Origin of the sequence: Luteimonas terrae (assembly GCF_031457535.1) — a bacterium.
Classification (GTDB): domain Bacteria; phylum Pseudomonadota; class Gammaproteobacteria; order Xanthomonadales; family Xanthomonadaceae; genus Luteimonas; species Luteimonas terrae_A.
Genome location: NZ_JAVDWO010000016.1, coordinates 57,363 through 113,345, shown reverse-complemented (window position 1 = coordinate 113,345; position 55,983 = coordinate 57,363). Strand labels below are relative to the sequence as shown.

Here is a 55,983-nt window from a genome sequence, read left to right as displayed (position 1 = left end):
GGATCGTCTCTTGCCGGAGTGATCCCCTCCAGTCTGCCAGCTCACCTCTTTAGTTTCGGGCGGCGCGGGTGTTGCGCTTACTTTGTTAACCCGCGAGTTCTAACAATTCATTCAAGCCGACGCCGCTTCGCGGCGCGGCTTAATTCTGGCGTTAGGCCTCTTATGGCAAAGCTTCGCAACCAGCCACTTACAAGCACAGAGATCGCGCGCTACCTCAGCGCTCAAGACGATTTCGCCCTTGAGATGCAGGTGTACTCGCTTGCGCTATCTCATGGATACGAGGCAAGCCATGGCGGCACATACGAAGATCCTGTTACGAAAAAGCCTAGGCAGTACGACATTCGCGCGAACACGAGTCGAGAAGATCACCGCATCGACCTTGCTATCGAATGCAAAAGCCTTAAGAGTTCCTATCCAATAGTGGTTTCCCGCATTCCGAGAATGGCGTCCGAGGCTTATCACCAAGTCGTTTGTTCGCTAAAGAGAGAACGAGGACCTTTCTATACGCACGACCTGACGCCATCTGAAACCCTTAGGATCGAGAATCAAGCGGGCTCCCCGATGTACCCGGAGCAAGGGCTCGTGGGAAAGTCCACCGTGCAGATTGGAATTTCTGACAAAGGTGAGTTCGTTTCTGGCGATGCAGAGGTCTATGACAAATGGTCGCAAGCGCTTGCGTCCTTAGCCGAACTAGCTAGTGACGCTTGTTGGTACAGGGATACCTCTGAGTCCGGATTCCATCTAACCGCTCTCTTTCCCGTTCTCGTGGTGCCCGATGGAACTCTGTGGGTAGCCGACTACGACATCTCCGGGAAGCTTTTGGCGGAGCCTCATGTGGTGGAGGAGACAACGATATTTATGGGCAGGGAGTACTGGAGCGCCGGCTCCGGCTCGTACAATGTTTCACACCTGCATGTATGCACTCTTGCTGGCATCGATGGCTTCATGCACCTTTTTCGGTCCTCGGATAACGCGTGGGAACGCCTATTCCCCATGAAAGAAGTGTTAGAGCGTCTGACAGAGGCCTAACAATTCCGTAAGGAGCTTCCTGTCAACTCCGAGTGCATGAGCGCCGCGCCTGAGCGTTGAGGCATTTGCTGTTCTTCGGTTGTCGAGGATTGCAGTAACACTCGCCAGAGTGATCGTTGATCAAAGCGTTGCCAGACTGCATTTCCGTAATCGGTCTTGTTGGATCGGCGTTACTGATCCGGACCAGGGTAAAAAACCGACGTCCCCCCGCAATTGAGTAGCAGGCTGCTTTGGAGTCCAATCCCCAACGAGAAGGAGATTGGACTTGAAGAAGCGTTTCAGCGAAGAGCAGATCATCGGCTTTCTGCGTGAGGCCGAGGCCGGCCTGCCGGTCAAGGAGCTGTGCCGCCGGCATGGCTTCAGCGAGGCGTCGTACTACCTGTGGCGCAGCAAGTTCGGCGGGATGAATGTCTCCGAGGCCAAGCGGCTCAAGGAACTCGAGATCGAGAACGCGCGTCTGAAGAAGCTGCTGGCCGAGCAAGTCCTCGAGAACGAGGTGATCAAGCGGACAGAACAGGGGGCAGAGTGCTATTTATTCTATTTATTCGGTCTCGCGCGCGAAGTCCCGCGCCTCGCGGATTGATCCGCGACACCCACACACCGGCATCGCTGCAGGCTTCAAGCAACGGGTCCCTGTAGCCGCCCGTGGCTCGACCACGACACGTGCATCGCCGATGCCTTGCAATCGACGCACGAGCTTGCGGATACCGGCTGCGCTGTTGGCGAATCGCGTCACGCCGGATGCGCCGTCGATGACGACATCCAGTGCCGCCTTGCCCACATCGATTTCCACTGCCGTCATCGCAATCCTCCGATAGAGTTGACCTGTCGAGAGCATCGCGCCCGGGCCCACGCTTATCAGTTCGAGGGAAGCCTCGTGCAACTGTCCGGGCGCAGGGTGCGAGATCCGGCGTGTGGCCCCTGCTGAGTGACGGTGCTGCTACACCGAGGCGTTATCGGGCGCACACGCCGGGCTCTCGGCACCTACAGTAGGGAAACTGGAAGACATAAGGCGTTAGGCATTTATGACAGACCCCTTTATTGTTGCTCTTATAGCGGGACTATCAGCTGTATTAGGCGCTGGCGTGACCTCTTTTTTTTCCAATAGAAGTCAGAGCAAGACCAATCAAACGCTTTTGCTCATAGAGAAGTCCAAGCTGGAGAATACTAAAATCACTCGGGACGAAGAAGTAAAACGCGATGCTCTGAAAATTGTATTTATCGCAATAATTTCCGCGTCGAGAGAGTTCTCAACATCCAAGGCGGTTTCAATACTAGATGCAAAGATGGACTTGCTGAAATTCGACGAATGGTATTTCTCACAATCAAAAAGCATGGATGAAGCTCGATTCTTCGCTCATATCTATGCACAAGACATTCAAGGCGATCTTGAATCAATTAACTCAAAGATGAATATATATTGGGGTAATCTTCGAGGTGCACTTATCAACAAGAGCTGCGACCTGCCCCACTCTCAAAGTGAGGGCCTGATTGGGTCAGCAGTCTCCGCATCCATGGACATTGAAACCTTGGCGAGAGGCGCGAAGAACTTAATCGTGGAACATGCCTAATAATTCATTCAAGCCGATGCCGCTTCGCGGCACGGCTTAGTTCGGCGTAGGCTCACAGGGAGAGATTAGTCGTGACTCGCGTTTTCGGGATCATCGCGATTTTACTGGCTCTGATCTGGGGTAACGCACGAGCGTCTCATTCGATCTACTTCGGAGACGAAAACGGCTACTCCATCGATATCGGCATCGGGACATGTGAGCATCCACCTCCCCGGCAGCCTGAAACATGTGTGACGATAGTTCGCGCCCAAACGCCTGGCTCGAAGGGGTGGGTGCAAGTCAATGCCGGGTTGAGGGTAGAAGCTTTCAGGTTCCGAAAAAACATGGTCCTTCGATACGATGGCCGTGATCTGCGAGTGCCTGCGTTCTATCTGATCGTGCGCGGGCAACGAGCTTCGCTGCACATGGGTAGCTATGTGAGCCACACAGACTTTAGTTGGTTCATGTGAGCTTAGTCGTTGCTCGCAGGAGGACCAGCTGGTGCCCAACGAGTCGTTGCAGCCGACGTTGCATCGGCAGTGTCAGACCTCAGGTGCAACTATGCAGGCTACTTTAAACCGAGTGATCAGCGCAGGATTTGCTCTCGCGTTTCTTGTGGTTGGCAATGGTGCAGCGGCGCACGAAAGCTCAGTGCCGGGTCTCATTGTTGACATGCCTCATGGCGGCTGCCGCCTTGTCGTTCAGAAAGACGGGAATGCCTCGATTTCTTATGGCGCGATGCCAAAACTGATCCGCGTTACTCCGGGAACTTTCAACTTCAATCAGTTGGCCTTGTTGTTGCGCGCAAAGTCGTATCCGCAAAGCGACCGTTCTTTGCATGGTGAACCCGTTGGGACCCTCTTGTTGCCGGAAGAGCAAGACTTGCTCCTCATCAACGATGCTGCCTTAGTCAGGGCCCTATTGGAACGCGCATGGAAGGCCCGTGCGGCACCAAGGCGGCAGTTTGACGACGAAAGCTACCACTGGGTAGCCGAGGCGTGTGCCTTTTCAAATCAAGAGACGCAGGTGTTAGGACTGCGGCTTAACAGTTCATTCAAGCCGATGCCGCTTCGCGGCGCGGCTTAATTCAAGCGTTGGGCCTTACTCTGGAGACATAATGAAGCGTCTCGTCCTGGTTTCTTTGCTGCTCGCCTCCGCGATGGCGAGCGCGGTTGTTGTGCGGCACGACGTGTCCGACTCGGCATATCTGGTGGCCGAGACCGAGCTGCCCGCTCTCGTAGACCTTCCGCATGAGGGCCATGGGGTGCTGATTGCACCGCAATGGGTGCTGACCGCAGCCCATTCGACGCAATGGCATCCAATCACCGAGGTCATGCTCAACGGTAGCTGCCTCAAGGTTGAGCAGGTCTTCGTCCACCCGGGCTACAAGCAACTTCCAGAGGGCCTAGCCGAACGTGACCCCGAGGGCGCTATCGACTTTCTTGCGGGTCTGGATGACATCGCTCTCATCAAGTTGGCGGAGCCGGTCAGTGGCGTCAGCCCGGTGGATCTGTATGGGGAGCAGGCGGAAATCGGAACGACAGTTGTGCTGTTCGGTAAAGGCGCCACAGGCAACGGCAAATCTGGACAGATCGCGGGTTCCAACCGCACTCAGCTGCGCAGGGCGGAAAACGTCATATCTGCGGTCGAAGAGCGAGCGCTCATCTATACGTTCGACTCGGGCCCCGGCGCTCGCCCCCTTGAGGGCATGTTAGGAAACGGCGACAGCGGTGGCCCGGTGCTCTTGGATAACAGCGGGCGCTGGGAGCTGGTGGGGTTGGCACGGGGCAGACTCAGCACCTCGCCTCCGGGGTTCTACGGGCAGCAGAGCCATCAGGTCCGGGTGTCGTACTACCTACCTTGGATTAGAGCAACTATGGGCGGGACCGGGTCGTAATTCGTCCAAGCCGACGCCTTCGGCGCGGCTTAACTCAACGTCAGGCCGCGAGAGATCGATCAATGCCACTTGGGGATATTGCAGGCGAGGTTCTGGGAGGCCCGCTACGGGTCGTCGGGCGCATTCTGTTTGAGTTTTTTTTGAGTTGCTGATCAAAGGCGTCGGCTATGCACTCATCAAGCTGTTCCGCCCATAATCTGACCCGAGCGACACCTCGTGCGGCCTGGTCGGTTTAGTGTTCTGGGCAGTAGTCCTCGCACTGGGCATCGTTGTTTACCAGCATGGCATCGCGGCCTGAAAATTCATTCAAGCCGAAACCGATTCGCGGGCCAGCCTAGTTCAAGCGTTAAGCGGCGGGGGATATTTATCGGGAGAGTTGTTCAATGAAAAGCAAGCTTGGAAGTGTAGCCCTGGCAGTTTCAAGGTGCATATATGGACTCTTCTTCATCTTTGACGGGGCAGTTCGCGTCGTTGGCTCTATTCGAGGTAGCCCTAAGCCAGAATTTGCACAGCCAGCTGCACAAGCATTCAATGGTCCTCTGTTCGCCGCACCTTTTACAGATCCGTTGTTGGGCGCCTCATTCATCGTGGCGGGTCTCGCTTTGCTCTTTAACCGTACGGCTCCGCTAGGTGTCGCAATCCTGCTGCCGTCCATCATCGTCATTTTCATGTTTCATCTATTTCTAACCGGGCAGATCGTCTGGGGTGCCGGGCACTTGCTATTCGTGCTTTTCCTCCTCTGGGTCTATCGCCATGCATTCACTCCTCTCTGGAACCATGGCAAGCCCGCCCCCTAATGATTCATTCAAGCCGTCCCCGCTTCGCGGGCCTGCTTCGAGCGTTAGCCCGCCGATGCAAGAGATCGTGCTCGCCGAACTTCGCACCATAAGTCCGCTTGACGACCTTGAGGGCGAGCATCTTGCCGATGCAATCGCCTGGGTTGAGTCAGGGGTGGAATTCTGTCGGGTCGCCAAGCCGGCCACGCCACCGAAGCACCTGGTGTCGTACTTCGCAGTTGTCGATGAGGAGCATGTTCTGCTCGTGGATCATCGGAATGCCCGGCTATGGTTACCGACCGGGGGTCACGTGGAGCCCGGTGAGCATCCAAGAGAGACAGTACGCCGTGAGTTGAGGGAGGAGCTGGGGCTGGCTCCGACTCGTGCGCTCGCACCGCCGCTAATGGTCACTTGCACGCTTACTGTCGGGCTGGCCGCCGGCCACACCGATGTTTCGCTTTGGTACGTTGTTCAAGCTGATCGCACAGAGCCGCTTCGCTTCGATGAGCAAGAGTTTAGAGATGCCAGGTGGTTCCGGTTCGATGATGTTCCGTTCGAGAAGAGCGACCCGCATATGAGGCGCTTCATCGCAAAGCTGCGGGCTAACCAGAAGAAGACAGCAGAAGAAAACAGGGGCCGGAGTGCGATTTATTGAGTGCGATTTGCTGCCGAATTCCGGGATCACCTCGACTCTGGAAGGCGGCTGAGCAAGGTTCGTCAAGTGCGGCTGCTTCCTAATTTCCTACTCGCACCACGCTAGCTCTCTGACTTGACCCGGGAGGTGGAGCCGTAGCAGACTCGGCCGCAAGGAGCCTAGAAACTCCTCGTACAGCGGTACCCACCTCCGAAAAACCGGTGGGTTTTTTGTGCCCGTCTTTCTCGCGGGTGCAACCGACGCGATGCCTGCGTCGGGAGGGCGGCTAATACAACACCCTTCGGGGAAATACGCCCGCCGTCTGTACGCGGTTTCTAGCCTCCCGACTTCCCGTCCACCGTTCCGGTGGCCGGGCACTTCATGGAATGAGGAGAGGCGACGATGTCGAAGTTCGAGATGGATGACGAAGATACGGTGGGCTACTTCCTGCCCGAGGACAGCCAGTTCCGGCTGAAGAAGCTGCGCGAGCACATGGATTTCCTGTCGCGTGTGGCGCAGCCGCGTACGGCGAACGAGGACGACGAATACATCCCGGACATCCGGGCAGGCGAGGTGGCGGTCTGCCTGGAGTTGCTGGGCGAACAGGTGGAACTGGTTCTGGACGAGGTGACGTTCCCGGCGATGCGGAAGGCACGCAAGGCGCGATCCGCGGCCGAGGACACCGAAGGCGACGATGACGATGCGGAAGAAGACGGCACAGAGGCTGACGACGCTATCGGCGTGCACGCAGCCGACGCCGACGCCGACAGGCCGACACTGCGCTTCGGTGTGACGCTGGACCAGATCGATGCGCTCAACCGCCTGCTCGAGCTGATTTCAGCGCATGGTGATGTGGTGTCGGCCGGCGAGATGGCGGACTACGCGACGCAAACGATGCCGGTCGTGGGCCACGCGATCTTCGACCACGCGGCCGAGGTGCGGGAGATCCTTCTGAAAGTTGAAGATCAGACGCTTGATCAGAGCTCGGCTCGGAACCGCGTTCGCGAGGCGCCGGCTGTGTACGGCGTAGCGCCTGCGCGACTACACCTGCAGCGCGTCTGCGCCTCGAAGCACGCTCGATTCCACTAGATCACAGAAGGCGCAGTTCTAGACGTCGAAAGGCAGAAGCAGGTGTTCGCGCCTGCTTCTGCTGTTGTCGCACCGGAAGATACCGGTGCCCGATTCACTTCGTTGTGGTGGAAGCGTCGCGCAAGACATCGACTGCGACGGCGCTACGCATGTCCAGGGATCCCATGAAATCAAGTGCCGCATATCGATGTTTTTCAGTGTTGGCTGCATTGACAGCGGCAGGGGCCATTGCAGGTGTCATCCCTTATGTGGCGGGCGCATCGACCTTCGAGGGGAGCTCGGGGTACCTGTCGGCACTGCTCTTTCTGCCGGCGCTACTGTTGGTTGCGTTGGCGATGCGGGCGTGGGGTAAGCGACTTGTCCCGAACACGTCGACCTATCGTGCGACTTTGGTGGTCTATGGCTTACTGTCGATTCCCGCTGTCTTTGTCATAGGCACACTACTCGTCTGACGTGGGGCCTGAAGCAGGTGTACGAATGCTCGCGACCCGGGGAGATAACGGTGTCAGGCTCACGTCCCGCAGTTTCGCCGGTCTTCTGAAAGGTTGATCCTGATGGCCAAGTACCTGATCTCCTTCTCTGCCGCCGCGATGGTAGTGCCGACGTCGAACCGGCACTCGCCAGTCGCGATTCGCATGCCATCGATGCAAGCGTGCCGGTGGTACGCGTGTCGGCAAATGGCACCGTTGTTGGAAGTGGTTATCACACCGGGCCTGCACTTGATGATGGCTTCGCCGTGTTCGAGTTGCCGTCCTGCGACGCAACGGTCAACTGGGCCGCGTGGCTCGCAAGCGCCTGCTGCTGCGATCAGGAGCTGCGCGTGTTCCATATCGATCCGGCATCGTGATTCGCCGCGTCCACGCGCGTCGGTAGCGCGTGGTGTGATCGGCGCACGCAATGATTGGTGCGCGCGGCGCGGCGCCTTCGGGGAGGCGTCCTGTATGTGCGCGCGCAGACTAGCCGTTCTTGAACCCGGGTGAGAAGTCGTGTCGATGAAGATCCTGTATTCCGGAACCGATCCACTACTGCATACGAATCTCGTCGGGGTGTTGTTCGAGATGCACGTCCACCACGACGCATGCGGAACGCCATTCCAGGTGCGAGGCCAGGAAGTGATGCTCTATCAGGTGAGTGTCGAAGAGCACGACATGGCGCTGGCGATGGAACTTCTCGACGAGATCACGACGCACGTCAGACGAAGTGCTCGCCAGCCCGTGCGATGGCATCAGCGTGTGGGTAAAGATCTGCAAGCGACATGGAAGCGACTCGTCGGATCGCACCGCTGACGTGATCAACCGCACGTCGTCCTGGTGCGATGGGTCGCGCACGCCGTGCAGATGATGGCAACGACGAGCAACTGATGAAGACGATGAAAACGGTGCCAGTTCTATCTAATTAAGGAGAACTGAAGCAATGAATAAGCTAATCGCTGCAGTGGGCCTTGCTACGTCCTTGGCATCGTTCGGCGCTTTCGCGTCGAACGCTGTTTCAACAAGATGGACGCCGTTGGAAAATTCGATGGAAGCGCTGCTCAACGATGGTTGGCGCATTACCTCGAGCGCTATTGTGCGTGCCAACTACAATTCGGACAGCCGGAACAGATTCACATTCACGCTCGAAAAGTCCGCGAAGTTCGTGATCTGTATCGTGGACGACCCGGCTTTGAACGATGCCGTTTCGGCATGCAGGGCGCTCAACTGATTGCACATGTGGCTCCGCTATTCTCGTTGCCACCGTCGTGGGGTAAATGGTGCCAAGTTTCCCGAATTCTGGTGGAAGTGTCGCGGTTGAGGCAATAAAGGTACGGGTAATAGCGGTGCCAGGTTTACTTGTCGTCGACTGCGGGCGCGGATGCGGGCGGTTGCCAGTAGGCGCTGAAGCCTGGTTGCCGGTAGACCTTGGGGATGTGCACGCGCACCGGCGAGCGCAATGCTTCGCCCGGGGTGTCGGTCGCGAGGATCGCGGTCTGTGGCGGCAGCTCGAAGACGCACAGGCCGTCGAGTTCGGTGTCGAACTGGAACGGATGGCGCTCGCCACCGATCGTGGCCTGCGTGTCGTCCGCGTATTCGATGGGCTGGACGCGGCCGCGGCGCAGGCACTGCCCGCGATGGTCCATCCAGAACGCAGCATGGCGATCGGCATCGCGGGGGTCGATGACCGCGGTTTCGGTCAGCGGGAGATTGATGCGCATGTCGCGCGCGCCATCGGCTTCGGGTGTCCGCACAAAGACCAGCAGCGAGGTAGGGTGGTAACCGGCGATATGCGGGACGGGCAAACGCAGCACGCCGTCTGCATCCGGCGCCACACCGCGGACCCCGAGCTTGCGCCACCGGGTCCCCATGAGGCCGGCGGCGCGATTCTTGTCGTAGGACAGCGACACCGGAGGACCGCCATAACGCTGGGCGCCCATCGTCGCGCCCGGCGGCAGGGTCAGCACGATGTCGCCAAAGCGCGGCATTGCCCTGTAGGTGTCCGCGTCCACTGTGCGCGCCTGGTGATCGAGCTGCGGACTGCCGAAGCCGTCGTTGAGCCTGGGCACGTTCTGCGGAAATTCGAGAACGGAACTGCAGCCAGACAGCACCGCCAGTAGCATCCCCGAAGCGGGAAGACGCCACAGGCGGGGTTGGCACGGATGTGCCGCGACGGATCGCATTCCTGACATCTCAACTTCTTCCGGCACCGGTCGCACGGCACCGATGGCCGTACAGGGGCGCGCAGCGTACCTGAAGCCGAGACCGGTGGATTCGACTGCAGACACGCGCCGGTCGTAACCCTCGACCGCATCGCCTCCGTTGCGGTGACAGCAGAAACGCATCTGCGGCGCGGAAGCGACGGCACATTCCGGATGTCAGGGTCGGCATGGGGTCATTTGCCACTCTGGGTCGCTTACGATCCGTCGATCCGATCCACGACTGTTTCGCTCTTTGAGACCTCACGCATGCGCCGAACATGGTGGTTCACAGGCCTCCTCGCAGTGTCCTGCGTTGCAAGCGCTGTCGTCATCCGGCACGACGTGGAGGATGCGCGCTATCGGATTCCGGCCTCCGAGTTCCCTGCACTCGCGGATATGCCCGGTGAGGGACACGGTGTCCTGATTGCGCCGCAATGGGTGGTCACGGCTGCTCACACGCTTCCGATGCATTCGGAGCTCGAGCAGATCGTGATCAACGAACAATCCAGGCTGGTCGAGCGCGTCGTCACGCATCCGGGCTACAGGACGCTGCCGCAACCGCTGATCGATCAGGCGATGGCCAGCGGTGAGGCGATGCTGATCGTGGTGTTTCTGGCCGCGTCTGACGACATCGCACTGGTCAAGCTGGCTCAACCCGTCAGCGATGTCGTGCCAGTAGAGCGCTACGCCGGCAGCGACGAAGCGGGCAGGATGCTCAAGCTCATCGGAAAGGGCGCAACGGCCACAGGCGATACCGGGCATAACCCCCACGGCCCCAACCGCACCGAACTCCGGCGCGCGTTCAACACGGTCTCCAGCGCCTACGACCGCTGGTTCTGCTACGTGTTCGATGCGCCGCCCGAAGCACTCCCGCTCGAGGGCACACTCGGCAACGGGGACAGCGGCGGGCCGCTGCTCATCGAAGTCGATGGCCGGTGGGTGGTGGCCGGACTGGGCGCGTGGAAAATCGTGTCCGGGGATGTCCGGACAGCCCGACCGGGACGCTACGGGCAAACCGCGTGCAACGTGCGTTTGAGCCATTACGCCGACTGGATCGACAGCGTGATCGCAGAGCAGGCGCCGCAAGCGCCGCGTCCTTGAGAATCACGCCGAAACCGTCGCGCGGTTCTGTTCGCGCACTGCGGCCAGTCGGCTTATGACGCCGCGCGATGCGGCTCGCCTATGCGCCTTGGCAGTGGAAGCGTCATCTGATCCCCACCCACGTCATGCCGTCATCGGTGGCCGCCCGCCACCGATGATGCGCACGCGCTTGCAGGCGAGGCCGAGATCCAACGCCGTCAGCGGATCTCAAGCTCGGCGATGCGGCCATCGACCATCGCGAAGCGATACGCCAGCGTCACCGGGCTGCCCGGGAAGCTGCCGGTGAGATGCACCTGCACGACGGGATGTCCGGCATCGCCAGCGATCTCGAACGGTTCGGCCTGCCATGCGGACGCCGCGCGTGCGGCAGCGAGCCAGGCTTCGATGGCGGCGATGCCGGTATGGGTCTGGCGCTCGTCGTGCACGACGGCATCGGCGGTGAAGCAGTCGCGCAGGCCGGTGGGGTCGGCGCCGTTGCCGATGGCGAAGAAAGACGCGATGGTGTCGGGGAGTTGCATGGGTCTCTGCCTCGATGGAATGGAGATCTCCGGAATGTCGGTGCCGCGCCGCGCGCGCGCAAGAACGCACGCAAAAGGAAGTCACTTCCCCATGGGTAAGGCCTACACGCCCGCGACCGCGGCGGCCGATGTCGAAACGGTGTTCAAGCGCCTTGGCGGGCGCTGGAAGCTGCTGATCCTGTTTCACCTTTTCGGCGGCCAGGTGCAGCGCTACTCCGACCTCGAACGGCTGATGCCCGGCATCTCGCCCAAGATGCTGGCCCAGCAGCTGCGCCAGCTCGAACACGACGGCATCGTCGCGCGGCAGGTCTATCCGGAAGTGCCGCCGAAAGTGGAATACCGGCTCACCGACTGGGGCCAAGCGCTGTGCCCGGCGCTCGATGCCTTGTTGCGGTGGGATGCAGCGCGGGACGTGGATGCAGCGGTTGCGGATTGATGACACCTGGATTGCGCGTCTGTCTGCCGATGCGCATCGCTGCGACGACACTGCGATGCTGGATTCTAGGCGTCACGATGAGTGGGTTCCGTCCGAGATCCAATGACCTCGTCATATCAAGCGACGAATTCCGCGTACTGCAGCGCGCAGCGCGCGTTAAGGAAGGTCTGAATAACTGCCGTCATCCCCGCGAAAGCGGGGATCCAGTGACTTCAAGCCTTTGAAAACCAAAGACGCTGGATTCCCGCCTTCGCGGGAATGACGGCCAAAGCGGAATTGTTCAGACCTTCCTTAAAAGCCGGAACCTGCGGTTTAAACTGCGTACGAACGTGTTCGCGCGATTCTGCCTGGTACGAACGCGACGTGATCGGCCGTTGGCCACGTTCTTGAAGGAAGCCACACCCGCGTCGTGGGTCGGATTGATCCAGGTCATATGCCCGATGGAGGCTGCATGCAAAACCCGTTGAACCCTTTGGAAATCGCATTGGCTCGCGCAGCCGACGAGCCGGCTGAGCGGCCTGAGTTCTACAAGGCGTTATTGGAGTCCGATGTCTACGTGATTGGCCATACCGACACGCCCGGGGACGGGCTGGCGACGATTCCGGCCGGCGCTCAGGTATCCATCGTCAATCTGGAGAAGGAAGACGGCACCCCCTTCATTCCGTTCTTCTCCAGCCTCGATGCGTTGCAGCGCGTGTTGCAGGCGGAAACCCGCTTTGTCTCCATGTCGGCACGGAGCTTTCTTGACATCACGCGAGGCGCCACGGCGGCCTATCTCTGCGTGATGCATGAAACCGAGTCAGCGCAGGCGCCGACATGGATCGTTGGCCTTGAGGGTGACGGCGACATGGACGCCGTCATGCGCCAGGCGGGATCGGTTGCAGCCGATACCGCGCCGCGTGGAGAACCCGTTGATTTCGTCAGGGTCCAGCGTGGCGAGGGAGGACTCAGCGATCACTTCACAAGCCTGGTCAAGCCGTTCTACAAGCGCAGCTGGGGCGCGACGCTTCGCGCCATGCTGTCATCGGCCGGGGCATGACAGGCGGTTCACACGGATCGCAAGCTGTTGGCGCTGCGGCGCTCCCCGGCGTTTGGCGCGTCCTGTTCTCCAGAGCGCAGTTCATCACCCTGCCGCTTGCATGCATGTCGCAGGACATGCAGCAGTTCATCGCACAGCGCATCGAGACACGCGGTGGCAAGAATGTGTGCTGATGCGTACTCGAGCGACGTACCGAAGCGCGCGCGTTCTTCCGTGCAAGTGGCCGTGCCTGGCACGTCGCTTCATTCCGGCAGCCCGCAGCCCGCCACCAGCGCCCCGCAATGAACACCAGGATGGTCAAGGCCGCGGCCCTGTTCGGTGTACTCGGTCCAGTCATCGGGCTTCTGGCCATCACCTTGCCTGCGATGGCGCACGCGAACGCGTGGTCGCTCGTTGATCTGATGCAGTTGCTGCCAGCTGCCTATGTCATGGGAGCTGTGCCCGCGGCAGGTACCGGCGCCATTGTCGCGATGATGTGTCCGCGACCGCGTGGATCCCGGTCGTACCTGCTGGCGGGACTCGTCGGCGCGGCGTGTTCTGCCATCTACTATGTTGGCCTGACGGCCAGCGGTATCGCGAAGTTCGGCTGGATTGGCGTGCTGTTTCCTGTGGCCGGCTTTGCCGCGGGGCTGGTGTGCGGATTTCTCTTTCTCCGCAGAACGGCCAGCGCCGCCCGTTCCAGTCCCTGACCGCACGTGGATGCCGTCGACGCATCTGCCGGGCTTGGCAGCGGCGTGGTTGATGGCAACGCACCTGCGCTCTGCCAGCAGACATCCACGTTCTTGAGACAGCCCCCCTTCCATTGCGCATGTTTTGATCCAGGTACCCGATGACGCGCAAAGCAGACTCACGCCTAGGCTTGCTGAAGCCGACCCTCCTGTTCGTTCCCGTTGCGGCGCTCGCGACGTTCTTCTGGTGGGCCTACGAGGCGCGCTATCGCAGGTACGCGGACTGTCTCGATGCGCTGACCAACTCCAGCTGCATCACGCCGGACGGCACCAACGTCACATCAGGCGGGATCATCTGGGCATTCCTCGCACTTCCCTTCACTGTCGTGGCGGCGGTGTTGCTCTGTGTGATGGCGGTACGCCTGGTGCGCAGGCGATCGCGTGACGCGGCCTGATGCGGGCGTGGTGCGGGATCCGTGCGTCCACGGCGCACTCCGACCGCGCGCGATTTTGGAGACGCGTTGCTCGAAGGGTTTGTCGCTGTCTGGCGTCACAGGCCGCGGGCCGAGCCGGTCGCGCTGACGCCGTCGCTACTCCACTTCGAATGGAACCGGCACCAGTACCAGGCCGATGCCTGGCTCGCGCGGCGTGTCCATGCGTGTGTACGTCCAACGCTGGCTGGCCTCGAGGGCGGCCGTATCCAGGGCCGGATGGCCGCTGCTGCGGGAGATCAGGCTGACCACCGGGCTTTCATCCGGATCGACGAGCACGACGACCATCGCGACGCCGCTCTGTCCCGCCGTGCCCGGGTGGACCGCCGGGTGCTCATGGCGCGACATCATGTCGAGCCCTGTCTGCGGCGAGGGCGGTGTTGCGCCGGGCGATTGCAGGCACACGCCGCCACCGGGCGGCGCGGCGAGCGTCAACGTGAAGCCATGCCCGGCGTCTGCGCCGCTTCCGACAACGTCCACCTCGCCCGGCGTGGCGCGGGCTGCGCAGTTCGCCTCGGCTATCAAAGCCAGCGCGCGTTGTTGCAGAGCTGCGATGTCGGCGGTGGGCGCAACGCCTTCGATGCGGCAGCCAGTTTCAGTCTGCGATGCCTCGAGCATCTGCATGCGCGCGTCTTCGACGCGCCAGTCCACCAGTGCGCAGCCGCTGCGTGATTCGGCCTGGGCGCCGCCGCTGATGGCGAGCGCGAGTACGAGCCATGCACGAAAGCGATGGCGACGGGCGAGAAGACGAGAAACAAACATGCGGCAACGGTCACCGGTGTGGATGACGTTTCAGGATACGGGATGGCGCCCGCCACCCCGGATGCGCGCCGACGCGCGACGCGCCGATCCCTGCGCGCTCAGTCGTGACGCCAGACCCCGATCCAGCCGCGTCCACGCACCCGCCGACCGCCGCGCCGTTTTGCGAATGCCAGCGTCACGCCGATCGACAGCGCGATGATCACCAGCCGCAAACCGACCGCCCACAGCGGCCCGAGCGCGTTGTCGGCCACCGGGAACACCACCCACCACGCGTTGATCAGCACATGAAAGGCCACTGGCACCCACAGGTCGAAATCCCATTCGACATACAGCCATGCGAACCACACGGCCCCCAGCGCGGTGATGGCGAAGATGCCGGCCGCCTCGACCGCCTGACCGCCCTGCGTCAGGTGCGCGCCGCCGAACAGCAGTGCGGCCATCAGCGCTGCGGGCAGGAATCCCCAGCCCGCCAGTCGGAACAGCAGGCCGAACAGCAGGCCGCGATACAGCAGCTCCTCGCCGAAGCCGGGCAACAGCGCGTGGCGCGCGAGCGCATGCGGCGTGTCGGCCGTGAGCGTCAGCGGTGCCTTGAATGCGAGCACCGCCACCATCGGCGCAGTCAGTAGCAGGCCGAGCAGCAAGGCACGCATGGGGCGGCCGTCGAGGCCGAGCGCCGCGAGCGCGTCGCGCGGCCGCGTCAGCACCGCGGCCATGCCCAGTGCGACCAGCCAGTGCGGGAGATAGCCCAGCAGCGCCAACGCCCCTGTGCGCGCCGCGCCGGTCCAGTCGCCGGCTACGGCGCGGAACAGATCGAGATGGAAGTGATCCAGCCACAGGAAGACCGCGATGATCGGCAACGCGACCCAGCGGCTGCGGGGGGACGTGTGGGCAGACCTCACCGTCGGATCGGAACTGGAGGCCATGTGCGATGCGCTGCCGGTAGGGAACCGGCTCAGACCTTGCCCGCTCGCTGCAACCGGCACAAAGGCCGCAAGTCACGGACGCGGCCTCGCCGGGGTCTGTGGCGCGTGTACGCATGCGTGTGCCCGCAGCGCTGTGCGTGGGCATCGGCCTGCACGGCCTGGCGCACAATGCACACCTCGAAACCGATCCGGATGTGTCATGGAACTTGAAGCCCTTCTCATCGCGGCGCTGCGCGAAGCCGGCTACGGCCCCGATGCCATCGGTTCGGCCATGCCGCGGATCATCCGCATCATGCAGGCCGAAGACGTGCGTATCGAAATGGGCCGCAGCCTGTCGCGCAAGGAACGGGAGTACGTGCGCCTGCAGCTGGAGCTGGGCCTCAACGTATCGGAAGTCGTGGCGGGGCTGAAGAAGTGAGCGATCCCCGGAAAGACGACCGCCCCGCGACGCACACCGTCACCGGCACCTGCCACTGCAAGGCCGTCGAATTCGAAGTCGACTTGATCGACGGCTTCGAGAACATCCGCCGCTGCAACTGCTCGCTCTGCAGCCGCAAGGGCGCGGTGATGGCCGGGGTGACGCTCGAGCGTCTGCGTGTGACGCGCGGCGCGGACGTGCTGACGCTGTATCAATGGAACACGAAGATCGCCAAGCACTGGTTCTGCAGCGTCTGCGGCATCTATACCCACCACCAGCGCCGCAGCGCGCCGGACGAGTATGGATTCAACCTCGCGTGCATCGAGGGTGTCGACATCACCGCGATCGGTGAGATCGGCCGCAGCAACGGCGCTGCACAAAGCCTGGTGGAAGCGTGACGCGCGGGCACGCCTGCTAGCATTCCCGCGCCGTCGCCATTCCGGCGACGCAGCACGCAAGGGGATTGCAATGCGCAATTGGGGAATCGGCGCCGTGCTGGCGCTGGCCGTGGCGGCTTCGGGAGCGGTCGCCGCGAATGAAGGGCAGACGCGCGAGGTCCAGTCGAAGGACGGCACGTTCACTGGTGAGATCGTCGGCACACCGGACGAGGGCAGCAAGTTCGCGCAGCTCGAGATCGGCATGAGCATGCAGGACGTGCAGGAACTGCTGGACCGCGCGCCGGATCGCTTCCACACCTACGAGTCGGGCAAGCGCTGGATTCCGTTCTACTTCGGCAACGATGCGACGCGCCTGCAGGCGCTGTTCCGCGACGAAGGCTGTCTGATCTTCACCGGCGGCAACGTCTGGGGCGGCGGCGGCAGCGAACTGATCCAGATCGAAGTCGATCCGTCGGGCGCCTGTTACCAGCCTTGACCGCAGGGCGCGGATCGCAATGACATCGCGGCCTGCCTGACCGCACGGGCGGTGTGCTGCCCGTGCGGCGCTTTCGATTCGACAAGCAGGCTGTGCCTGTTCCCACCGGTTCTGCTGCAGCATTCGTCGCTGATGCGCCCACCCACCTCAAAACCACGATCGCCGACAGCGGTCGCAGAAGCTGTACGCGGATCACGACCGACGCCGCGCAGATCCACCTGAAATAGTCCACGGCCGCGGTGCGGCGCGCCGGTCTTCACCCACCGGTTGCGTATCGGGCGTACGCTCGCCGCGTTCCGCCACGAGCCGCGCCCATGTCGCAAGCACCCGCACCCCGCCGCCGCACCGGGGCCTATGTCGCGATCGCGGCGATCGTGGCCGCCGTGGGCGGCGCCTTCGCCTGGACCGCAGGCTGGCTCACGCCGGATCGACTCACGGCTGCGCGCATGACCGACGCCATCGAGGCGACGTCGACGACGCCGTATCCGGGGTTCCGCCGCGCGCACGCCAAGGGCATCTGCGTCGTCGGCCATTTCGACGGCACGCCGGAGGGAGCTGCCCTGAGCCGGGCCCGTGTGTTCGCCGACACCGGCACGCCGGTGCTCGGCCGGATGTCGATCGGCGGCGGCTCGCCCTACGGCCTCGACGCGCAGGCGCGCGTGCGCAGCATGGCGCTGGTGCTCAACGGCGCCGACGGCAGCGAATGGCGCATGGCGATGAACAGTTTTCCGTTCTTCGGTGCGGCGTCGATCGAGACCTTTTTCGAGCAGACGCGCGCGTCGGCGCCGGATCCGGCGACCGGCAAGCCCGATCCCGAGCGCATGGCCGCGTTCGCCGCGCAGCACCCCGAAGCGCAGCGATTTGCCGCATGGGCGAAGTCCGCGCCGTGGTCCGACAGCTTCGCCAATACGCAATACAACGGCATCCATGCCTACCGCTTCGCCGGTGATCGCGGCGAGCAGCTGGTGCGCTGGTCGATGCGTCCGCAGGCGCCGTTCGTCGAGATGACCGCCGCGCAGCGCGAGGCGGCGGAAGGCAATTATCTGCAGGACGAACTGCGCGCGCGGCTCGCGGCGGGGCCGCTGCGCTGGGACATGGTCGCGACGCTCGCAGGCCCGGGTGATGACGCCAGCGATCCGAGCACGCCGTGGCCCGAGGGCCGCGAGCAGGTGGTCGTCGGCACGGTGGTGCTGACGCAAGCGCAGGACCAGGCCAGCGGCCCGTGCCGCGATCTCAATTTCGATCCGACCATCGTGCCGGGCGGCGTCGCGCTGTCGGACGATCCGATTCTCGCCGCGCGCGCGGCGGTGTACGCGCAGTCCTTCGATCGCCGCGAACGCGAGGTCGCACGCGGCGCCGATGTCGATGGCACGCCGCCCGCGGAGGCCGCCCGATGAACACCCCGACCGACCGCCACGATGCATTCGCCCGCGTGCTGCACTGGAGCATGGCGGTGCTGATCCTGGCGATGCTGTTCGTGGGCGTGGCAATGGTGTCGTCGATGACGCTGCGCCCGTCGCTGTTGATGCTGCACCGGCCGATCGGCATCGCGCTGCTGGTGCTGGTGATCGTGCGGCTGATCCATCGGCTGCGGCGGCGCGTGCCGGACCTGCCGCGCGATCTGCCGGGCTGGCAACGCGTCGCCGCGCACGCGTCGCATATCGCGCTGTATGCGCTGATGTTCGCGATGCCGTTGATCGGCTGGGCGATGGTCTCGGCGGCGGGCAATCCGGTCGTGCTGTGGGGCGATGTGCACCTGCCGCCGATCGCGCCGCACGACCCCGTGTTCTACAGCCTGCTGCGCGCCGCGCACGCGTGGCTGGCGCGCGCGCTGCTGGCGGTGATCCTGCTGCATCTCGCCGCCGCGCTGTATCACGCCTGGGTCCGCCGCGACGGCGTGTATCGCACGATGGCGCCCGTGCCGCTGGGGCCGCGCCCGGATGAGGATCGCGCTGTCACGCCCGCGGAGGTCGACGCGCCTTGAGCATGGCCGCCTCTGGTCGCGCGCACCGCATCGATGCATGCGCGCGGCGCGTTGTGACGTGCCCGACACCGGCCGCGCTCTAGGCTGCGTCGTTTCGTCCAGAACTGCCCGATGCAGACCGACCAGATCCTGATCCTCGTCATCCTGGCCTGCACGGTCGGTCTGTTCCTGTGGGGCCGCTGGCGGCACGACCTGGTGGCCGGGGCCTCGTTGCTGGCCTGTGTGGCGGTGGGGCTGGTGGGCGCCGAGCAGGCGTTCGCCGGTTTCGGGCATCCCGCGGTGATCACGGTAGCCTGCGTGCTGGTACTCAGCCGGGGGCTGCAGACCTCGGGCGCGGTGGACGCGCTGACCCGCGTGGTACTGCCGTCCAAGGCCGGACCGATGCTGTCGATCGCCGCGCTGACCGCACTGGCGGCACTGCTTTCGGCCTTCATGAACAATGTCGGCGCGCTGGCACTGTTGATGCCGGTGGCGGTGCAGATTGCCCGCAAGCAGTCGCTCGCGCCGGGCCAGGTGCTGATGCCGCTGGCGTTCGGCTCGATCCTGGGCGGCATGACCACATTGATCGGCACGCCGCCCAATCTCATCGTGTCCGGCTTCCGGCAGGAACTGGGCGGCGCGCCGTTCTCGATGTTCGATTACACGCCGGTCGGCGCGGCGGTCGCAGTGGCAGGCGTGCTGCTGCTCGTGCTCGGTGGCTGGAAGCTGGTGCCGGTGCGGCGCGAGGCAGCGGTGGAGGGCTTCGATCCCGGCGCATATCTGACCGAGGTGCGCGTGCCCCAGGGCGCGCGGGCGGTGGGCAAGACCGTGCGCGAGATCGAGACGCTGCTCGACGAACACGATGCGCAGGTGGTCGGCATGGTCCAGGCGGAGTTGCGCGTGCATGCGCCCAATCCGTCGCGCGTGGTGCGCGCCGACGACATCCTGGTGATCGAGGCGGACGCCGACGTGCTCAGCGAAGTGCTCGCCCGGCTCGGGGCGAAGCTGGAGGAAGACGTGCCCTCGGAGCCGGAGCCGGACGACGCCGACGCGACCGATGCCGGCAGCAACGACAGCGACGCGCATGACACTGCGCCAACACCGATCGACGGCGCGGCGCCCGATGGAGACACGGCGCGGGACGAGCGCAGCGACGATGCGCGCACGCCGCATGCCGACATCGTGCTGCAGGAAATCGCGGTGCTGCCGGGCTCGGGCCTCGCCGGACGCTCGGCCTCGGAACTCGATCTGCGCACCCGCTACAGCATCAACGTGCTCGCGATTTCCCGCGCCGGCCACCGGTCGCGGAAGCGGCTGCGCTCGCAGCGCCTGCAGGACGGCGACCTGCTGCTGGTGCAGGGCACGCAGGCGGCGATCGCCGCGTTCGCTGCCGAGTTCGGCGGCGTGCCGCTGGCCGAACGGGCGCTGCGCATCCCCGACCGGCGCAAGGCGATCACCGCTGCATTGATCCTGCTCGGCGCCATCATCGCCACAGCGTCCGGGCTGGTGCCTGCAGCGGTGGCGTTCGCGGCCGGCGTGGTTGCCTCGATGGCGCTGCGCACGGTGCCGCCGCGCGAGGTCTATGGCGCAATCGACTGGCCGGTGGTGGTGCTGCTGGCGGCCCTGATCCCGGTGGCCGGCGCGATGGAATCCACCGGCACCGCCGATCTGATCGCCCGCGTGCTGTTCGAAAGCGTCGCCCAGGGCCATCCGGTGATCGGCCTGGTCCTGATCCTCGTGGTGACCATGACGCTGTCGGACCTGATGAACAACGCCGCCACTGCGGCGGTGATGTGCCCGATCGCGATCGGCGCAGCCGGCACGCTGGGCGTCAACGCAGACCCCTATCTGATGGCGGTCGCGGTGGGCGCGTCCTGCGCCTTCCTCACGCCCATCGGCCACCAGAACAACACGCTGATCCTCGGCCCCGGCGGTTTCCGCTTCAGTGACTACTGGCGTCTGGGCCTGCCGGTGCAGCTGCTGGTGCTGCTGGTGTCGATTCCGATGCTGCTGTGGATCTGGCCGCTGTAAATGCGACGACAGGCGCGGCACGGGGCGTCCGGCACACTGGGTCGCGTCCGTTCCAGGAGGTCGCCATGTCCGCGCGCCGCATCCCGCACAGCACCCCGGCCGATACATCCGTGGCCGTCGACGCCTTCATGGCGACGCTCGACCATCCGCATGCCGACGCCGTGCAACGGCTGCGCGCGCTGGTGCTCGGCGTCGATCCCACCGTCGCGGAGGGCGTGAAGTGGAATGCGCCCAGCTGGCGCACCGCCGAGTATTTCGCCACCACCCAGCTGCGCCTGAAAGCCGGCGTCGGTCTGGTGCTGCATCGGGGCGCCAAGGCACGCGCCCAGCCTGATGGCGGCCTCGCCATCGACGATCCACAGGGCCTGCTGCGCTGGCCCGCGCCGGACCGCGCGCTGCTGACGTTCGCGGACCGTGCCGCGATCGAGACCCAGGCCGTCGCGGTGCAGGCGCTGTTGCGGCAGTGGATCGCCCACGTCTGAGGACCTAGCCACGCGGCCGGCGTGATGTTCCCGCTGGACGATGCAGTCCCCATGGAGGGAGACCAGCCCCGCGCGCGGCAGCAGGCAAGACCCAGTTGTCCGCGGGGCAGCACGGCCCGGCGCAAGGCGTCGGACTGGCTGCGCCGGCCGGCGCTTGAAAGCCGGCCATCCACACCAATATCCCCGGCTCGCACCACAGCCACACGGACGCCGCACGCATGACCGCACCTGCCGAAACCCGCAAGTTCGAAGCCGAAGTCGCCCAGGTCCTGCACCTGGTCACGCACTCGCTGTACTCGCACAAGGAGATCTTCCTGCGCGAGCTGATCTCCAACGCCTCCGACGCCTGCGACAAGCTGCGCTTCGAGTCGATCGCCAATCCCGACCTGCTGGCCGGAACGAGCGAGTTGCACATCGACGTCAGCTGGGACAAGGCGGCGCGCACGGTGACGATCCGCGACACCGGCATCGGCATGAGCCGCGACGATGTGGTCGCCAACATCGGCACCATCGCCAGTTCCGGCACGCGCCGCTTCCTCGAAGCGATGAGCGGCGAGCAGAAGGCCGACGCGCGTCTGATCGGCCAGTTCGGCGTGGGCTTCTATTCGGCCTTCGTCGTCGCTGACCGCGTGACCGTGCTGACCCGCCACGCCGGCGCCGCGCCGCAGGATGGCGTGAAGTGGGAAAGCGATGGCCGCGGCGAGTATTCGCTGGAAGCGGTGACCCTGCCCGAGCGCGGCACCACCGTCGTGCTGCACCTCAAGGCCGACGAGGACGAATTCCTTGACGGCTGGAAGCTGCGTTCGCTGGTGCGCAAGTATTCCGACCACGTCGCCTTCCCGATCCGCATGCCCAAGGACGCGCCGATGCCGGCCGAGGGCGAAGACGAAGCCAAGTCCGACGCCGCGCCCGAATGGGAAACCGCGAATGATGCGTCGGCGCTGTGGACCAAGCCCAAGTCCGAGATCAGCGACGAGGATTACCAGGGCTTCTACAAGGCGCTCGGCCATGATTTCAACGACGCCGCCGCGTGGACCCACAACCGCGTCGAAGGCAGCCAGAGCTTCACCACGCTGCTGTATCTGCCGTCGCAGCCGCCGTTCGACCTGATGATGGGCGGGCGCGACGAGCGCAAGGGCCTGAAGCTCTATATCAAGCGCGTGTTCGTCATGGACGCGGCCGAAGAACTGCTGCCGAACTATCTGCGCTTCGTACGCGGCGTCGTCGATGCCGACGATCTGCCGCTCAATGTCAGCCGCGAACTGCTGCAGCACAACCGCCAGCTCGACCGCATCAAGGGCGCCTGCGTGAAGCGGGTGCTCGATCTGATCGAGAAGCTTGCGCGCGACGAGCCCGAGAAGTTCACCGCCTTCTACAAGGCCTTCGGCAATACGCTGAAAGAAGGCATCGTCGAAGACGCCAGCAACCGCGAGCGCATCGCCAAGATCCTGCGCTTCGCCTCGACCAAGGGTGACGGCGCGTCGCAGACCGTGTCGCTCGACGACTACGTCGGCCGCATGGCCGTCGGCCAGGACACCATCTGGTACATCACCGCCGACGGCTACAAGGCCGCTGCCGGCAGCCCGCAACTCGAAGCCTTCCGCGCCAAGGACATCGAAGTGCTGCTGATGTTCGACCGCATCGACGAATGGATGCTCGGCAGCCTGCACGAGTACGCGGGCAAGTCGATGAAGAACGTCGCCAAGGGCGAGCTGCCGCTCGACGAGGCGGACAAGGCCAAGCAGGAAGAAGCGGCCACCGCCGCTGCACCACTGATCGAGAAGATCAAGCGCCTGCTCGATGATCGCGTGGGCGACGTGCGCGTGTCCGCGCGCCTGACCGATTCGCCGTCGTGCCTGGCGCTGGCCGACTACGAAATGGCCCCACACCTCGCCCGCCTGCTACGCGAAGCCGGCCAGGACGTGCCGGACAGCAAGCCGACCCTCGAAGTCAATCCGCAGCACGCCCTGCTGCAGCGGATCGAAGGCGAAGCCGACGATGCGAAGGCGACCGATCTGGCGACGCTGCTGCTGGAGCAGGCCGAGATCGCCGCGGGTGCGCCACTGCCGGATCCGGCGGCGTTCGTGCAGCGGATGAACCGGGTGCTGCTGGGCGGTTGAGCCGGCCCCTGGAGCCGGAACAGTCATCCGCCTCGTCATGACCTCTCTAGCCCTCCCCCGTACGCGGGGGAGGGCTTCCCACTAAGGAAGGTCTGAGCAATTCGGCTTTTAGCCGTCATTCCCGCGAAGGCGGGAATCCAGCGTCTTTGGTTTTCAAAGGCTTGAAGTCACTGGATCCCCGCCTTCGCGGGGATGACGGCAGTTATTCAGACCCTCCCTACCGCATCCCCGCGGTCTCCCGCGCCGGCAAGCTCTGCGGCCAACCGCCGGCCAATGCGCGGTACAGCCCCACCGCATCGGTCGCAGTGCGTGTGCGACCGGCGGCGAAGGCGTCTTCGGCCTGCAGCTGGGTACGTTCGGCATCCAGGACTTCCAGCAGGCTGGTGCCGCCAGCATCGAAGCGCATGCGCGCAAGCTGGGCGGCGCGGGCGCTGTCGCGGGCGGCGCGTTCGAGTTCGACATCGGCGTCGTGGGCGCGGTCGAAGCGCACCAGGGCATTGCCGGTGTCTTCGAGTGCGCGCAGCACGGTCTGCTGGTAGCGCGCGAGTTCCATCGAGGCGTCTGCGTCCGCCGCGGCAATGCGTGCGCGCACGCGGCCGATGTCGAGGAAGGACCAGTCGATGCCCAGTGCGACGAGGCGCGTCTCGCTGTCACGGCCGAACAGCGCGTCGATGTCGCCGGCCTGGCTGCCGATCAGGCCGCCCAGCGTGAGTCGCGGGAACAGGTCGGCCGTAGCGACGCCCACACGCGCGGTCGCCGAGTGCAGGCGATGTTCGGCCGCGGAAACATCGGGGCGTAGACGCAGCACGTCGGCCGGCGTGCCGGGATCGATCGAACGCGGCACGGCCGGTAATGCACGCGCGACGCTCAGCTGCGCGCGCAATGCATCGGGCGTGCGTCCGGTGAGCACGGCGATGCGGCGGGTCGCGACGGCGATCTCGGCTTCCAGCCCTGGAATGCGAGACGCGGTCGATGCGGCCTGGGCCGAGGCGCGCGCGCTGTCGAAGTCACTGTCCTGTCCGGCATTGCGACGCGCCTCGACCAGCGCCAGCGTGTGCTGCTGGTTGCCGGCGTTCTCGGTCGCCACGCGCAGGCGCTCCTGCAGCCCGCGCAGGTCGAGATACGCCGTCGCCACTTCGCCGACGATCGCAACCTGCAACGCACGCAGATCATCTGCACTCGCGGCGACGTCGGCGCGTCCGGCCTCGACGCTGCGGCGGACGCGGCCGAACAGGTCGAGTTCCCAGCTCGCGCCGATGCCGATATCGAAGCTGTCGGTGGCGCGTGCATCGCGGGGTACGCCGGGCGCCTGGTCGGCACTCGCGCGATTGCTCGCGGCCGTGCCGCTGGCGTCGATCGTCGGAAACTGATCGAAGCGTGTGCCACGCAGCAAGGCGTTCGCGCGGTCATAGCGGGCGAGCGCGATGCGCAGGTCGTGGTTTGCCGCCAGCGTATCGTCGACCAGCGCATTCAATTGCGGGTCGCCGAACGCCTGCCAGAACGCGGTATCGGTCACGGCGGGCGCGGCTGTGCTTGTTGCGGCGGTCGCATCTGGCGCGATCACGCCTTCGAACGTCTCCGGCACGGCCATCGACGGCCGCACGTGCTCGGGGCCGACGGCACAGGCGGCGAGCAAGGCGGTCGCCAGCACCGTGATCAGCGGACGCATCACCACGGCAGCACCTCGTCGAGATAGAAGTAACCGCCGGTCGGGCCGGCATCGTCGATCAGTGCCAGACGCACGCTGGTGCGCGCGCCATCGGCGACCTCGAGTTCACCGTTCTGTTCGTCGCCGGCCTTGTTCATGTCGGTGCGCACGTAGCCCGGATGGATCGTATTGACCTTGATGCCCGCGTCCTTGAGCACATGCGCCAGATGCACGGTCCACGCGTTCACCGCGCTCTTGGACACGTTGTAGGCCGGGATGCCCTTGAAGTCGTAGATGGAGGAGTCCGGGTTCTGGTGCTCGCTGATCGAGCCGAGCAGGCTGGACACGTTGACGATGCGACCGGCCTTGGATGTGTGCAGCAACGGCAGCAGCGCCTGGGTGGTGGCGATCAGGCCGAACACGTTGGTCTCGAACGTCGTGCGCCAGGTCTCGATCGACTGGCCGGGGGCGCCGAGCTGCGCATCGTCCGCGAGGATGCCGGCGTTGTTGACCAGGATGTCGAGCCGGCCGTGGCGGTCTTCGATGGCCTTCGCCGCCGCGGCGATGCTCGCGGCGTCGGTGACATCGAGCGCGATGGCCTCGACCGGCAGGCCGTCGGCCTGCAGCTTCAAGGCGGCTTCGACGGCCCTGTCGCGATTGCGGCCGGCCAGCAGCGTGTGCACGCCGGCTTCGGCGAGCTGGCGCACGGTTTCCAGACCGATGCCGCGGGTGGCGCCGGTGACGAGGGCGATGCGGGACGAGGTGTTCATGCGTGACTCCTGGAATGGGGATGCGGGATGAGGCCGCGCGCGTCGGCGCGGCCGGGTTCGAAGCGGCGAACGTGTGCGAGACGCACTGCAACGGCGGCGGTCATGCGTGCAGACCTTTGTCTGCAACGTCGTGCGCGGGCGGCACCGGCTTGTGCGAGACCAGCGGCGTGTTCGCGAGCTTGCGCAGTGCGACGTAGAACACCGGGGTCAGGAACAGGCCGAACAGGGTCACGCCCAGCATGCCGGCGAATACGGTGACGCCGGTGATCGAGCGGACTTCCGCACCCGCACCCGTCGACAGCACCAGCGGCACGGTGCCGGCAATGAAGGCGACCGAGGTCATGACGATCGGACGCAGACGCAGACGGCTGGCTTCCAGCGCCGATTCGACGATGCCCTTGCCCTGCAGTTCCAGTTCGCGGGCGAACTCGACGATCAGGATCGCGTTCTTGCACGCCAGCCCCATCAGCACGACCAGGCCCACCTGCACGAACACGTTGTTGTCGCCGCCCGCCAGCCACACGCCGAACAGGGCGGACAGCAGCGTCATCGGCACGATCAGGATCACCGCCAGCGGCAGCGACCAGCTCTCGTACAACGCCGCGAGCACGAGGAACGCCAGCAGCACCGCGAGCGGGAACACCACCATGGCCGCGCCGCTCTGGTTCGACTGCTGGTAGCTCAGGTCGCTCCAGCCGATGCCCATGCCGGCCGGCAGCACCTGCCCGGCGAGCTCGGTGACCTTGGCCATGGCTTCACCCGACGACAGCACGCGCGGGTCGGCATCGCCCAGCAGATCGGCGGCGGGATAGCCGTTGAAGCGGATCACCGGGTCCGGCCCATAGGTCTGGCGCACGTTCACCATCGAACCCACCGGCACCATCTCGCCCGCCGCATTGCGCGTGCGCAGGTTGGCGATGTCGCCCACCTCGTCGCGGAACTGGCCGTCGGCCTGGGCGATGACCTGCCAGGTGCGGCCGAACATGTTGAAGTCGTTGACGTAGGCCGAACCCAGATACGTCTGCAGCGTGTCGAACAGTTCGGTCAGCGGCACGCCCTGCGCCTTCGCCTTCTCGCGATCGACGTCGGCATCGAGCTGCGGCACGTTGGCCTGGTAGCTGCTGATCGGATAGCCGAGGCCCGGCGTCTGCATCGCCGCGCCCTGGAACGCCTGCACCGCGGCCTGCAGCTCGCCGTAGCCCAGACGCGTGCGGTCCTCGACGAACAGCGACCAGCCCGACCCGTTGCCGAGGCCCTGGATCGGCGGCGGCATGAAGGCGAAGGTGAAGCCTTCCTGGATCGTCGAGAACTTCTGGTTGAGCTCGGCGGTGATCTCCTCGGCGCTGCGCGCGCGCTCGCTGAAGGGATCGAGGGTGAAGAAGATCACACCGTTGTTGGGCGTATTGGTGAACTGCAGCGGGTTGAGGCCGGGGAACGCGATCTCGCTGGCGACGCCGTCCACTTCACTGGCGAGTGCCGCCATTTTCTTCAGCACCGCGTCGGTGCGCTCGATCGATGCGCCCTCCGGCATCTTCACACCGGCAATCACGTACAGCTTGTCCTGCACCGGAATGAAGCCGGCCGGCACCACCTTGAACATCAGGCCGGCGCCGACCAGCAGCACCGCATAGACCAGGAACACCGCGCCGCGACGGCCGAGCACGCGCGACACCGCGCCTTCGTAGCGCTCCGAGCTGCGGTTGAAGAAGCGGTTGAACGGCCGGAACGCCCAGCCGAACGCCCGGTCGATCAGGCGCGAGGCGCGGTCCTTGGGCGCGTCGTGCGAGCGCAGCAGGATCGCCGCGAGCGCCGGCGACAGGGTCAGCGAGTTCAGGCCGGAGATGGCCGTGGCGATCGCGATGGTGACCGCGAACTGCTTGTAGAACTGTCCGGTGACGCCGGTCAGGAATGCCATCGGCACGAACACCGCGCACAGCACCAGGGTGATCGCGATGATCGGCCCCGACACCTCGCGCATGGCCCGGTGCGCGGCCTCGAGCGGCGCCGCGCCGAGTTCGATGTGGCGCTCGACGTTCTCGACCACGACGATCGCGTCGTCGACCACGATGCCGATCGCCAGAACAAGACCGAACAGGGTCAGCGTGTTGATCGAGTAGCCCAGCAGGTACAGCACCGCGAACGTGCCGACGATGGACACCGGGACAGCAATCAACGGGATGATCGACGCGCGCCAGGTCTGCAGGAACAGGATCACCACCAGCACCACCAGCAGCGTCGCTTCGAGCAGGGTGACGACGACCGACTTGATCGAATCGCGGACGAAGATCGTGGTGTCGTAGATCGACTGGATCTGCACGCCGGGCGGCAGCTGCGGGCGCAGCTCGTCCATCTTCGCGACGACACCGTCGCGAATGTCGAGTGCGTTCGCACCCGGCGCCTGGAAGATGCCGATCGCCGCGGCGTTCTTGCCGTCGAGGCGCGCACGCAGCGTGTAGTCGCCGGCAGCGAGTTCGATGCGGGCGACATCGGCCAGGCGCACGAGTTCACCGTCGGCGCCGGACTTCAGCACGATGGCGCCGAACTCCTCGACGGTCTCGAGCCTGCCCTTGGCGTTGATCGGCAACAGGAAATCGCTGCCGTTGGGCATCGGCTCGGCGCCGAGCTGGCCAGCGGAGACCTGCACGTTCTGTTCGCGAACCGCGCGCACCACGTCGCTCGCGGTCATGCCGCGTGCGGCGATCTTGTCGGGGTCCAGCCACAGACGCATCGCGTAATCGCCGCCACCGAACAGCTGCGCATCGCCGACGCCGGTGATCTTGGCCATCTCGTCCTTGACGTGCAGGCGCATGTAATTGCGCAGATACAGCGAGTCGTAGCGGCCGTCCTCCGAGGTCAGATGCACGACCATCAGGAACACCGGCGACTGCTTCTGCGTGGTCACGCCCTGCCGTCGGACGTCCTCGGGCAATCGCGCCTGCGCCTGCGCCACGCGGTTCTGCACGCGCACCGCGGCCTCGTCGGCATCGGTGCCGGGCTTGAAGGTCACGGTGAGCTGCAGCACGCCGTCGGAGCCGGCGACGGACTTGATGTACATCATGTCCTCGACGCCGTTGATGGCTTCCTCGAGCGGCGTCGCCACGGTTTCGGCGATCACCTTCGGGTTGGCACCGGGATACACGGTGCGCACGACCACCGAGGGCGGCACGACCTCCGGGTACTCGCCGATCGGCAGCAGCGGGATGGCGATCAGGCCACCGGCGAAGATCAGGATCGACAGCACCGCGGCGAAGATCGGCCGGTCGATGAAGAAGCGGGAGAAGTCCACGGGGAAATCCTTGTGGGCGGCGCGGAGGCCGCAGAGAAAGCGGGAAAAACGATCCCGTCATCCCCGCGCAGGCGGGAATTGCTCTTCAACAGCCGAATGGCTGGTCATCCATGGACGTAGGACTCGAAAGCAAAGTCCCTGGATGAACAGCGGAAAACGCTGTTGAAAAGCGCCTCCCGCCTACGCGGGAATGACGGTCTGACTGTTCTGCGAGCTGGGCGCGCGTCAGCGCTTCGCGACCGCCTCGATCGGGGCACCACCACGCATCGCGACCGCCTTCGGCGCGACCGGCATGCCCGGCATGAAGACCTTCTGCACGCCGTTGACGATCACGCGATCACCTGCGGCCAGGCCCGACTCGACGACACGCAGGCCTTCGACGATGCGACCCGGCACGATGTCGCGGCGCTGCGCGGTGTTGTCCTCGCCGACGACGTAGACGAACTTGCGGTCCTGGTCGGTGATCACGGCCTTGTCGTCGATCAGGATCGCCGGCCGCGCGGCCGCGCCTTCCAGCTGCACACGGGCGAACATGCCGGGGGTGAAACGACGGTCGGGATTCGGCAGCACGGCGCGGGCGCGCACGGTGCCGGTGGCCGGATCGATCTGGTTGTCGAGGAAGTCGACGGTGCCGGCATGCGGATAGCCGGTCTCGTCGGCCAGACCCACGCGCACCGCGTTGTCGACGTTGGTGCGTGTCCCTTCGCGCGACATCGCCTGGTGCCGCAGATAGGTGCGCTCGTCGGTTTCGAAGTAGACGTGCACCGGATCCTGCGAGACCAGGGTGGTCAGCATCGACGCATCGGCCTGGGCGAGGTTGCCAGTGGTCAGCATCGCGCGGCCGGCGCGGCCTGCGACCGGCGCACGCACTTCAGTGAACGCCAGATCCAGGCGCGCGGTTTCGACCGCGGCCTGGGCGCCGCGGACCGCGGCTTCGGCTTCGGCGCGACCGGCGCTGCGGGCTTCGAAATCATCGCGCGAGATCGCGCTGGCATCGATCAGCTGCTGTGCGCGTGCGTGACGCGTGGTCGCCAGCTGGGCATCAGCGCGGGCGCGGGCCAGTTCGGCTTCCGCACGCTGCAGCGCGGCGCGGTACGGCCGCGGATCGATGACGAACAGCAGATCGCCCTGCTTCACCTCATCACCTTCGGCATAGGCCACGCGCTGCACGTAACCGCTGACCCGCGGGCGCAACTCGACGCTTTCGACCGCGGCGATGCGGCCGGTGGCGTCGTTCCAGTCCTGCACCTGTTCCGACAGCACGGCGGCGACGCCGACATCCGGCGGTGGCGGCTGGTTCTGGTCCTGGGCCTGGGTGTCGCAACCGGCGACGACGAGCGCTACGGCAACGGCCAGGCCGGTCGCGGCGAGGGCGCGCCACGCGCGCGGTGTGAGGTGGGTGCGGATCATGAGCGGGATTCCTGGGGGGAGGCGGCAGTGGCGAGGCGACGCAGCAGCGCGCTGGCGTCGGTCTGGTGTTGCGTGGGGGGCGCGCAGGGACCGACGTCGAGGTCGTCAGACAGGCCGGGCGGGCGCACGGCGGCGCCGATCGGAAAGCGCACCAGGGCGACGTCGGCGTTCGCGGCGCCATCGACCAGGCGCAGCGCGTGGTCGGCGATCGCGTCGACATCCGGCCACTGCGCGCGCGCAGTCGCCGCGTTGGCATCGCAGCGCACCGGCGAATCGACGGCGAGCATCTGCACGCGCACCGGGAGGGTGCGGGCTTCTTCGTGCAGCACCCGCGCGAGCATCCGCAGCGCGGACGCACCGATCGAGTGATGGCCGTAACCGGACCACGGATGGTCCGCGCCCGGGCCGCCGATCAGCACGTACCCGGCGCGCGGTTGCGTGGCGAGCATGGGCAGCAGATGGCGCGCGATCGACAGATGCGGCAGCAGGTCTTCGTCCAGGCGACGACGCAGGAAGTCGGCAGGCGCATCGAGCACCCGCTGGCTGCCGGCGGCGCCGCGGATCGCCGCGATCACCGCGCCCGGTGCCGGGCCAGGCAATGCACGCAGGCGCGCGGCGAGATCGGCGGCGTCACCGTCACTGCGGATATCGGCGAACAGTGTGGTCAGCGCGGCGCCGTACCGGGCCTGCAGACGATCGAGCGCATCGGCGTCATTGGCGATCGCGATCGTGCGGCGTCCGGCAGCCAGGGCCTGCGCAACCAGGCGCGTTCCGACCATCCCGGTGGCGCCCACAATCACCAAAGGCGCCTTCATTGTCCCTTTCATGGGATTTTGTCTCCCGAAAACCGCGCTTCGATCGACGCCGGGGCACTGCGGAGACGGGTGTTGCCAGGCAGCCACGACCACAGCCAGCCCCAGCCCGCGTGCCCGGCCTGCAGCCGCTTCGGGGTCGCGATCCGTGCGCTAGACGATTGATTCGGCGGGATTTCCATATGCGGTCCGCGGCGACGCGCGGGGGCGGTCGCAGGACGTTTCGCAGGGGGCGCGGCGGGACGTGGGACGGACATGGGCGGCGTCGACTCGGGGGATGCCGCAGATCATCCGCCTCGAAAGGGGACTTGATTAGTCCCTATTCGAGGGAATAATTATCCCCGTCACGGTCCAATCTTCCGCGCACCGTGCGCGCGCCCGCTCCAGGAGTTCCACATGGCACACGATCTCAACGAGACCCTGATCTTCGTCAAGGTGGTCGAGCAGGGCAGCTTCATCGCGGCCGCCAACGCGCTGGGGCTGCCCAAGACCACCGTCAGCCGCAAGGTCCAGGAACTCGAACAGCGACTCGGCGCGCGCCTGCTCAACCGCACCACGCGCCGGCTCGGCCTGACCGAGGCCGGCAGCGTCTATCACGAGCACTGCCAGCGCATCGCGCGCGGACTCGAAGACGCCGAGAGCGCCGTCGCGCAGCTGCAGTCCGGCCCACGCGGCTGGCTGCGTTTCACCGTGCCGTACTCGATCGGCATCACCTGGATCGCGCCGCTGCTCGGCGACTTCCAGGCGCAGTACCCCGAGATCCAGCTCGACATGCACATGGGCAACGAGAAGCTCGACCTGATTGCAGGCGAAGCCGATCTCGCCCTGCGCATCGGCACCCTGCCCGATTCCAACCTCGTCGCCCGCAAGCTCGGCAGCCTGCGCACGCAGGTGTTCGCCAGCCAGTCCTATATCGAGCAGCACGGCGAACCGCTGCACCCCGACGACCTGCAGCACCACCGTACGCTGGTGATGCGCAAGAGCCACAACGCGAACAACCGCTTCGTCTGGTCCTTGACCGACGGTCGCGCGCTGCGCGATTTCCCGGTCAACCCGCAGCTCGTCGCCAACGATCCCGCCGCGCTCAACTGGGCCCTGATCAAGGGCGAAGGCCTGATGCTGACCGGCGACGTGATGGCCAAGGCCTTCGTCGAAGCCGGCATGGTGCAGCGTGTGCTCGCCGGGTGGACCGGTCCGGAAGTCGACTTCAATGCGGTCTTTCCCGGCGGCCGTCTGGTCTCGCCGAAGGTCCGCGCGTTCGTGGATTTCCTGATCGACCGCCTGAACTTCGACGCCGACCACATGCAGACGCTGTGCAAGGTGCAGCAGCAGGCGATGGAGGCCAAGGCCGCGGGCAAGGTCGCGCTCGCGCAGCTGGAGAAGGCGACGCGACGGGCGGTGGCGCCGGCGGTGGATGTCGAGGAAGAAGTTGTGCCGGTCGGCAGGTAATGGTGTCGGCACGCGCCAAAGGCCGCCTGCCTACTCTGCTTCGCTCTGAGATTTTGATCCTCTTAACGGATCGCACCCGATTCAAACCCGGAGGGCGCCGCCCATGGATGGGCGGTGTTTTCCGACCGAGGCAGGATGCCGAGTCGGAAAATCCCTGTGCACAACAAGTCGCGGGCTTCGGACGTTTCGGGGAGACGTTTTTCTTTGGTTCCGTTTCTTTTGGCGTCCACCAAAAGAAATGAACTCGGCCGCGTCAGCGGACGAAAGCGTGTGATCTTGTTCTGCTAGCGGTGGGATGCTTCGGAAGCAGAAGCAAACATCAATATCAAACGCTTCCACTCCCCTGCGGCGAGCGGGTTCATTTCTTTTGCTGCCCACGCACGCAGTGCGCACGGCGAAGCCGGCCCCGAAGGGGCGAGCATCGAAGATGCGAGTCAAAGAAACGGAACCAAAGAAAAGGGCCAGCCCCGACGGAGCTCACCCGGCGTGTCACTTGTTCCGGGATTTTCCGACTCGCCATGCCGGCTCAGTCGAAAGACACCGCACATCCATGTGCGGCGCCCTACAGGTCTGCGCACATGGGCGACGGCGTTTCGAAGATCGAAAGCGGAAAGCAGAGGCGAAAAGCGCGCAGCGCAAACAATTAACCGCCCAGCTTCACCAGCAACTTCCCGAAATTCTTCCCCGCCAACATCCCGATGAACGCCTCCGGCGCGTTCTCCAGACCCTGCACGACGTCCTCCCGATACCGCACGCGTCCATCGCGCAACCACTGCGCCATCTCGCGCACGAACTCGGGATAGAGCGCGATGAAATCGCGCTGGATGAAGCCGCGCACCGTCAGGTGCCGGCTCAGGATCAGGCCCATCAGTTGCGGCACGCGATCAGGACCGGCCGGTGGCGCGGTGTCGTTGTAGTGGGCAACGAGGCCACACACGGGAACGCGGGCGAAATCATTGAGCAGGGGCAGCACGGCGTCGAACACCTTGCCGCCGACGTTCTCGAAGTAGACGTCGATGCCGCCCGGACACGCGGCCTCGAGCTGCTGGGCGAAGTCGTCGGCGCGGTGGTCGAGGGCGACGTCGAAGCCGAGCTCGTCGCGCACGTGCGCGACCTTGTCCGGTCCACCCGCGATACCGACAGCGCGCGCGCCGTGGAGTTTGGCGATCTGGCCGACGGTCGCCCCCACCGGTCCGCTGGCCGCGGCGACGACCACGGTTTCGCCGTGCTGCGGCTTGCCGATCTCGTGGAGGCCGGCGTAGGCGGTGAAGCCGGGCATGCCGTGCACGCCGAGTGCGGTCTGCACCGGCAGGCCGGCGGGGTCGAGCTTGCGGCGCAGGCTTTCGCCATCGACGATGGCGTGCGTCTGCCAGCCAGCATGGGCAAGCACGAGATCGCCGGGCGACCAGGCGGGATGCAGCGATTCCACGACCTCCGAAATCGTGCCGCCATCCATGACCTCGCCGATCTCGACCGGCGCTGCGTAGGAGCGACCAGCGTTCATGCGGCCGCGCATGTAGGGGTCGAGCGACAGCCAGCGATTGCGCAACAGCACCTGGCCGTTGCGCGGCGTGGGTAGCTGGAAGGTCTCGACCCGGAAGTCGTCGGTGGTGGGCGCGCCTTCGGGTCGCGAGGCGAGGACGATGCGGGTGGCGGTGGAGTCGCTCATCGGGTCGGCCTGTTCGATTGGAGACCCTTCATAGCGCATGCATGCGTGCAGCACCGTCAAACACCGCTGCGCGCCGAGGTGTCGCTCATCCTGCGCTGGCGGAGTCGAGCGCGGCGATGTCAGCCTTCGACAGCAGCAGCGTGCGGGCCGCAGCCAGTTCCCGCAGCTGGGCGATGCTGGTCGCGCTGACGATCGGCGCGGTTACGCCGGGTCGTGCGATCAGCCACGCCAAGGCGACCTGGGCCACGGTCGCCGCGTGTCGGCACGCGGCATCGTCGAGTGCGGCGAGCACGCGCTTGCCGCGTGCATTGAGGTACTGCTTCACCACCTGCGCGCCGCGCGCGCTGCTCTTCGCGGCATCGGCGTCGGTGCGGTATTTGCCGCTGAGAAAGCCGCTCGCGAGCGAGTAATAGCCGATCACACCCAACCCGTGCTCGCGCACCAGCGGTTCCAGCGCGGCTTCATAGCCGGCACGGTCGACGAGGTTGTACTCGGGCTGCAGGGTCTCGTAGCGCGGCAGGTTGTGGCGCCTGGCCACGTCCAGCGCTTCGGCCAGGCGCGGCGCGGTGTAGTTCGACGCGCCGATCGCGCGCACCTTGCCCTGCTCGATCAGTCGCGAGAACGCGCCGAGCGTGTCTGCCAGCGGCACCGTGGGGTCGTCCTCGTGCGCCTGGTAGAGATCGATGACATCGGTCTGCAGGCGTCGCAGCGAGTCCTCGCACGCGGCCTGGATGTTGGCCGGCGACAGTCCCTTGCGCTGGGTCCACTTGGCGACCTTGGTGGCGATCACCACGCGCTCGCGTTGGCCGCTCTTCTGCAGCCACTGGCCGATCAGCGTTTCCGATTCGCCGCCCTGGTTACCGTCGACCCAGGCCGAGTAGGCATCCGCGGTGTCGACGAGATTGAGCCCCAGCGCGACGCATTCGTCGAGCAGCGCATGCGTCGTCGCCGCGTCGGCGCTCCAGCCGAAGACGTTGCCTCCGAACGCCAGTGGCGAGACCTTGAGTCCCGAGCGTCCGAGTTCGCGTTCCGACATGTGCCGCTCCGTACATTAAAGAATGGCCCCAGCATAGGCAGGCGTTCCGCGCGCACGACACCACCGAGCGCGCAAAGCTGTGTTCCGGCGTCCCCGCCTCGCGCACAGCGCGACGGACGGCAACGTTCGCCACGCGGCTTGTGGCACCCTTGCGCCACGTCCGCGTCCGGAGTTCCGCCCATGCAACGCAGCTTGTCGTTCTGCGCCATCGCCCTGATCGCCCTCGCCGGCTGCGCCAGTGCGCCGCAGGTGCCTGCCGATTCGGCCGCCGACCTCGATTCCAACAATGTCGCCCGCCTCGATACGGCGCTCGCCGGCGACTGGCGCAGCGCCGAGAACCGCGCGCGTGATCAGTACCGCCATCCACGCGAGACGCTGGCGTTCTTCGGCGTGCGTCCGGAACAGACGGTCATCGAAGTCACACCTGGCAGCGGCGCCTGGTACGCCGAAGTGCTGGCGCCGTATCTGCGCGACAACGGCCGTTACATCGCCGCGATGGTCGATCCGGCGAGCGTCGCCGAAGGCCGTGGCCGCGATTACCAGACGAGCCAGCGCGAAGGCTTGCAGGCCCGCTTCGACGCCGCACCGCTGCAGTTCGATCGCGCGCGCATGGTGGAGTTCGATCCCACCGCGCCGCGTTTCGGACCGTCGAACTCGGCCGATGTCGTGCTGACGTTCCGCAATGTGCACAACTGGCGCATGTCTGGCCAGGCCGAGGCGATGTTCAAGGGTTTCTACGACGTGCTGCGGCCGGGTGGCGTGCTGGGCGTGGTCGAGCATCGCGCGAAGGCGGACGTCCCGTCCGACGACCGCAGCGGTTACGTCGGCACGTCGCAGGTCATCGCGCTGGCGCAGGCCGCGGGTTTCCGCGTCGACGGCAGCAGCGAGGTCAACGCGAATCCGAAGGACACCCGCGACCATCCCAACGGCGTGTGGATGCTGCCGCCGTCGAACCGACACGATGCCGCGGACGCGGCGAAGTACACCCAGATCGGCGAGAGCGACCGGATGACGCTGCGGTTTGTGAAGCCGTGATGGGCCGGGATTGGGGATGACCGGACATTCGTCCGTTGAAAGCGGGGAGTAGGGATTCGTAAGGGCGGCGGGCCCGTACATATGCGCAGCCTCCGCCGGCTCTTCTTCAGAGCGCAAGGGCATCTGAAGATTGCGCGCGTTCCGGCTTTTACGAATACCCAATCCCGAATTCCCAATCCCATGCTCATCGCCTTCAACAAACCCTACGGCGTGCTCTGCCAGTTCACCGACCGCAGCACGCCGCCGCGTCCCACGCTGGCCAGTTTCGGCCTGCCGGCCGATGTGTATGCCGCCGGCCGTCTCGATCACGACAGTGAAGGTCTGCTGCTGCTGACCGACGACGGCACGCTGGCGCACCGGATCACCGATCCGCGCCACAAGCTGCCCAAGACCTACCGGGTGCAGGTGGAAGGCGCGCCGTCGCCGGACCAGCTGCAGGCGCTGCGCGATGGTGTGACGCTCAACGATGGACCCACGCGCCCGGCGCAGGTGGCGCTGCTCGCGTCGCCGCCGGCACTGTGGCCGCGCGATCCGCCGGTACGCTTCCGCAAGACCGTGCCCGACGCTTGGCTGGAACTCACCATCCACGAAGGCCGCAATCGCCAGGTCCGTCGCATGACCGCGGCGGTCGGCCTGCCGACGCTGCGGCTGGTGCGGGTGGCGATCGGCGGCTGGGCGCTGGGTGATCTGGCGCCCGGTGCATGGCAGGCGCTCGACCCCACCACCGGCCCCGCCCGCATCCGCGACTGACCGGTTTCTGGTAACGTGCCGGGCGGACAGCGCGCGGCTGACGCGTGTCACCCTTCCCCGTTCGGGGCCACCCCGGAGCCCCATGCCGAACTCTGCAAACGCCAGCGGTCGCATCCTCGTCGTCGATGACCAGCCTGCGAACCTGCGTGTCGTCAGTTCGCTGCTGAGCCGTCACGGCTACGAAGTGCAAACGGCGCCCGACGGCGCCGAAGCGTTGGCGATGCTCGAAGCGCGCCAGCCCGACCTGCTGCTGCTCGACATGCTGATGCCGAACATGGACGGCTTCGCGCTACTGGCCGAGATCAAGCAGAACCCCGACCTGTTGCGCCTGCCGGTCGTGTTTCTCACCGTGGCCCAGGATCGCGAGCTGTTGCTGCGCGCGTTCGACGCCGGTGCGGTCGATTACGTCACCAAGCCCTTCATGCCCGAAGAGCTGCTCGCGCGCGTCAACGCGCACGTCGGTCTCAAGCAGACCCGCGACCGCCTCGAGCGCATCGCGCGCGAGCGCCAGGAGCTGGTGAACCTGGTCGCCCATGACCTGAAAAATCCGCTGTCGAGCATCTGGTTCGCCAGCGACATGCTGGTCAAGAACGAGACCAAGACCGAGCGCATTCCGCGCTACCACAAGATGATCCACGAGAGCGCCGAAGACGCGCTGGGCTACATCCGCCGCTACCTGGAAACCCAGGACACCTCGCGCAAGGCCGCCGAGGCCACGCAGGCCACCGGCCTGCGTGACGTGCTGGCGTGGATCATCGCGCGCTACGGGATGCAGTTCGAGGACCGGGGCGTGCAGTTGCATGTGCGTGCGCCCGATGCGGCGCCGATGGTCGCGATCGACGGCCTGGTGCTGCGTCAGGTCGCCGAGAACCTGATCACCAACGCGATCAAGTACGCACCCGACAGCGACGTCGACATCTCGCTGCGTGGTGGTGGCGCGGGCTTCTGGCAGCTGCTGGTGGAAGACCGCGGCCCGGGCATCGCCCGCGACCAGCAGCACGCGCTGTTCCGGCCGTTCCAGCGGCTGGCGCACGCCGGCACCGAAGACGGACGTTCCAGCGGTCTGGGCCTGTCGCTGGCCAAGCAGATCATCGTCGACCTGGGTGGCCAGCTCTGGTACGAGGACCGCGAAGGCGGCGGCGCCCGGTTCGTGATCGAGTTGCCGGAAATGCCGTCCGACGCGTAAGCGTTCGACAGCGCGGCGCCCGGGGCCAGACGGCCCGCATCGCGAGCCGGTTGGCGTGCAGATGGACTGCCGGCGACTCGGATCACGAGGACTTCGAACCGACGGTTCGGCGCGGATATGCCTGCCGCACCTGTCGCTTCAACACCTCAGCACGCAGCGGGTTCGGGCGCCTCGGAGCGCCGCGTCACGCCGACGGCAGCTCCGTTTTTTTTGCGTTCGCCCATAAAAAACGCGGGCCTGAGGCCCGCGTCCGGTCGACCTGCGCCTGGCCGCATGGCCAGCGCACGGGTGATCCTGTCGAACTCAGTCGTTGCTGTTCGAGGCGGCAGCGCCGCGACGCGTGGTGCGCTTGCGCGCAGGTGCCCGGGTGGGCTCGATGCGGCGCGAGCTGCCTTCCACCGCCCCGCCTTCCTTGCGCTTCTTGTACTGGCGGGCCGCGACCCAGACCAGACCGGCGCCGATCACCGACGCGGCGAGGATGGCCGGGTTGCGACGCAGGAAGCCGCCGGCGAGTTTGGTGCCGGTGCGCGCAGCGCCGAGCGCAACGCCCGTCTGCAGCCACTTCTCGGCGGAGTCGGGAATCGCATGACGCAGACTGTCGCCTGCCTGGCCGACCAGCGACAGTGCCTTGTCGGACAACGCTTCGAACTTGCTCATGGAATGACCTCGGATGTCCGATGTGGGAGCATGAGTCTTCGTTACCGGCTGTCGAACTGGCGTGAGCACTGTGCGGGCCAGTGCCGCCTGTTGTGCTGACGTTCGGCCAACCAGGCCGCGGCAATGCCGCTGTGGCGGCCACTGCGTGTCGACTGATGCGGAGTGGCGCGGTGTTGCCTGATGCGGCGCAGGGCACCCGGGCGTCCTCCGTCCGCGCCCCCGCCGCGGCCATGCGTCACCGTCGCCACGCGTCCTGATCGGACCCGCCTCAGGTACCGCGCGGTTTCGCACGATGCGTTGCGGGTGCGTTCCAAGGGTCTTCGGGCCAGGGATGCTTCGGATACCGCCCCTTCATTTCCTTGCGCACCTCCGGATACGTGCGTTCCCAAAAACCGGCGAGGTCCTGCGTGACCTGCAACGGGCGGCCGGCCGGCGACAGCAGATGGATCGTCAGCGGCACGCGGCCATCAGCGACGGTCGGCGTCTTCGCCAGGCCGAACAGTTCCTGCAGCTTGACCGCGAGCACCGGCGGCGCGGGCGTGCCGTCGGCCTCGATCGCGTAGTCAATCGCGCGCGCCATGCCCGACGGCACGGTGATGCGCACCGGCGCCAGACGGTCGAGCTGCTGGCGTAGCGACCAGTCCAGCTGGTTCTGCAGGGCATCGGCCAGCGCGTCCGCGCCGAGTGCATCGAGCCGGGTGATGCCGGCGAACGCCGGTCGCAGCCATGCGTCGCGCGTCGCCAGCAGCGTCGCGTCCGACACGTCGGGTAGCGCGAGTTCGGGCATCCACGCGCGCACCGCCTGCACGCGCGCCTGCCATTGGCGCAGGGCGTCGCGCCACGGCAGCACATCGAGGCCCAATGCGCCGACGGCATCGCTCAGCGCCTGCGCGGCCTGCGCCGGATCGACGCGGCCATTGGCTCGGGCGTCGAGCACGATGCCGTCGAAGCGGCGCACACGTTCACCGACCAAGGCGCGACGCTCAGCATCCCAGCGCGTCTCGTCGGCGTCGATGAAGCGTTCGGGCCATTGCCGCCGCAACCGTGCCTCGTCGATGGGCGCGCCGCGCAGCAGCAATGCGTCCTTGGCCTCGTGGCGCAGCTCGCTGGCGACGATCCATGTTTCGCCGCGCAACGTGCTGTCGTCGAACAGCCGCGCCATGCGGCCGTTGCTGAGCGTGTAACGGGCATCGTCGCGCGCGTGCCGATGGCCGATGCGATCGGGAAACGCATGGCCGAGCAGATCACCGAGCACGTGCACGGGTGCGGACGACGGCGGTGCGGCGTCGAGCTTCAGACGTCGCCGCCATTGCTTCGCGGCCGCATCGATTGCGGCGAGTGCGCCGCGCTGTGCATCGGCCGGCGTGCGTCCGCTGCGGAATGCGGCCAGCGCCTGCCAGCGCGCGGCGACGCCATCCGAGCGGGGTGTACCCGGCAACGGCCGCAGCGGATCGCGTGCTTCCAGCAGCGCACACAGATCGCAGGCCAGTGCGCGTTCGCCGGCATCCGCGCCGGCCAACAGCATCGCCGCGAGACGCGGATGGGTGCCGAGCGCGAGCATGCGACGGCCGGTCTGGGTGATCGCACCCCGCGTATCCAGCGCATCGAGGCGTTGCAGCAGATCGTGCGCGGCGCCCATCGCACCGGCCGGCGGCGCGTCCGGAAACACGAGTGATGGATCGCCCCAGGCGGCGAGTTCGAGGGCGAGCGCGGCCAGATCGACCTGCGCGATCTCCGGCCGCCGCTGCGGTTCGAGCCGCTGCGATTCCGGCCACAAGCGCAGCGCGACCCCCGAGGCGACGCGCCCCGCGCGACCGGCGCGCTGATCGGCCGAGGCCTGCGAGATGGACACGATCTCCAGCCGCGAGAAGCCACTGTTGGGATCGAAACGCGGCTCGCGCGCCTGACCGCTGTCGACGACGATGCGCACGCCCGGCAGCGTCACGCTGCTCTCGGCGACATTGGTCGCCAGCACCACGCGGCGACGACCATCGGTCGATGGCTGCAGCACATGCGTCTGCGCATCGACCGGCAGTTCGCCATGCAGCGCCAGCAGTTCGACATCGCCCGGCAACGCGGCTTCGAGCTGCGCGCGACAGCGCGCGATCTCGCGCTGGCCCGGCAGGAACACCAGCGCATCGCCAGGCTGCGTCGCCAGTGCATCGACGAGCACGCGACGCACCTGGTGCTCGAGCGCCTCGTCGCGCTTCGGCGGCGCATGCGACACGTCGACCGGAAAGCTGCGGCCCGCGCTCGACAGCCGCGGCGCATCGAGCCACGTCGCGATGCGCGCGCCGTCGAGCGTCGCCGACATCACCACCAGGCGCAGGTCTTCGCGCAGGCCGGTCTGCACGTCGCGCGCGAGTGCGAGGCCGAGATCGCCGGCGAGATGGCGCTCGTGGAACTCGTCGAACAGCAGCGCACCGACGTCGCACAGTTCCGGATCGTCCTGCAGCATGCGCGTCAGGATGCCTTCGGTGACGACCTCGATCCGCGTGCGCGCACTGACGCGCTGCTCGAAGCGGATGCGATAGCCGACGAGGCCGCCGATCTCGTCGCCGAGCTGGCGCGCCATGAAGCTTGCCGCAGAACGCGCGGCGACGCGTCGCGGTTCCAGCATCACGATCTTCTTCCCGGCCAGCCAGTCCGCGTCGTGCAGCGCCAGTGGCACCTGCGTGGTCTTGCCCGCGCCCGGCGGCGCTTCGAGCACCAGGCGCGGATGTGCGGCGAGGCTGGAGACGATCTCCGGCAACAACGACGTGATGGGAAAGACGGGAGCGGCGGCGTGCGTCACGGCGCACAGGCTAACGACGTCACGCATCGACGTCGATGCGCGCAGGCAAGGGTTTGCCCCGGTATCGACTGTCATCGGCGCCCGCCAGACTCGCCAGGTCCCCGCCATCGGATCCCTCATGCGCGCTCGCCTTCGCCGTCTTCCGCACGTCCTGCTGCTTTGCGGCCTGTCCGCGACCGCGCCTGCCGCGTTCGCCGAGGTGTTCATCAACGAGCTGCACTACGACAACGCGGGCGCGGATGTCGGCGAAGCGGTGGAGATCGTCGCGACCGCAGGCGAAAACCTGTCGGGGTATCGCGTGTGGCTCTACAACGGCAGCAACGCGCCCAACGCGGCGGCCACCTACGGCAACGTCGCGGTGCCGGCCGCGCAGACGCGCAGCTGCGGCGCGAGTGTCGGGATCGCCACGGTCACCTGGCCGCGCGACGGCCTGCAGAACGGATCCAACGACGGCATCGCACTGGTCGATAGCGCCGGCACCGTCGTGCAGTTCATCAGCTACGAGGGCACGATCGTCGCCGGCAACGGTCCTGCCGCCGGACTGACCAGCCAGAACCTGCCGGTGGCGGAAAGCGCGACCGCGCCCGTCGGCACGTCGCTGCAACTGACCGGCAACGGCAGCACGGCGGCCGACTTCGACTGGGCGCCGTCATCGACGCAGACCTTCGGTGCCTGCAACACCGGCCAGACCTTTGGAGGCAGTGGCGGTGGCGGCGATACCACGCCGCCGTCGATCACCGCGACCACGCCCGTCAGCGGCGCATCCGATTTCCCCGCGGCCGGCGATCTGTCGGTGTCCTTCAGCGAAACGGTCACGCTCGCCAACGGCGCGTTCGCGCTGCAGTGCGCGACCTCGGGCGCGGTGATGCTCGATCACGCCAACAGCGGCAGCAGCTTCGCGATCGGCACTGGCACTGCGCTGCATGCAGGCGAAGCCTGCACACTGACGGTCAACGCGAACGCAGTAACCGATGCCGCGGGTCTGTCGCCGGCCGCAAACACCGTCATCGCGTTCAATGTCGCCAGCGGCGGCGGCGGAGGCGATAGCGGCGCCTACTACGCACGCGTCAACACCAGCAGCCCCGGCCAGCTGCGCTGCTCGCTGCACGCGACGATCCGCGGCCACACGTCCTATCCCTACAGCGGCGGCACGACGAACACCTGGACGATCCTCGAAATCGCCGACGAGGATCCGGCCGACAGCGGCAAGATCCTCGACGTCTACCGCAACCGCAGCTACACCAAGGGCAGCGGCCGCGCGGGCACCGGCAGCGGGCTGACCTACAACCGCGAACACACCTGGCCCAAGTCGCTCGGCTTCCCCTCGACCAGCGGCGACAAGGGCCTGCCGAACGCGCCGCACACTGACGCGCACATGCTCTATCTCAGCGACACCGACCACAACTCGGCGCGCGGCAACAAACCGTTGGCCGACTGCACGGCCTCGGCCAACTGCAGCGAACGCGCAACCGAAGCCAACCAGGGCGTCGGCGGCGGCACCGGCCTGTTCCCGGGCAATTCCAACTGGACCAACGCCAACGGCTTCCAGGTCTGGGGCCATCGCCAGGGCGACATCGCCCGCGCGGTGCTGTACATGGCGATCCGCTACGAAGGCGGCGCGCATCCGACGACCGGTCAGGGCGAGCCGGACCTCGAACTGACCGACGACCGCAGCCGCATCGTGTCGACCTCGGCATCGCCGGCCTACATGGGCCTGCTGTCGACGCTGCTGGCCTGGCACCAGGCCGACCCGCCGGACGCCCGCGAGCGCGAACGCAACGAAGTGGTCTACAACTTCCAGGGCAACCGCAATCCCTTCATCGACCAGCCGCAATGGGCCACGCGCGCGCTGTTCGAGAGCACGACGCCGGCAAGTTGCCAATTGTTGAACTAGGTATTTGCACCTCTCCCTCTGGGAGAGGTCGACGCGCGAAGCGCGTCGGGTGAGGGTTGGGCTCTACAGGCGAATCGAGGGCATGCAGGGCGGGCTTCGAAGCCCGCCGTCTACACTGCACGCCCCACGTTCCCCGCAATCCGCCATGCAGCTGATCGATATCGGCGCCAATCTCACCCACGACAGCTTCGACCACGATCGCGACGCAGTGCTGCAGCGCGCACGCGAGGCGGGCGTGACGCGCATGGTGATCACCGGTGCCAGCCGCGAGCATTCGCCCAAAGCGCTCGAACTCGCGCAGGCGCATCCGGGTTTTCTGTACGCGACGGCGGGCGTGCATCCGCATCACGCGGTCGAGTACACCGCGGAGTGCGATGCAGAAATGCGCGCGCTGCTCGCGCATCCGGAAGTCGTCGCGGTCGGCGAGTGCGGTCTGGATTATTTCCGCGATTTCGCGCCGCGTCCGGCGCAGCGCAAGGCCTTCGAGCGGCAGCTGCAGAACGCTGCCGATACCGGCAAGCCGCTGTTCCTGCACCAGCGCGACGCGCACGACGACTTCGTCGCGATCATGCGCGAGTTCGAAGGCCGGATCGGTCCGGCGGTCGTGCACTGCTTCACGGCCGGCAAGCGCGAACTGTTCGAGTGTCTCGACCGCGACTGGCACATCGGCATCACCGGCTGGCTGTGCGACGAGCGCCGCGGCCAGCATCTGCGCGAGCTGGTGCCCAACATCCCGGCCAACCGCCTGATGGTCGAAACCGATGCGCCCTACCTGCTGCCGCGCACGCTCAAGCCGCTGCCGAAGGACCGCCGCAACGAACCGGCGTTCCTGCCGCACATCGTTGAGGCGCTCGCGCGCGATCGCGGTGAGGAGGTCGCGGTCACCGCAGACGCCACAACCGCAACGGCGGCCGCATTCTTCCGGCTACCGTAAAGACTCAGAAGCCCGACGGCATCAACAGCAGCAGGCCCGCACCCAGGCCGATGCGATAGATCGCGAAGCCGGTGAAGCGGTGGCGCTTGATGTAGCCGAGCAGCCACTTCACGACGATGAAACCGGTGACCATCGCCGCAACGAACGCGATCGCGACATCGCCCCAGGCTTCCTCGCCCAGGCCCTGGTCCATCCACAGTTCGAGGAACGCGTAGGCACTGGCGGCGAACATCGTCGGGATACCGACCAGGAACGCGAACTCGGCCGCGGCCGAGCGTCGGCTCAGGCCCAGCAGCATCGCCAGGAAGATCGTCGTCGCCGAACGCGAGGTGCCGGGGAACACGCCGGCCACCACCTGCGCCAGACCGACCGCGACCGCTACCGTCCACGTCACGTGCGTGTTGTCACCGCGTTTTTCGGCGAAGTACTCGGCCACCAGCATCCAGATGCCGCCGATGATCAGCGCCCACGCAACCGGAGTAACGGTCTCGGGCAGTTCCCAGCCGGCCATGCGTACCGGCAGGCCGACCAGCGCGGTGACCAGGAAGGCGACCGCGATCTTCATCGAATAATCGCGGTGCTCGCGGTTGCCCAGGCCCGTCGTCAGCTGCCAGACGCGCTGGCGGAACACCAGCAGCGTCGCGAGGATCGCGCCGGCCTGGATGACGATGTTGAAGAAGTCCGAGCGCGCGCCCAGCCAGTGCTGGGCGATCAGCAGGTGACCGGTGCTGGAGACGGGCAGGAATTCGGTGAGCCCCTCGATGATGCCGAGGAGCAGTGCGGAGATCGGATCGGACACGGCGTTTTTGCTGCGCGGGGGGCAAGCCCGCGAGGATACCGGTCGTCGACGCCCGCGCGAACCCGCGCGGGGCCAGCAGTCAGTCGCGCGCGGTGGCCGCGGTCTGCTTGAGTTCGCGGTAGCGAGTCAGCGCCGCCTGCAGGTCACCGCCCAGCGCGGCCTGTTCGCCGAGCTGCTGGTCGAGCACCGCAAGCTGGCGCTGCAGGTCGCTGTGCTGGCTGCGAATGCTGTCGACCAGTGGCTTGGCGACGGTCTCTCCGGCCAGCTCGCGCTCGCCGGCCTGGCGCAGCAGCGACAGCAGGCTGTTGCGCAGGTTGTCGACGCCCATGCGCGAGGTCTTGAGCGCTTCGTCCACCAGCACGATGCGCTCGCCGTAGGCGCGGCGCAGATCGGCTTCGGTCGCGTAGGACTCGACCATCGCCAGTTCCTGTCGCTGGCGCAGGGCCGCGGCCTCGGCATCGAGCTTCGCCTGCTGCGCAGCAGCGGCCGCTTCGCTGCGTTCCTCGGCGGTCAGCGCCCGGCTCACATGCGCGGTGGCCATGCCGCTGCGCGCGCTGATCTCGGTGCGCTCGGCATCCACCGCCGACGCCGGCAAAGCATCGCCGCACACGCGACGGCCGGCTTCGTTCCAGCAGTAGACCTTGCGGTCGGCGGTGGGCTTTTGCGCCAGCGCGCCGGTGGCGATGCAGGCCAGCAGCAGGCCGCCCATCAGTCGGTTCGGAAAATGCATGTCGTCCGTCCCCCTGACGGCCCGAAGCGTGGAATCAGCGTGTCGGTTCGCTGCCATGGCGTGCCCGATAGGCGAGCAGGCGGTCGCGTTCTGCCGCCAGTGTCGCGCTCTGGCCGACAAATGCAAGCAGGTCGGACAGCCCCGCGATGGCCACCACGGGCACGTCCTGCTCGCGTGCGACGCGCTGCGCGGCGGACTCCTGGCTATCCTCGGCCACGCGCTCCTGACGGTCGAGGGCAATGACGATGCCGGCCACCGTGCCGCCGCCGTCGGCGATCTGCCCCAGTGCTTCGCGGATCGCGGTGCCGGCGGTGATCACGTCGTCGACGATCAGCACCCGGCGTCCGGCCAGCGGCGCGCCGACCAGCAGGCCGCCCTCGCCATGCGCCTTGGCTTCCTTGCGGTTGAACGCGACCGGCAGATCGCGGCCACGGCGCGCGTACTCGCAGGCCAGCGCCGTCGCCAGCGGAATGCCCTTGTAGGCCGGGCCGAACAGCAGGTCGAACTCGACCCCGGCCGCGTCCAGCGCGTCGGCGTAACAGCCGGCCAGCGTGGCGATGGCGACACCGGAATCAAAACGCCCGGCATTGAAGAAATACGGACTGACGCGGCCGGACTTCAGCGTGAACTCGCCGAAGCGCAGTGCGTCGGCCTCGAGGGCGAGCTGCAGGAAACGGGTGCGATGGTCGGTCATGGCGCCCATTGTCCCACGCCGAGTGCGCGCAGCATCAGGTACTGCGGCCCGCCGCGGCCGCCGCGCATGCGCTCGCCGCTGTCGACGAAGCCGGCGCGCCGGTACAGCTGCACAGCAATCGTGTTGGCGGCATGCACGTTCAGCGCCAGCAGCACGCGCTCGGGATGTCGCTGGGTCAGATCCGCGCAGCAGGCCGCGAGCGTCGGCAGGCCGAGCCCGCGGCCCTGCCAGGCAACATCCAGCGCGAACGCCCGCAGCGTCGCAGTGCGCCGGTCCACGCCCTGTTTGCCGAAGGTCGCGGTCGGGTAATCGAGGCGATAGAAGCCAATGACGATGTCGCCCAGCAGCACCACCATCGCGTCGCTATCCGGGGCGGCCATCGCGTTGTCGACGGCGAAGACGATGTCGCCGGCGTAGATCGTCTGCGTCGCGGTGAGCGCCAGACAGCGCGCGGCCTCGGCCTGTGCGGCCGACGCCAATACAACGCAAGGCAGCAGAGCCGACGACATGCGCGGAGGATACGCGCTGCAAAGGCCGGACGGTCAGCGCGAATCCGGTAGGCTTGGCGCCGGTACATGTGCTGCAGGCCTGCATGAAAATCGTCAGCTTCAACGCCAACGGCGTGCGCTCCGCCGCGAGAAAAGGCTTCTTCGACTGGTTCGTCGCCCAGGACGCCGACGTGCTGTGCATGCAGGAAACCAAGGCGCAGGAACACCAGCTGCTGGGCGAATCCGGCCTGCATGCCGACTTCCTGCCCGCTGGCTACAAAGCCTGGTTCCGCGACGCGTCGACCAAGAAGGGCTACAGCGGTGTGGCCATCTACGCGCGCCGCGAACCCGACGAGATCCGCACGTCGCTCGGCTGGGCACCGTTCGACGAGGAAGGCCGCTACATCGAAGCGCGTTTCGGCAATCTCAGCGTGGTGTCGTTCTACATCCCGTCCGGCTCGTCGGGTGAGCTGCGCCAGGGCTTCAAGTTCGAAGTCATGGACTGGCTGAAACCCATCCTCGACGCATGGCTGGCCAGCGGTCGCGACTACGTACTGTGCGGCGACTGGAACATCGTGCGTGCGCGCAGCGACATCAAGAACTGGACCAGCAACCAGAAGAACTCCGGCTGCACGCCGCCCGAGCGCGCCTGGCTCAACGGCATGATCGGCGATGCCTGCGGCGATGGCCTGGTCGAGCCGCCCGCGACCGGCTGGCTCGACGCGTTGCGCGTGCTGCGCCCGGATGCGCCCGAGTACACCTGGTGGAGCAACCGCGGCGCCGCGCGTGCCAACAACGTGGGGTGGCGGATCGACTACCAGTTCATCACCCCGTCGCTGCGTGACCGCGTGCGCTCGGTCGCCGTGCATCCCGAGCCACGCTTCTCCGATCACGCCCCGCTGGTCGTGGACTACCGCGCGTGAGCGCGCCGGCCACCGAGGCCAAGCCGCGGCCTGGCTGGCGGACCGTCGTCGCCAGTCTGCGTCAGCGCAAGGTACTGGCGATGCTGCTGCTCGGCTTCAGCTCCGGTATTCCGATCTACCTGGTCGGCAACACGCTCGGCTACTGGATGCGCGAGAACGGCATCGAACTGTCGATGATCGGCTTTCTGTCATGGGTGGGCCTGGCGTACTCGCTGAAGTTTCTCTGGGCACCGCTGGTCGACAAGGCGGATGCGCCGATCTTCGGACGCTGGCTCGGGCGCCGGCGCGGCTGGATGCTGTTGGCGCAGATCGTCGTCGCCGCGGCACTGGTGGGCATGGTGCTGATCCAACCGCGCGAGGACGTGCTGACCATCGCTGGCATCGGCATCGACCGCCTGCTGGTGTTCGGCGCGCTCGCGCTGGCCGTTGCCTTCGCCTCGGCCACGCAGGACATCGTCATCGACGCCTGGCGCATCGAGAGCGCGTCGAACAACGAACAACAGGGCCTGCTGACGTCGACCTCCACGCTGGGCTACCGCGGCGCGCTGCTGGTGACCGACGCGCTGATCCTGATCATGGCCGCGCGTGTTGGCTGGACGGTTTCCTACTTGTGGATGGCGGCGCTGATGGGTGTGGGCGTGGTCGCGGTGATGATCGCGCGCGAGCCTGTCGCCAGTGAGATCGCAACGAACCAGCAGCCCACCCTGTGGACTGCGCGCGGACTGTTCGACGCGATCGTCGGGCCGTTCATCGCGTTCTTCGCCCAGCACGGCCGCTTCGCGTTCGTCATGCTGCTGGCGATCTGCCTGTACCGCATGCCGGATTTCGTGATGGGACCGATGGCGAATCCCTTCTATGCCGATCTCGGTCTCGCGAAGGAAACCGTCGGTGCCGTCCGCGGCTCGGTCGGCCTGGTCGCCACGATCGTCGGCATCGCCGCGGCCGGGCTGTCCGCGGTGCGCTTCGGGTTCATGCCGACCTTGCTCGCCGGCGCGGTGCTCGGACCGGGCTCGAACCTGGCCTTCGCCTATCTCGCGCTGCACGGTTCCGATGCGGGGGTCTTCACCGCGGCAATGGTGATCGACAACTTCTGCAGCGGCTACGCCGGCGTCGCACTGATCGGTTACATGTCGAGCCTGACGAGCCTCGGCTACACGGCCACGCAGTACGCGCTGCTGAGTTCGTTCTATGCCCTGGCGGGCAAGGTGCTCAAAGGCTTTTCCGGCGTGTGGGTGGAACAGCTGGCCGTGGGCCGCACGCTGCTTGAAGGTTACGCGCTCTTCTTCACCGGGACCGCGCTGATCGGCATCCCGGCGATCGCGCTGTGCATCGTGCTGTGGCGACGACCTCCGATCCCGCCTGCCATGGTCGCAACGCAGACCGGGACCTAGCTGCGCATCAGTCAGAGCGACGTGGTTGCAGACCCCCCGCAGCGTGTTTCGTGATCACTGCTGTGGTCGTGGTGCCGCACTTGTGTTCTTCTTTCGGTTCAGACTTGGGCGCGCCTCGACGACGCGACCGCCACGGGAGATATCACGAAATGACCGACATCGTGCTCAAGGATCTCGACCCCGCGCTGCTCGAGCGCATCACCGCTTATGCGGACACGCAGGGCTGGGGTCAGGCGCGCACGCTGCGGTTCCTGCTCGAGCAGGGTCTGCGGGCGAGCATCGGCGACGAGCGTGTGTCCCTGGACCCGGCCGAGGACGGCGTGCTGGCGGCGGCGATCGGCGCGCTTGAGCAGATCCCCGACGACACCTTCGCGCTGATCGGGCGTGGCCCGGCGCAGCCTGCCCCCGCGAGCTGAGGCGTTCGCCGTCCTGTAGGAGCGCGCTTGCGCGCGATGCCGTATTGCGGGAAAGCACCTCGCGCGCAAGCGCGCGCCTACAGAATCATGGGCGCGACGTCCCGCCGGACGGCTCAGGCCGGATGCACGACTCCGAGCACGCGAGGACCCGCCGCACCGGTGACCGACGGCAGGTTCCCCGGACGCCCGAGCACCGTCTGCCGCGCCAGCCACGCGAAGCCCATCGCCTCGACATGATCCGGATCGAGCCCGTGCGCGGCGCTCGATTCCACGGCCACCCCGGGTAACGCCTCGCCCAGCGCGCGCATCAGCGCGCCGTTGTGCACGCCGCCGCCGCAGCCGATCACCCGCGCGGTGCCCGGCTGGGTCGCGCGTAGGGCGTCAGTGATCGTCGCGACGCTGAGCGCGAGCAGCGTCGCCTGGATATCGGCAATGGATTCGCCGCCCTGCAATGCGGCGTCGACCCAGTCGAGATGGAACTGGTCGCGGCCGGTGGACTTGGGCGGTGGCGCCGCGAACCACGGCTCGGACCGCAGTCGCGCGAGCAGCCCAGCATCGACGCGTCCGCGCGCAGCCAGAGCGCCACCGCGATCGAAGGCCTCGCCGGTGTGGCGCAGGCACCACGCATCCATCAGCCCGTTGGCCGGGCCGGTGTCGAAGCCGCGGACCGGGCCGCCATCGCCCGGAAGCAGGGTCAGGTTGGCGATGCCGCCGAGGTTGAGCACCGCGCGGTCCTCGCCCGGACGCGACAGCAGCGCCGCATGCAGGGCGGGCAGCAGCGGCGCGCCATGGCCGCCGGCGGCGACATCGCGGCGACGGAAATCGGCGACTGTCGCCACGCCGGTGCCTTCGGCAATACGCGCACCGTCACCGAGTTGCAGCGTGAACGGCGCGCGGCCATCGTTGTCGCGGCCGCAGGGGCGGTGGCGCAGCGTCTGCCCATGCGAACCGATTGCGCGGATGTCAGCCGCCGTGAGTCCGGCATCGGTGATTGCGGCCAGTGCGGCATCGGCAAACGCATCGGCAATCAGCACGTCGAGTTCGCCGACGTCATCGAGCGTCAGTGACGCGGCCTGCTGGCCCAGCGCGACCAGACGCGCGCGCAGCGCTGGATCCCAGGGATAGGTGGCGCCGAAGCGCAGCTCCGCGTCCAGCGTACCGTCGGCGCGATCGTCGAAGCGGACGATGGCCGCGTCGATGCCGTCGGCGCTGGTGCCCGAAATCAGGCCGAGGAACAGATCGGACATGGCGTCAGCGTCGGGCGAAAGGAGAGTGCAAACGAAACGCCCGGCCGGAGCCGGGCGTTCGAGGCGGATCAGCCGCGGCCGTTGCCGGGCCGTGCGGCGTTCGCGACCTGCCGGTCGGGATCCGGCTTGGCCGGCACCTGCGCGTAGATCACGTTCTCGACTTCGCGGATGCGCGCCAGCGCCGGACCGGTCTGCTGGCGGAACTGCGCCAGCGCCGCGCCGCTGAGCGGATCGGGCTCGGGCATCGTGTGCTGCAGCGGATTGCGATGCACGCCGTTGACGCGGAATTCGTAATGCAGATGCGGGCCGGTCGACAGGCCGGTGGTGCCGACGTAGCCGATCACCGTGCCCTGCGCGACGCGCTGGCCCTGGCGGATGTTGCCGAAGCGCGACATGTGCGCGTACAGCGTGGTGTGGCCGCGACCATGGTCGAGCACCACCGTGTTGCCGTAACCGCCCTGCACGCCGCGGAACTGCACGCGTGCATCGCCGGCGGCCATGATCGGCGTGCCGGTCGGCGCGGCGTAGTCCACGCCCTTGTGCATGCGCATCGTGCCCAGCACCGGATGGCGGCGACTGCCGAAACGCGAGCTCAGGCGCGCGTACTGGATCGGCATGCGGATGAAGCTCTTCTTCAGCGGGCGGCCTTCGGCGTTGTAGTACTCGGCCTTGCCGTCCTGCTCGTAGCGGAACGCGCTGAAGGGCTTGCCCTTCGCGGTGAACACCGCCGCCTGCACCGGGCCGCTGCGGATCAGTTCGCCTTCGCGCCAGACCTGCTCGACGACGACACTGAAACGGTCGGTCTGGGTGACGTCGGTGTTGAAGTCGATGTCGTACTTGAAGACTTCGTCGGTCAGCGTGTTGATGTTCGCGCCCGACAGGCCCAGCTTGCGCGCCGAGTGGAACAGCGAACGTCCCACTTCACCGCTGATGACGACATTGCGGATCTCGACCGGGCGCTCGACGACTTCCTCGCGGACGGTATCGCCGACCAGGCTCAGCTCGACGCGTTCGGTATCGCTGCGGTCGTAGCGGAGCTTGTTGAGGGTGCCGTCGAGGCTGAGATCGAAGCCCAGCTCGGTGCCCGGCCGCATGCGCGTCAGCTTGGCCTTGGCATCGGGCAGCTCGAGGATGCGGTGCATCGTCGAGGCGGGCAGATCGAGGTCGGAAAAGATCGAGCCGAGCGTCTGGCCGCGTTCGACGGTGACCAGCTGCCAGTTGTCGTGGGTCTGCTGCGCGGTGCGCTGGGTGGCGGTGAGCGGCGGCAGCGCCAGCGACATCGTCACCAGATCGTGCTGCGGCTGGGCATCGCCGCGCATGGCCTGCGAGACGCCGGGCACGAGGGCAACAACCAGTACGCCGAGCGTGGCGAAGAGGCTGGCATGGCCCCAGTCGCGACGCGTCCAGCGGCCGGGATACAGATGCCGGCGCGGTGCGAGCTCCTGCTGCCTGTTCCGGGCCGCAGCCTGCAGGTTGTCGTGGAGCACCTGCTGGTGGTGCGCGTCGGCCTGGGGTGGCGGGACGGAATTCGTCATCGTGGGCGGGTCCGGATGGCGTGAACGGCGTGTCAGCGGGGTAACATAGAGACGTGAGGTCCATGCGTCAAATGCCTGACCGGACTCGAATTTTTCCCTCGTTCACCGGATAACGAAGCCTTAACTTGGCGTGTCCGTATTCACTTTCCAGCCATCTACGAGATCCCTGCGCCGATGTCCCTGCAGCCCGCCACCGCTCCCCTCGACCTGATCGCACGCGGCACGGACGAGATTCTCAAGCGTGACGACCTCGAAGCGCGTCTGAAGCTCGGACGTCCGCTGCGGATCAAGGCCGGCTTCGACCCGACCGCGCCGGACCTGCACCTGGGCCACACGGTGCTGCTCAACAAGCTGCGCCAGTTCCAGGACCTCGGCCATCAGGTGATCTTCCTGATCGGCGACTTCACCGGGATGATCGGCGACCCGTCCGGCAAGAGCGCGACCCGCAAGTCGCTGTCTCGCGAGGACGTGCTGGCCAACGCCGAGACGTACAAGGCGCAGGTGTTCAAGGTGCTGGACGAGGCGAAGACGGAAGTGCGCTTCAACTCCGAGTGGTTCGGCACGATGGGCGCCGCCGACATGATTCGGCTCGCGTCCTCGCACACCGTCGCGCGGATGCTCGAGCGCGACGATTTCGCCAAGCGCTACGCCGGCCAGCAGCCGATCGCGATCCACGAGTTCCTCTACCCGCTGGTCCAGGGCTACGACTCCGTGGCGCTGCAGGCCGACGTCGAATGCGGCGGCACCGACCAGAAGTTCAACCTGCTGATGGGCCGCGGCCTGCAGGAAAGCCACGGCCAGGCGCCGCAGATCGTGCTGACCATGCCGCTGCTGGTCGGGCTCGACGGTGTCAACAAGATGGGCAAGTCGCTCGGCAACTACATCGGCGTGACCGAGCCGGCGATCGACATGGTCAACAAGACCATGAAGATCGGCGATGCGCTGATGTGGGACTGGATCGAACTGCTGAGCTTCGACATCGGCATCGACGAGGCGAAGGCACTGAAGGCCGAGGTCGAAGCCGGCACGCTGAACCCGCGCGATGTGAAGCTGCGCCTAGCGCGCGAACTCGCCACGCGCTTCCACGACGCCGACGCGGCCGAGCTCGCGATCCGTGGCTGGCAGGTCGCGATCTCCGGCGAAGGCGATGTGTCGCTGCTGCCGCTGCAGGACGTGACCGTGCCGGCCGAGGGCTTGCGCATCGGCGCGCTGCTGACGGCGGCCGGCATCACCCCGAGCAACTCCGAAGCCGGCCGCAAGCTGAAAGAGCGCGCGGTCAAGGTCGACGGCGCCGTGGTCGACGACGCGGGGCTGGAATTCAAGCCCGGCTTCGAGGGCGTGCTGCAGGTCGGCAAGCGCAACTTTGCACGGGTGCGGCTGGTCGCCGGCTGAGGCCGAACACCGCGACGGAACGCCCGCCCCAGAGCGCTTGATTCGTTCCGGCGCATGCAACACCATGATCAGATGGAATCCGGCGCAATGAAGTCCCGCGAGCTAAGAACGCGCGCACATTGCGTCGTCCAGCAACCGAAGTAGCGGACTTCGGTGCCCTGGCGCCACATACTGTTCCCCGCAGCATTGATCGTGAACTGCCACGTCCCGTCTTCCCGACGGAGCCTGCCGGTGATCTTGCAGGCTGCCGTGTCGAAACGATGGATGTATTCAGCAAATCCGTCGGGTTCGCTTTGCCGGAAGGATTCCTCGGCCTGACGCGGCGTCAGGGACCAGTCGTGGCAGGGCTCGAGAACATCGCCACGTGCGGACGACGTCGAATCAACCATCGCAGCCGAGAGCTCCATCACCCGGAGCGATGGTGCCGGGGGTAATGGCGTGGCGCTGACTGCAAGGCCGGCAGGAAGCAGTGCGGCACACAAGCGAAGTTCCGCCAATCCATTCCCGTCGAACGTCGCTGGCTGCGCCAGCTGTTCCGGCAGCACGTTGGTCTTCTGCGAGCATCGAAATCGGACATCCCGCGCCCTTCAGTCGGGCGCCATGCCATCGGGAGGCAGCAGCAAAAGCGGTTCGCAGGTTTCGGATGCGCAACCAAAATGCCGCATCGTTTCGCCGTTACGCCAGATCGCCGTCCCGCCGCCGTTGATCTGGAACGTCCACACGCGCCCCTCGGCAGACAAACGACCGCTGACACCGCAGGCGACTTGGTAAAACTCGCCATACGGCACTTCGGAATACGTCTGGCTGGACCGGAAGAAACGATCGACCTGTTGGGGCGAGAGCGTCCACGCCTGGCACGCGTCTTCTAGCGGATCACCGGGCGCGCCATGGTAGTCGGGCGACGAGATACTCAGGATTCGGAGGTTGCCATCCGCTGCCTCATCGGCGTGCTTCCCGGCGCAAGCAGTAATGGAGAACATCGCTGAAAGAAGGGCGCCTGTCCTGAAAGCGCGTGCGCGTCGGTGGTTGTGGGTGGCCATCTTATTCGTCTCCCGACGCATTCCAGAGGCCGGCGCCTTCGCCAGCGGTTTTGTATGAGATGAGGTCGTGCTCGTAGATGTCCGTGTCGGTCAGCGAGTAGGCATCCTGCAGAATCGAGATGATGTTCGCGATCGATTCGGCCTGCTCGGCAGTCGGCGTTTCCCACTCAGGTGTTCCCTTGTCGTTCGGGCCGCAGTTCTTGACACAGCGCGACACGGTTTCGATCCCGACGCTGTCTTCGTTCATGGGATAGCGCGTTGGGTAGGGCTTGCCCTTCTCATGATCGTGGAGCCGCTTCGGGGCCCATCCGAAGCCGCGGATCTCTTCCATTTCGTCCGCCGGGCAGTTGCTCGCCTCGTAGCAGCGGGAACGGATGCGGCCGACGTGCGATGTGTGCTTGTGCAGGCTCGCAGTCTGATAGACGGTGCCGTCCTTATCGACATAGAAATGCGTGCCGATACCCGAGTTCGCCGAGTTGAGCGCGCTTTGCACGCTGGCACCATCTGTGCGGTGGAGGATGATCGCG

General features: G+C 66.2%; 56 protein-coding genes and 1 pseudogene (1 of these 57 cut by a window edge). 35 read left to right on the top strand and 22 right to left on the bottom strand.

Annotated features, from left to right (window positions below; translation table 11 throughout):
* Positions 1-162: 162 nt before the first annotated feature.
* From J2W68_RS16475 to J2W68_RS16420, 12 genes and pseudogenes are all read left to right on the top strand, one after another.
* Positions 163-1,029, top strand: coding sequence for a hypothetical protein (locus J2W68_RS16475; RefSeq protein WP_310238061.1), 867 nt, complete (start codon positions 163-165; stop codon positions 1,027-1,029).
* Positions 1,030-1,294: 265 nt separating this feature from the next.
* Positions 1,295-1,534: pseudogene (locus tag J2W68_RS16470) on the top strand (transposase); the annotation flags it as partial.
* Positions 1,535-2,054: 520 nt separating this feature from the next.
* Positions 2,055-2,600: a hypothetical protein gene (locus tag J2W68_RS16465; RefSeq protein WP_310238058.1), complete on the top strand. Its 546-nt coding sequence runs from the start codon at positions 2,055-2,057 to the stop codon at positions 2,598-2,600.
* A gap of 480 nt (positions 2,601-3,080) precedes the next feature.
* Entirely contained in the window at positions 3,081-3,665 is a 585-nt protein-coding gene (locus J2W68_RS16460; protein WP_310238056.1) for a hypothetical protein, read from the top strand.
* A 31-nt stretch (positions 3,666-3,696) separates the two neighbouring features.
* Positions 3,697-4,476, top strand: a complete 780-nt coding sequence (locus J2W68_RS16455) for a S1 family peptidase (protein WP_310238053.1) — start codon at positions 3,697-3,699, stop codon at positions 4,474-4,476.
* A 383-nt stretch (positions 4,477-4,859) separates the two neighbouring features.
* Positions 4,860-5,273 carry a hypothetical protein gene (locus J2W68_RS16450; protein ID WP_310238048.1) on the top strand — a complete coding sequence of 138 codons (414 nt, stop codon included), beginning with the start codon at positions 4,860-4,862 and terminating at the stop codon, positions 5,271-5,273.
* Between the two features lie 55 nt (positions 5,274-5,328).
* Positions 5,329-5,907 carry an NUDIX hydrolase gene (locus J2W68_RS16445; RefSeq protein WP_310238045.1) on the top strand — a complete coding sequence of 193 codons (579 nt, stop codon included), beginning with the start codon at positions 5,329-5,331 and terminating at the stop codon, positions 5,905-5,907.
* Positions 5,908-6,321: 414 nt separating this feature from the next.
* A complete protein-coding gene (locus tag J2W68_RS16440; protein WP_310238042.1) occupies positions 6,322-6,975 on the top strand; it encodes an XAC0095 family protein in 654 nt (217 codons plus the stop codon).
* Between the two features lie 164 nt (positions 6,976-7,139).
* Complete coding sequence (locus tag J2W68_RS16435) at positions 7,140-7,427, top strand: hypothetical protein (protein ID WP_310238039.1); 288 nt, start codon at positions 7,140-7,142, stop codon at positions 7,425-7,427.
* A 200-nt stretch (positions 7,428-7,627) separates the two neighbouring features.
* Positions 7,628-7,822, top strand: coding sequence for a hypothetical protein (locus J2W68_RS16430; RefSeq protein ID WP_310238036.1), 195 nt, complete (start codon positions 7,628-7,630; stop codon positions 7,820-7,822).
* Positions 7,823-7,967: 145 nt separating this feature from the next.
* Positions 7,968-8,261 carry a hypothetical protein gene (locus J2W68_RS16425; protein WP_310238033.1) on the top strand — a complete coding sequence of 98 codons (294 nt, stop codon included), beginning with the start codon at positions 7,968-7,970 and terminating at the stop codon, positions 8,259-8,261.
* 127 nt (positions 8,262-8,388) lie between these two features.
* Positions 8,389-8,676 carry a hypothetical protein gene (locus J2W68_RS16420; RefSeq protein ID WP_310238029.1) on the top strand — a complete coding sequence of 96 codons (288 nt, stop codon included), beginning with the start codon at positions 8,389-8,391 and terminating at the stop codon, positions 8,674-8,676.
* 124 nt (positions 8,677-8,800) lie between these two features.
* Here the strand turns inward: J2W68_RS16420 and J2W68_RS16415 are convergent, their stop codons facing one another.
* Entirely contained in the window at positions 8,801-9,514 is a 714-nt protein-coding gene (locus J2W68_RS16415) for a hypothetical protein (protein WP_310238027.1), read from the bottom strand.
* Positions 9,515-9,913: 399 nt separating this feature from the next.
* On the opposite strand from J2W68_RS16415, the gene J2W68_RS16410 reads away from it, so the two are divergent.
* On the top strand, positions 9,914-10,747 hold the full coding sequence (locus J2W68_RS16410) for a S1 family peptidase (RefSeq protein WP_310238072.1): 834 nt from the start codon (positions 9,914-9,916) through the stop codon (positions 10,745-10,747).
* A gap of 197 nt (positions 10,748-10,944) precedes the next feature.
* On the opposite strand, the gene J2W68_RS16405 is transcribed toward J2W68_RS16410, so the two are convergent.
* Positions 10,945-11,265: a nuclear transport factor 2 family protein gene (locus J2W68_RS16405; protein WP_310238024.1), complete on the bottom strand. Its 321-nt coding sequence runs from the start codon at positions 11,263-11,265 to the stop codon at positions 10,945-10,947.
* 91 nt (positions 11,266-11,356) lie between these two features.
* Between J2W68_RS16405 and J2W68_RS16400 the strand changes: the two genes are divergently transcribed.
* The 4 genes from J2W68_RS16400 to J2W68_RS16385 all read left to right on the top strand — a co-directional run bounded on the left by J2W68_RS16400 (position 11,357) and on the right by J2W68_RS16385 (position 13,863).
* On the top strand, positions 11,357-11,701 hold the full coding sequence (locus J2W68_RS16400; RefSeq protein WP_310147608.1) for a winged helix-turn-helix transcriptional regulator: 345 nt from the start codon (positions 11,357-11,359) through the stop codon (positions 11,699-11,701).
* Positions 11,702-12,152: 451 nt separating this feature from the next.
* Positions 12,153-12,740: an enhanced serine sensitivity protein SseB C-terminal domain-containing protein gene (locus J2W68_RS16395; RefSeq protein ID WP_310238021.1), complete on the top strand. Its 588-nt coding sequence runs from the start codon at positions 12,153-12,155 to the stop codon at positions 12,738-12,740.
* 281 nt (positions 12,741-13,021) lie between these two features.
* Positions 13,022-13,429 (top strand): hypothetical protein, encoded by a 408-nt coding sequence (locus J2W68_RS16390; protein ID WP_310238017.1) that lies wholly within the window; start codon positions 13,022-13,024, stop codon positions 13,427-13,429.
* Positions 13,430-13,599: 170 nt separating this feature from the next.
* The gene (locus J2W68_RS16385) at positions 13,600-13,863 is read left to right on the top strand and encodes a hypothetical protein (protein ID WP_310238016.1); all 264 of its coding nucleotides are present in this window, start codon (positions 13,600-13,602) and stop codon (positions 13,861-13,863) included.
* Positions 13,864-13,998: 135 nt separating this feature from the next.
* Here J2W68_RS16385 and J2W68_RS16380 read toward each other — a convergent pair whose 3' ends face one another.
* Both J2W68_RS16380 and J2W68_RS16375 read right to left on the bottom strand, forming a co-directional pair.
* The gene (locus tag J2W68_RS16380; protein WP_310238014.1) at positions 13,999-14,523 is read right to left on the bottom strand and encodes a TonB family protein; all 525 of its coding nucleotides are present in this window, start codon (positions 14,521-14,523) and stop codon (positions 13,999-14,001) included.
* A 236-nt stretch (positions 14,524-14,759) separates the two neighbouring features.
* On the bottom strand, positions 14,760-15,560 hold the full coding sequence (locus J2W68_RS16375) for a CPBP family glutamic-type intramembrane protease (RefSeq protein ID WP_310238012.1): 801 nt from the start codon (positions 15,558-15,560) through the stop codon (positions 14,760-14,762).
* Between the two features lie 223 nt (positions 15,561-15,783).
* Between J2W68_RS16375 and J2W68_RS16370 the strand changes: the two genes are divergently transcribed.
* From J2W68_RS16370 to htpG, 8 genes are all read left to right on the top strand, one after another.
* On the top strand, positions 15,784-16,002 hold the full coding sequence (locus tag J2W68_RS16370) for a polyprenyl synthetase (RefSeq protein ID WP_310147598.1): 219 nt from the start codon (positions 15,784-15,786) through the stop codon (positions 16,000-16,002).
* Positions 15,999-16,400, top strand: coding sequence for a GFA family protein (locus J2W68_RS16365; protein ID WP_310238010.1), 402 nt, complete (start codon positions 15,999-16,001; stop codon positions 16,398-16,400). Before J2W68_RS16370 ends, J2W68_RS16365 begins: the two co-directional genes overlap by 4 nt.
* 70 nt (positions 16,401-16,470) lie before the next feature.
* Entirely contained in the window at positions 16,471-16,875 is a 405-nt protein-coding gene (locus J2W68_RS16360; protein WP_310238008.1) for a hypothetical protein, read from the top strand.
* Positions 16,876-17,189: 314 nt separating this feature from the next.
* The gene (locus J2W68_RS16355) at positions 17,190-18,272 is read left to right on the top strand and encodes a catalase family peroxidase (RefSeq protein WP_310238006.1); all 1,083 of its coding nucleotides are present in this window, start codon (positions 17,190-17,192) and stop codon (positions 18,270-18,272) included.
* Positions 18,269-18,859, top strand: a complete 591-nt coding sequence (locus J2W68_RS16350) for a cytochrome b (RefSeq protein WP_310238003.1) — start codon at positions 18,269-18,271, stop codon at positions 18,857-18,859. Before J2W68_RS16355 ends, J2W68_RS16350 begins: the two co-directional genes overlap by 4 nt.
* Positions 18,860-18,970: 111 nt before the next feature.
* On the top strand, positions 18,971-20,869 hold the full coding sequence (locus tag J2W68_RS16345) for an SLC13 family permease (protein WP_310238001.1): 1,899 nt from the start codon (positions 18,971-18,973) through the stop codon (positions 20,867-20,869).
* Between the two features lie 65 nt (positions 20,870-20,934).
* Positions 20,935-21,351: a DUF1801 domain-containing protein gene (locus tag J2W68_RS16340; protein WP_310238000.1), complete on the top strand. Its 417-nt coding sequence runs from the start codon at positions 20,935-20,937 to the stop codon at positions 21,349-21,351.
* A 218-nt stretch (positions 21,352-21,569) separates the two neighbouring features.
* Positions 21,570-23,471: a molecular chaperone HtpG gene (gene htpG, locus J2W68_RS16335; protein WP_310237997.1), complete on the top strand. Its 1,902-nt coding sequence runs from the start codon at positions 21,570-21,572 to the stop codon at positions 23,469-23,471.
* A 217-nt stretch (positions 23,472-23,688) separates the two neighbouring features.
* On the opposite strand, the gene J2W68_RS16330 is transcribed toward htpG, so the two are convergent.
* The 5 genes from J2W68_RS16330 to J2W68_RS16310 all read right to left on the bottom strand — a co-directional run bounded on the left by J2W68_RS16330 (position 23,689) and on the right by J2W68_RS16310 (position 31,400).
* Positions 23,689-25,140 carry an efflux transporter outer membrane subunit gene (locus J2W68_RS16330; RefSeq protein ID WP_310237995.1) on the bottom strand — a complete coding sequence of 484 codons (1,452 nt, stop codon included), beginning with the start codon at positions 25,138-25,140 and terminating at the stop codon, positions 23,689-23,691.
* On the bottom strand, positions 25,140-25,889 hold the full coding sequence (locus J2W68_RS16325; protein ID WP_310237993.1) for an SDR family oxidoreductase: 750 nt from the start codon (positions 25,887-25,889) through the stop codon (positions 25,140-25,142). The genes J2W68_RS16330 and J2W68_RS16325 overlap by 1 nt, the downstream gene beginning before the upstream one ends.
* Before the next feature lie 100 nt (positions 25,890-25,989).
* On the bottom strand, positions 25,990-29,175 hold the full coding sequence (locus J2W68_RS16320; protein ID WP_310237990.1) for an efflux RND transporter permease subunit: 3,186 nt from the start codon (positions 29,173-29,175) through the stop codon (positions 25,990-25,992).
* A 225-nt stretch (positions 29,176-29,400) separates the two neighbouring features.
* On the bottom strand, positions 29,401-30,585 hold the full coding sequence (locus tag J2W68_RS16315; RefSeq protein WP_310237987.1) for an efflux RND transporter periplasmic adaptor subunit: 1,185 nt from the start codon (positions 30,583-30,585) through the stop codon (positions 29,401-29,403).
* Positions 30,582-31,400 (bottom strand): NAD-dependent epimerase/dehydratase family protein, encoded by an 819-nt coding sequence (locus tag J2W68_RS16310; protein ID WP_310237984.1) that lies wholly within the window; start codon positions 31,398-31,400, stop codon positions 30,582-30,584. Before J2W68_RS16310 ends, J2W68_RS16315 begins: the two co-directional genes overlap by 4 nt.
* Positions 31,401-31,793: 393 nt before the next feature.
* Here J2W68_RS16310 and J2W68_RS16305 point away from each other — a divergent pair, with 393 nt between their 5' ends.
* A complete protein-coding gene (locus J2W68_RS16305; protein WP_430539761.1) occupies positions 31,794-32,846 on the top strand; it encodes a LysR substrate-binding domain-containing protein in 1,053 nt (350 codons plus the stop codon).
* 643 nt (positions 32,847-33,489) lie between these two features.
* Here J2W68_RS16305 and J2W68_RS16300 read toward each other — a convergent pair.
* Positions 33,490-34,515 (bottom strand): NADP-dependent oxidoreductase, encoded by a 1,026-nt coding sequence (locus J2W68_RS16300; RefSeq protein WP_310237983.1) that lies wholly within the window; start codon positions 34,513-34,515, stop codon positions 33,490-33,492.
* Between the two features lie 85 nt (positions 34,516-34,600).
* Positions 34,601-35,551: an aldo/keto reductase gene (locus J2W68_RS16295; RefSeq protein WP_310237980.1), complete on the bottom strand. Its 951-nt coding sequence runs from the start codon at positions 35,549-35,551 to the stop codon at positions 34,601-34,603.
* Between the two features lie 180 nt (positions 35,552-35,731).
* Here J2W68_RS16295 and J2W68_RS16290 point away from each other — a divergent pair, with 180 nt between their 5' ends.
* From J2W68_RS16290 to J2W68_RS16280, 3 genes are all read left to right on the top strand, one after another.
* A complete protein-coding gene (locus J2W68_RS16290; protein WP_310237978.1) occupies positions 35,732-36,586 on the top strand; it encodes a class I SAM-dependent methyltransferase in 855 nt (284 codons plus the stop codon).
* 180 nt (positions 36,587-36,766) lie between these two features.
* On the top strand, positions 36,767-37,336 hold the full coding sequence (locus J2W68_RS16285) for a pseudouridine synthase (protein ID WP_310237975.1): 570 nt from the start codon (positions 36,767-36,769) through the stop codon (positions 37,334-37,336).
* A gap of 82 nt (positions 37,337-37,418) precedes the next feature.
* Positions 37,419-38,522 carry a hybrid sensor histidine kinase/response regulator gene (locus tag J2W68_RS16280; protein WP_310237972.1) on the top strand — a complete coding sequence of 368 codons (1,104 nt, stop codon included), beginning with the start codon at positions 37,419-37,421 and terminating at the stop codon, positions 38,520-38,522.
* Between the two features lie 303 nt (positions 38,523-38,825).
* Here the strand turns inward: J2W68_RS16280 and J2W68_RS16275 are convergent, their stop codons facing one another.
* Together J2W68_RS16275 and hrpB are read right to left on the bottom strand one after the other, a co-directional pair.
* Positions 38,826-39,179 (bottom strand): hypothetical protein, encoded by a 354-nt coding sequence (locus J2W68_RS16275; RefSeq protein ID WP_310237968.1) that lies wholly within the window; start codon positions 39,177-39,179, stop codon positions 38,826-38,828.
* A 268-nt stretch (positions 39,180-39,447) separates the two neighbouring features.
* Positions 39,448-42,000, bottom strand: a complete 2,553-nt coding sequence (hrpB, locus tag J2W68_RS16270; RefSeq protein ID WP_310237965.1) for an ATP-dependent helicase HrpB — start codon at positions 41,998-42,000, stop codon at positions 39,448-39,450.
* A 91-nt stretch (positions 42,001-42,091) separates the two neighbouring features.
* On the opposite strand from hrpB, the gene J2W68_RS16265 reads away from it, so the two are divergent.
* Together J2W68_RS16265 and J2W68_RS16260 are read left to right on the top strand one after the other, a co-directional pair.
* Positions 42,092-43,867, top strand: a complete 1,776-nt coding sequence (locus tag J2W68_RS16265) for an endonuclease (protein WP_310237962.1) — start codon at positions 42,092-42,094, stop codon at positions 43,865-43,867.
* A gap of 145 nt (positions 43,868-44,012) precedes the next feature.
* Positions 44,013-44,801, top strand: coding sequence for a TatD family hydrolase (locus J2W68_RS16260; RefSeq protein ID WP_310237960.1), 789 nt, complete (start codon positions 44,013-44,015; stop codon positions 44,799-44,801).
* Between the two features lie 4 nt (positions 44,802-44,805).
* Here J2W68_RS16260 and J2W68_RS16255 read toward each other — a convergent pair whose 3' ends face one another.
* The 4 genes from J2W68_RS16255 to J2W68_RS16240 all read right to left on the bottom strand — a co-directional run bounded on the left by J2W68_RS16255 (position 44,806) and on the right by J2W68_RS16240 (position 47,533).
* On the bottom strand, positions 44,806-45,600 hold the full coding sequence (locus J2W68_RS16255; protein ID WP_310237959.1) for an undecaprenyl-diphosphate phosphatase: 795 nt from the start codon (positions 45,598-45,600) through the stop codon (positions 44,806-44,808).
* 79 nt (positions 45,601-45,679) lie between these two features.
* The gene (locus J2W68_RS16250) at positions 45,680-46,330 is read right to left on the bottom strand and encodes a hypothetical protein (RefSeq protein WP_310237956.1); all 651 of its coding nucleotides are present in this window, start codon (positions 46,328-46,330) and stop codon (positions 45,680-45,682) included.
* A gap of 34 nt (positions 46,331-46,364) precedes the next feature.
* On the bottom strand, positions 46,365-47,024 hold the full coding sequence (pyrE, locus tag J2W68_RS16245) for an orotate phosphoribosyltransferase (RefSeq protein WP_310237954.1): 660 nt from the start codon (positions 47,022-47,024) through the stop codon (positions 46,365-46,367).
* Positions 47,021-47,533: a GNAT family N-acetyltransferase gene (locus tag J2W68_RS16240; protein WP_310237951.1), complete on the bottom strand. Its 513-nt coding sequence runs from the start codon at positions 47,531-47,533 to the stop codon at positions 47,021-47,023. Before J2W68_RS16240 ends, pyrE begins: the two co-directional genes overlap by 4 nt.
* Before the next feature lie 83 nt (positions 47,534-47,616).
* Between J2W68_RS16240 and J2W68_RS16235 the strand changes: the two genes are divergently transcribed.
* The 3 genes from J2W68_RS16235 (at position 47,617) to J2W68_RS16225 (ending at position 50,242) form a co-directional block, all read left to right on the top strand.
* On the top strand, positions 47,617-48,435 hold the full coding sequence (locus tag J2W68_RS16235; RefSeq protein WP_310237949.1) for an exodeoxyribonuclease III: 819 nt from the start codon (positions 47,617-47,619) through the stop codon (positions 48,433-48,435).
* The gene (locus J2W68_RS16230; RefSeq protein WP_310237946.1) at positions 48,432-49,826 is read left to right on the top strand and encodes an AmpG family muropeptide MFS transporter; all 1,395 of its coding nucleotides are present in this window, start codon (positions 48,432-48,434) and stop codon (positions 49,824-49,826) included. Before J2W68_RS16235 ends, J2W68_RS16230 begins: the two co-directional genes overlap by 4 nt.
* A 149-nt stretch (positions 49,827-49,975) precedes the next feature.
* Positions 49,976-50,242 (top strand): hypothetical protein, encoded by a 267-nt coding sequence (locus J2W68_RS16225; protein WP_310237944.1) that lies wholly within the window; start codon positions 49,976-49,978, stop codon positions 50,240-50,242.
* 113 nt (positions 50,243-50,355) lie between these two features.
* Here the strand turns inward: J2W68_RS16225 and J2W68_RS16220 are convergent, their stop codons facing one another.
* Together J2W68_RS16220 and J2W68_RS16215 are read right to left on the bottom strand one after the other, a co-directional pair.
* Positions 50,356-51,489 (bottom strand): anhydro-N-acetylmuramic acid kinase, encoded by a 1,134-nt coding sequence (locus J2W68_RS16220; protein ID WP_310237941.1) that lies wholly within the window; start codon positions 51,487-51,489, stop codon positions 50,356-50,358.
* Positions 51,490-51,557: 68 nt separating this feature from the next.
* Complete coding sequence (locus J2W68_RS16215) at positions 51,558-53,024, bottom strand: M23 family metallopeptidase (RefSeq protein ID WP_310237939.1); 1,467 nt, start codon at positions 53,022-53,024, stop codon at positions 51,558-51,560.
* Positions 53,025-53,198: 174 nt separating this feature from the next.
* Here J2W68_RS16215 and tyrS point away from each other — a divergent pair, with 174 nt between their 5' ends.
* The gene (tyrS, locus tag J2W68_RS16210; RefSeq protein ID WP_310237936.1) at positions 53,199-54,416 is read left to right on the top strand and encodes a tyrosine--tRNA ligase; all 1,218 of its coding nucleotides are present in this window, start codon (positions 53,199-53,201) and stop codon (positions 54,414-54,416) included.
* A 68-nt stretch (positions 54,417-54,484) separates the two neighbouring features.
* Here tyrS and J2W68_RS16205 read toward each other — a convergent pair whose 3' ends face one another.
* The 3 genes in view from J2W68_RS16205 to J2W68_RS16195 are tightly spaced (at most 42 nt apart) and all read right to left on the bottom strand, a layout consistent with a single transcriptional unit that may run on beyond the window.
* The gene (locus J2W68_RS16205; protein ID WP_310237933.1) at positions 54,485-54,961 is read right to left on the bottom strand and encodes a hypothetical protein; all 477 of its coding nucleotides are present in this window, start codon (positions 54,959-54,961) and stop codon (positions 54,485-54,487) included.
* A gap of 42 nt (positions 54,962-55,003) precedes the next feature.
* Positions 55,004-55,456, bottom strand: a complete 453-nt coding sequence (locus J2W68_RS16200; protein WP_310237930.1) for a hypothetical protein — start codon at positions 55,454-55,456, stop codon at positions 55,004-55,006.
* Position 55,457: 1 nt separating this feature from the next.
* Positions 55,458-55,983, bottom strand: the 3' portion of a protein-coding gene (locus J2W68_RS16195) for a peptidoglycan recognition protein family protein (RefSeq protein ID WP_310237927.1). It continues 182 nt past the right edge of the window; 526 of the gene's 708 nt are visible here — the last part of the coding sequence; its start codon lies beyond the right edge, outside the window; its stop codon occupies positions 55,458-55,460.

Bases quoted from the DNA above. Each gene is read 5' to 3' on its own strand.
- J2W68_RS16475 (WP_310238061.1), top strand. From the start codon at position 163: ATGGCAAAGCTTCGCAACCAGCCACTTACAAGCACAGAGATCGCGCGC.
- J2W68_RS16465 (WP_310238058.1), top strand. From the start codon at position 2,055: ATGACAGACCCCTTTATTGTTGCTCTTATAGCGGGACTATCAGCTGTA.
- J2W68_RS16455 (WP_310238053.1), top strand. From the start codon at position 3,697: ATGAAGCGTCTCGTCCTGGTTTCTTTGCTGCTCGCCTCCGCGATGGCG.
- J2W68_RS16450 (WP_310238048.1), top strand. From the start codon at position 4,860: ATGAAAAGCAAGCTTGGAAGTGTAGCCCTGGCAGTTTCAAGGTGCATA.
- J2W68_RS16445 (WP_310238045.1), top strand. From the start codon at position 5,329: ATGCAAGAGATCGTGCTCGCCGAACTTCGCACCATAAGTCCGCTTGAC.
- J2W68_RS16435 (WP_310238039.1), top strand. From the start codon at position 7,140: ATGAAATCAAGTGCCGCATATCGATGTTTTTCAGTGTTGGCTGCATTG.
- J2W68_RS16425 (WP_310238033.1), top strand. From the start codon at position 7,968: ATGAAGATCCTGTATTCCGGAACCGATCCACTACTGCATACGAATCTC.
- J2W68_RS16420 (WP_310238029.1), top strand. From the start codon at position 8,389: ATGAATAAGCTAATCGCTGCAGTGGGCCTTGCTACGTCCTTGGCATCG.
- J2W68_RS16410 (WP_310238072.1), top strand. From the start codon at position 9,914: ATGCGCCGAACATGGTGGTTCACAGGCCTCCTCGCAGTGTCCTGCGTT.
- J2W68_RS16405 (WP_310238024.1), bottom strand. From the start codon at position 11,265: ATGCAACTCCCCGACACCATCGCGTCTTTCTTCGCCATCGGCAACGGC.
- J2W68_RS16400 (WP_310147608.1), top strand. From the start codon at position 11,357: ATGGGTAAGGCCTACACGCCCGCGACCGCGGCGGCCGATGTCGAAACG.
- J2W68_RS16395 (WP_310238021.1), top strand. From the start codon at position 12,153: ATGCAAAACCCGTTGAACCCTTTGGAAATCGCATTGGCTCGCGCAGCC.
- J2W68_RS16390 (WP_310238017.1), top strand. From the start codon at position 13,022: ATGAACACCAGGATGGTCAAGGCCGCGGCCCTGTTCGGTGTACTCGGT.
- J2W68_RS16380 (WP_310238014.1), bottom strand. From the start codon at position 14,523: ATGCAGATGCTCGAGGCATCGCAGACTGAAACTGGCTGCCGCATCGAA.
- J2W68_RS16370 (WP_310147598.1), top strand. From the start codon at position 15,784: ATGGAACTTGAAGCCCTTCTCATCGCGGCGCTGCGCGAAGCCGGCTAC.
- J2W68_RS16360 (WP_310238008.1), top strand. From the start codon at position 16,471: ATGCGCAATTGGGGAATCGGCGCCGTGCTGGCGCTGGCCGTGGCGGCT.
- J2W68_RS16355 (WP_310238006.1), top strand. From the start codon at position 17,190: ATGTCGCAAGCACCCGCACCCCGCCGCCGCACCGGGGCCTATGTCGCG.
- J2W68_RS16350 (WP_310238003.1), top strand. From the start codon at position 18,269: ATGAACACCCCGACCGACCGCCACGATGCATTCGCCCGCGTGCTGCAC.
- J2W68_RS16345 (WP_310238001.1), top strand. From the start codon at position 18,971: ATGCAGACCGACCAGATCCTGATCCTCGTCATCCTGGCCTGCACGGTC.
- J2W68_RS16340 (WP_310238000.1), top strand. From the start codon at position 20,935: ATGTCCGCGCGCCGCATCCCGCACAGCACCCCGGCCGATACATCCGTG.
- htpG (WP_310237997.1), top strand. From the start codon at position 21,570: ATGACCGCACCTGCCGAAACCCGCAAGTTCGAAGCCGAAGTCGCCCAG.
- J2W68_RS16330 (WP_310237995.1), bottom strand. From the start codon at position 25,140: ATGCGTCCGCTGATCACGGTGCTGGCGACCGCCTTGCTCGCCGCCTGT.
- J2W68_RS16325 (WP_310237993.1), bottom strand. From the start codon at position 25,889: ATGAACACCTCGTCCCGCATCGCCCTCGTCACCGGCGCCACCCGCGGC.
- J2W68_RS16315 (WP_310237987.1), bottom strand. From the start codon at position 30,585: ATGATCCGCACCCACCTCACACCGCGCGCGTGGCGCGCCCTCGCCGCG.
- J2W68_RS16310 (WP_310237984.1), bottom strand. From the start codon at position 31,400: ATGAAGGCGCCTTTGGTGATTGTGGGCGCCACCGGGATGGTCGGAACG.
- J2W68_RS16305 (WP_430539761.1), top strand. From the start codon at position 31,794: ATGGCACACGATCTCAACGAGACCCTGATCTTCGTCAAGGTGGTCGAG.
- J2W68_RS16300 (WP_310237983.1), bottom strand. From the start codon at position 34,515: ATGAGCGACTCCACCGCCACCCGCATCGTCCTCGCCTCGCGACCCGAA.
- J2W68_RS16295 (WP_310237980.1), bottom strand. From the start codon at position 35,551: ATGTCGGAACGCGAACTCGGACGCTCGGGACTCAAGGTCTCGCCACTG.
- J2W68_RS16290 (WP_310237978.1), top strand. From the start codon at position 35,732: ATGCAACGCAGCTTGTCGTTCTGCGCCATCGCCCTGATCGCCCTCGCC.
- J2W68_RS16285 (WP_310237975.1), top strand. From the start codon at position 36,767: ATGCTCATCGCCTTCAACAAACCCTACGGCGTGCTCTGCCAGTTCACC.
- J2W68_RS16280 (WP_310237972.1), top strand. From the start codon at position 37,419: ATGCCGAACTCTGCAAACGCCAGCGGTCGCATCCTCGTCGTCGATGAC.
- J2W68_RS16275 (WP_310237968.1), bottom strand. From the start codon at position 39,179: ATGAGCAAGTTCGAAGCGTTGTCCGACAAGGCACTGTCGCTGGTCGGC.
- hrpB (WP_310237965.1), bottom strand. From the start codon at position 42,000: ATGCGTGACGTCGTTAGCCTGTGCGCCGTGACGCACGCCGCCGCTCCC.
- J2W68_RS16265 (WP_310237962.1), top strand. From the start codon at position 42,092: ATGCGCGCTCGCCTTCGCCGTCTTCCGCACGTCCTGCTGCTTTGCGGC.
- J2W68_RS16260 (WP_310237960.1), top strand. From the start codon at position 44,013: ATGCAGCTGATCGATATCGGCGCCAATCTCACCCACGACAGCTTCGAC.
- J2W68_RS16250 (WP_310237956.1), bottom strand. From the start codon at position 46,330: ATGCATTTTCCGAACCGACTGATGGGCGGCCTGCTGCTGGCCTGCATC.
- pyrE (WP_310237954.1), bottom strand. From the start codon at position 47,024: ATGACCGACCATCGCACCCGTTTCCTGCAGCTCGCCCTCGAGGCCGAC.
- J2W68_RS16240 (WP_310237951.1), bottom strand. From the start codon at position 47,533: ATGTCGTCGGCTCTGCTGCCTTGCGTTGTATTGGCGTCGGCCGCACAG.
- J2W68_RS16235 (WP_310237949.1), top strand. From the start codon at position 47,617: ATGAAAATCGTCAGCTTCAACGCCAACGGCGTGCGCTCCGCCGCGAGA.
- J2W68_RS16225 (WP_310237944.1), top strand. From the start codon at position 49,976: ATGACCGACATCGTGCTCAAGGATCTCGACCCCGCGCTGCTCGAGCGC.
- J2W68_RS16220 (WP_310237941.1), bottom strand. From the start codon at position 51,489: ATGTCCGATCTGTTCCTCGGCCTGATTTCGGGCACCAGCGCCGACGGC.
- J2W68_RS16215 (WP_310237939.1), bottom strand. From the start codon at position 53,024: ATGACGAATTCCGTCCCGCCACCCCAGGCCGACGCGCACCACCAGCAG.
- tyrS (WP_310237936.1), top strand. From the start codon at position 53,199: ATGTCCCTGCAGCCCGCCACCGCTCCCCTCGACCTGATCGCACGCGGC.
- J2W68_RS16200 (WP_310237930.1), bottom strand. From the start codon at position 55,456: ATGGCCACCCACAACCACCGACGCGCACGCGCTTTCAGGACAGGCGCC.